The sequence below is a fragment of the Eionea flava genome (assembly GCF_055393785.1).
Window position 1 is genome coordinate 2,676,886 of record NZ_AP036018.1, and the last position, 57,671, is coordinate 2,734,556.

Genomic DNA, 57,671 nt, shown 5'->3' on the forward strand with positions numbered 1-57,671 from the left:
GTGTGTTCGCTAGCGGGCACTCTAGGTTTAGGTAAGCTTATCGCCTTTTACGATGACAATGGCATCTCTATTGATGGCGAGGTCGAAGGCTGGTTTACCGACGATACACCAAAACGCTTTGAGTCGTACGGCTGGCAAGTGATTGCTAATGTCGACGGACATGACAGCAAAGCCATTAAAGCCGCGATTGAAGCGGCACGAGCAGAAACGGATAAACCCACCATTATTTGCTGTAAAACCATTATTGGCTTTGGCTCACCTAACAAACAAGGTACAGAATCTTGCCATGGTGCGGCACTAGGTCACGATGAAATCGCACTAACCCGCGAAGCCTTAAACTGGCAACATGCCCCGTTTGTTGTACCAGAAGATATCTACAAGGGCTGGGACGCCAAAGTCACTGGTAACGCTGCCGAAAAAGAATGGAATGCCACGTTCGATGCCTATGCTGAGGCACATCCAGAACTCGCCAAAGAATTTACGCGCCGCGTGATCAATAACGAACTACCCGCAGATTTTAGTGAAAAAGCCGATGCTTATATTCGTGAATGTCAAAATAAATCAGAAAAAGTAGCATCACGTAAAGCCTCGCAAAACTGCCTCAATGAATTTGGCCCGTTGTTACCTGAATTGCTAGGCGGCTCTGCAGACCTTGCCGGTTCAAACCTCACCTTGTGGAAAGGCGCAAAAGGTGTAGAAGCCAACGATGCCAGCGGCAACTATCTGTACTACGGCGTACGTGAATTTGGCATGAGCGCCATGATGAACGGTATAGCCTTACATGGCGGCTTTGTGAACTATGGCGCAACCTTCCTTATGTTTATGGAATATGCCCGCAATGCGGTGCGCATGGCAGCACTGATGGGGCAACAAAGTATCTTTGTCTATACCCACGATTCTATCGGCTTGGGTGAAGATGGCCCGACTCACCAACCCGTCGAACAACTCACCGCGTTACGCGCCACTCCGAATCTCCATACATGGCGCCCCTGTGACACCGTAGAGTCTGCCGTATGCTGGAAATCAGCGATTGAACGTCGTGATGGCCCCAGCGCGTTGATTTTCTCACGTCAAGGCTTGGCACCTATGGCGCGTAATGAAGAACAGATCACCCATGTCGCCAAAGGCGGTTATATTTTGGTGGACTGTGAGGGCGAGCCAGAGCTTATCTTTATTGCAACAGGTTCCGAAGTTGAACTAGCCGTCACTGCCGCAGCCACACTGACCCAACGCGGTCATGCTGTACGCGTTGTCTCTATGCCTTGTGCTGAATTATTCAGCGCCCAAGACGCCACCTACAAGCAAGCGGTTTTACCCATTGAAGTCGGTGCGCGTATCGCAATTGAAGCGGCACACGAAGACTACTGGTACAAATTTGTTGGTTTCGACGGTCGCATTATCGGGATGAACACCTTTGGTGAATCAGCGCCGATTAACGATTTGATGGAGCACTTTGGCTTTACGCTCGACAACGTACTCGCAACTGCAGATGACTTGCTGAGCGACTAAAACCTTAAGGGCTATAAGGGGTCAGAGTCGCTGATTCTGCCCCCTAGATCCTGATCACCTCAACCTAAAAACATACTGCTATGTTAAATGTCGCTATTAACGGTTACGGTCGTATCGGACGCTGCGTATTGCGCGCGTTTTACGAATCAAACCAACGCAACAATATTGCCATCGTAGCCATCAATGAATTAGCTGATAGCAAAACCATTGCGCACCTCACAAAATACGACTCCACACATGGAAAATTTTTTGGGGATGTTGAGTTAACTAATGATGTATTAACCGTCAATGGCGATAAAATTCGTATTTTTCATGAAGAACAAATCGCACCGCTGCCATGGGATGAGATGAATATTGATTTAGTGCTGGAGTGCACTGGCGCATTTTCCGATAAAGTCACGGCACAACAGCACATTGATGCTGGCGCTAAAAAAGTGCTGTTTTCCCAACCGGCTGAAAGCAATGTTGATGCAACCATCGTGTGCGGTATTAATGACTATACCTTGCTCGACGAACACACGATTATTTCTAATGCATCGTGTACGACAAACTGCATTGTTCCCGTGATTGATACCTTGCATCAAGCCTTCGGCATTGAAAGCGGTGTGATTACAACCATTCATTCCGCAATGAACGATCAGCCCGTCATCGACGCCTACCACAATACGGATTTACGAAAAACGCGCGGCGCTTATCAATCGATTATTCCCGTAGATACAGGCCTTGCAAAGGGCATAGACCGATTGCTACCCGCACTGGCCGGTCGCTTTCAAGCACAAGCAATGCGAGTACCCACAGCCAATGTCTCGGCAATTGATTTATCCGTTGTTGTTAGCCGCTCTGTGAATGCGGCCGAAATTAATGCAGCGCTGCGATCAGCTTCAGAGAAGATACCCCATATTTTAGGTTATTCAGAAGAGCCTTTAGCCTCTTGCGACTTCAATCATGATACCCGTTCAGGCATTGTTGATGCTCACCAAACGCGTGTAGCTGGCGGCACCTTAGTCAAAGTACTGACATGGTTTGATAACGAATGGGGCTTTGCTAATCGTATGTTAGACCTTGCTAATCAGCTCTCACATATTCACCAACAATAATTGACCGTTATCCATTACCAAAGATTCTGACACCGAGGAAAAAGAAATACCCATGAACGTATTATCAATGACTGACCTTGAGCTTGCCGGTAAACGCGTACTCATTCGTGAAGACCTAAACGTACCGATAAAAAATGGGGCTGTTGCATCCGATGCACGCATTCGCGCTGCGCTACCGACTATTGAACACGCGCGTAACGCAGGCGCACAAGTCATTCTAATGTCGCACTTGGGTCGTCCCACCGAAGGTGAATTTGCCGATGAGTTTTCCATGCAGCCCGTTGCGACCTACTTAAGTGATGTATTAAAAACCAGCGTGCCAGTCATTCGCGATTGGCAGCAAGGCATTGAAATCAATAATGGCGATGTGGTTCTCTTAGAAAATGTTCGCTTTAATATAGGCGAGAAAAAAGATAGCGACGAACTGGCTAAAGCCTACGCGAACTTATGTGATATTTTTGTGATGGATGCCTTTGGCACCGCCCACCGTGCCCAAGCCTCGACTCACGGCGTAGCTAAATTCGCACCCACTGCGTGCGCAGGTCCACTACTCGTCGGTGAACTCACCGCATTAGAAAAAGCACTGGCCAATCCAGAACGCCCCTTGGTCGCCATTGTTGGCGGCTCTAAAGTGTCCACCAAGCTAACCGTGCTAGAGACATTAGCCGATAAAGCCGATCAAATTATTGTCGGTGGCGGCATCGCCAATACCTTTTTGGCCGCCAGCGGAAAACCCGTTGGAAAATCTTTATACGAAAAGGATTTAATCCCCAATGCAAAAGCACTGATGGAAAAAACACAGATTCCTGTACCCACAGATGTGGTCGTCGGTAGCGAATTTTCTGAGACCGCAACGGCAACCGCTAAGCCTGCTGAAGATGTCAGTGACAGCGATATGATTTTTGATATTGGTGCCGATACATCAGCCACGTTAGCTAATATTATTCGTGATGCAAAAACGATTTTATGGAACGGCCCTGTCGGCGTATTTGAATTCGATCAATTCGGTGAAGGCACAAAATCTTTATCGTTAGCGATTGCCGACAGCGCAGGCTTTTCTATCGCCGGTGGCGGCGACACATTGGCGGCAGTCGATAAATACAATATTAGCGATAAAGTGTCTTATATTTCCACTGGCGGCGGCGCATTTTTAGAATACGTTGAAGGCAAAACCTTACCTGCCGTTGCTATATTAGAAGCACGCGCAAAATAATTTAACCCAAGGGGCAGCGTAACAACGCTGACCCTATAACCAACAAAAAACCGAAAGGACAACATCATGCCTGTCGTTAACCACGCACAATATTGCCAAATGCTAGACAATGCTAAGCAAAATAAATTTGCTTACCCCGCCATTAATATTACCTCTAGCGAAACGATCAATGCTGCCCTACTAGCCTTTAAAGAAGCCAATTCAGACGGCATTATTCAAGTCTCCGTCGGTGGCGGAAAATTCGCATCAGGCCAAGGTGTAGGCTCCATGGTGAAAGGCGGTATCGCGCTTGCCGTATATACACATCTAATGGCAGAAGAATATGATGTCAATGTCGCACTACATACCGATCATTGCCACCCCGAATATGTTGAATCATTTTTGATGCCATTGATCGCCGAAACCAAAAAACGTCGCGCGGCCGGCTTGCCTAATTTATTTAACTCACACATGTACGATGGTTCTGCATTACCCATGGATGAAAACATTGCCGAATCAAAACGCATCATGACAGAGTGCATCGCTAACGATATTATTTTAGAAATTGAAACCGGCATCGTTGGTGGCGAAGAAGATGGCCACGACACTTCTGATGTAGCGGCCGATAAGTTATACACCACACCAGAAGATATGGTGATGGCGGCTAAAGAATTGGGCTCAATGGGGCGCTTTATGTTAGCGGCGACATTTGGCAACGTACACGGCGTTTACAAACCGGGCAATGTAAAACTTACCCCTTCTATTTTGAAAGATGGTCAAGCTGCTGTTGTTGATGCACTTGGTGAAGATGCGCATCTTGATCTTGTGTTTCATGGTGGTTCGGGTTCAGAGCTTCACGAAATTCATGAAACTCTCGATTACGGTGTCATTAAAATGAATATCGATACCGACACTCAATACGCATACTCGCGCCCCGTTGTTGATCACATTATGAAAAACTATGACGGTATGTTAAAAATCGAAGGCGAAGTAGGTAATAAAAAAGTTTACGACCCCCGCGCCTACGGTAAAAAAGCAGAGCGCAATATGGCTGACCGCATTATGCAAGCCTGTGATGATTTACGCTCTACTGGTACGTCGTTGGGTAGGAATATTTAACAGGTAATAAAAACATGTGCGAATGTTGAGAATGGATTCTGGCATTCGCCAGAATGACGGGCTGAATTTTTAACTCGCTTTCGGCTTTCGGCTTTCGGCTTTCGGCTTTCGGCTTTCGGCTTTCGGCTTTCGGCTTTCGGCTTTCGGCTTTCGGCTTTCGGCTTTCGGCTTTCGGCAATATAATACATCGTCGTGCCGAGCTTGACTCGGCATCCACAAAATTACATAAGGAACCTCTGATTAACCGTCATTCCGGCGTATGCCGGAATCTATACATGCTTAATTTATAGGGATTCCGGGTCAAGCCCCATAACTGTCCGGAATAAAAGTTAAGCGTATTGCTGAAGAGGTTGCAGCCTCTAGGTTTAAAGGGTAAAACCCACTGACACGACTCATAACCTAGAGGCTGCAATATGTATAGAAATACACGATTTACTGAATTAATGAAAGCACTTCCTCGCCAAGCAGTAGAAAAAGTGGTTTCAAAGCATAAAGCAGATAAGCACAACAAAGGATTTCGTTGCTGGAATCAACTGCTCGCAATGATCTATGCGCAGGTATCAGGATGCCAAAGCTTACGAGAATTAGAGGCGGGTTTTAATAGTCAGGAGACGCATCATTACCATTTAGGTTGTCGTAAAATTAAGCGTTCGACATTATCAGATGCGAATAAATATCGTTCGAATAACGTGTTTGCTGATATCTGTGCATTGCTCTTAAAGCGCGGACACAAAAAAGTGAAAGGTGAACTCAGTGACCTATTGTATTTACTAGATTCCACACCGATACCGTTAGTGGGTTTAGGTTACGATGAGTGGGCTGAAGCAGAAAAAGATAATCGTATTCAGGGATTAAAAGCGCATTTAACGATAGCGTCTCCGAGTAATACTCCGGTCAACCTTGAAATAACAGAACCTAAGATAGGTGATCTTGAAGTAGGTAGAAAAACGGAAGCGGAAATAGGCGCGACGTATGTGTTTGATAGGGGTTATACCGACTATAACTGGTGGTATCGTTTACATGAATCAGGTAGCGTATTCGTCTCTCGTTTTAAACGTAATGCGTCTTTAGTGGTTGAATCGTATCGTCCAATCGAAGCCAAAGATGAGGCGATAATTTTAGAAGATGCGATAGTGTGTTTTAAAAACAAACGTCCGGGAGGCGCTAGGGTTAATCATTATCACGGTACGCCACTACGAAAGATTACAGTGAGTCGGCCGGATAAAGATACGCCGTTAATTATCGCGACCAATGACATGACGCGGTCAGCGAAAGAGATTGCTCAGTTGTATAAACAGCGTTGGGGAATTGAATTGTTTTTTAAATGGATCAAGCAACACTTAAAAATAAAAGTGTTCTTGGGTCGTAGTAAAAATGCGGTAAAAATACAAATTTATAGCGCCATTATTACGTACTTGTTGGTGCAATTGTATCAGCGCAATTTTCGACAAGATGTGAGCTTGAAGATGTGCCTAATGAGCTTGCGAGCGACTCTGTTTCAGAGAGTTGAAACAGAGTGGCAAATAGAGAAAAAGAGGCGTAAGAAAGTCTTGTATTACCAATCCATGCAAGGAGCTCTTGCTCTATGAATATTTATTCCGGACAGTTATGGGGTCAAGCCCGGAATGACAAAAGCGGTTAATCAGAAGCTTCATAACTATTCAAGGAAGAATAATGAAACAACCCACCGTTTATCTTTTAGCCAATAAGCCATACGGCACACTATATATTGGCGTCACCTCACAACTAATAAAACGTATTTGGCAACACAAAAATAACCAATGCTCCGGATTTACCCAGCAATATAATATTCATAACTTAGTCTGGTACGAACAGCATCAAAATATGCTGAGTGCTATTGCGAGAGAGAAACAACTTAAAAACTGGAAAAGACAGTGGAAGATACAATTAATAGAAACAATCAACGCCGAATGGAAAGATCTTTATTATTCGTTGTTGTGAACTATAGATTCCGGCATTCGCCGGAATGACGATTCTATATAGCTGACCTGTAACCTGTAACCTGTAACCTGTAACCTGTAACCTGTAACCAATATTATACCCATGCCCCGTCATGCCGAGCTTGACTCGGTATCCACCGCAAAAATAACAACACACACTAAAAATCAATACCGCCAAATCACATTCAATGCACCAAAACGATTAGGTTCTTGTTGCTGTTTAAACTCTCTAGTACGATAAATTTGTGTGATGCCAAATTGCACATCACCTACATTCAGTACTGCGCCCACTTGTATATCTCCGACCCAATCTTTTTTCTCAACACTATGGCTGTCTTTGTGAGTATTGCCATCCAAAAAAATATCACGTTCGACATAACGACCACTGGCACCGGCGAACAAATACCACTCCACTGACTGCTTCGGTGTGAAGTAGTTTGATCCAACTGCGCTAGGGCGAATCAAGGGTGGACCAAAGTCCTGACCTAATGAATTTCCCCAGCGTAACATTAACCCTGCGTTAGCAAAGGTATATACATTGCCGATACTAAAACCGGCTTGTGGTGTTACATCAATATTGCGGCCTAATGGGTATTGCCATAAACGGGTATAGGCAATATTCAATCCGAACTCATCTTTTAATTGGTTATTCCAACCTCTTGGCGTTGTCGTATCTACCCATTCATGAAACTGCGTCTGTGTTTGCTCAGCTAAAGCCGAGGGGCCAACAATGCCTACTGTTATATCTAGCGCATTCGCGTAACGATAGCCTTCATTATTTTTTGTGGAGTTTACATTCCAATCAATCACACGCCTATCACTGGTTAAAGAAAACGTGGTGTAAAGCCAGCCAGCATAAGGCCGGTCGTCAATAATTAAATTTGGCTCGCTAATATTGTCGGGCGTAAAAATAGACTGGCCGAATGCAAAACCAAAACGCACGTTATCTGATGAGCGATAAAAAGGCACAAAATCGGCTATTTTTTCAATCCATCGTGGGTGGTACGTGTCACTTACATAGGCCAATTGAAAACCATTGGTATAATGACGATCTGTACCACTACCAAATAAGTCATTTTCTATTGCAAATGAAAACGCTCCCTTAGAATCATCCAATATTAATGATTCATCAATATCAACATCAGCACTAGCAGCAGAAACAATGATAGGGAGCGAAAGAAACGCTAGCCACCATTTCTTTAATGGCAGAACAATGCTGTCATTATGTATTGTTATCATATAATCTTTCTCTTAACTCGCAACAATGGTTTGCGCATTTCTGGAATTATTAACCGTAGCACCATTATAAAAATGTGACGTCTGGTCTAACGACTAAAACCGTTAATAAATAGCCGGACAACTTTTTACTACCTATCTAACGTCAGGAACCTATTGGGATTACTTAGATCTATTAATTCTGTAGAGTTTACATGTTTTACAAACATAATTTTCATACTCTCACTATTAGTATTTAGTGATTTTTACTCATAACAGGAGCTAACAATATGCGATATATCAAACCGAGCCTTCAGGCAATGGTCACTTTATTTGTACTATTTGCAAGCAGTTTAGTATTTGCTGGCAGCCATGGTGAACATGCGGCACATAATACAGTGATTAACGGTCTGATTACTGTGCAAAGTCAGCACTCGGTAGCCGATACGGCTAACAAGCTCAATGCTTTGCTGATTAAAAAAGGGATGACGGTGTTTGCGCGTATTGACCATAGTGCTGGCGCAGAAAAAGTGGGGCAGTTGTTACGCCCAACCGAACTGATCATTTTTGGCAATCCCAAAGTAGGTACGCCGCTGATGCTCTGCGCACAGTCTATCGCCATTGATCTGCCACAAAAAATGCTGATATGGGAAGACAGCGAAGGCACGACATGGCTTGGTTATAATGACCCGCAATACTTGCAGCAACGACACCACGTTGATGGCTGTGACAAGATACTGAAAAAAGTGGCTGGTGCCTTAAATATGTTTGCAACCGCAGCTAGCCAATAAATAAGCGAGTACTGCAACACCTCACCCATCGCGGAGAGAAGCGCGTATAATTTACTTTCCATTGAACAAGCGAACATCATGAAATATAAAGACCTCCGCGATTTTATTGATCAACTCGAAAAACAGGGTGAACTTAAGCGCATTAGTACCCCAGTTGACCCTAATCTAGAAATGACTGAAATTTGCGATCGCACCTTGCGTGCGCAAGGCCCAGCATTACTGTTTGAAAATCCTGTCGGACACGATGTGCCCGTACTCGCCAACTTATTTGGTACACCTAAACGTGTGGCTATGGGCATGGGCGAAGACTCTGTTGAAGCCTTGCGTGAAGTGGGAAAATTACTCGCCATGCTCAAAGAGCCAGAGCCGCCCAAAAGCATGAAAGACGCATGGGATAAACTGCCCATGTTCAAACAAGTGCTTAATATGTCACCCAAGGTGATCAAAAAAGCGCCTTGTCAACAAGAGCAATTTGAAGGCGACGAGGTTGATCTTAGCCGCTACCCCATACAAACCTGTTGGCCGGGTGATGCTGGGCCATTAGTCACGTGGCCGCTAGTGGTTACTCGTGGGCCAAACAAACCACGACAAAATTTAGGTATTTATCGTATGCAAGTCATCGGTAAAAACCGCTTAATTATGCGCTGGCTAAGCCATCGTGGTGGCGCACTCGACTTTCGTGAGTGGCAACAGCAAAATCCTGGACAACCTTACCCTGTTGCCGTGGCATTAGGTGCCGACCCCGCCACGATTCTTGGCGCAGTCACCCCAGTACCCGATACATTAAGCGAATACGCTTTCGCCGGCTTATTGCGTGGCGGTAAAACCGAAGTCGCTCAATGTATTGATAGCGATTTACAAGTCCCTGCTTCCGCCGAGATTATTTTAGAAGGTTTCATCTATCCTGACGATATGGCAGACGAAGGGCCATTTGGCGACCACACCGGTTATTACAATGAAGTGGATAGCTTTCCGGTATTTACTGTTGAGCGTATCACTCAGCGAAAAAAACCTATTTATCATAGTACCTATACCGGCCGTCCACCTGATGAACCGGCCATTTTAGGTGTAGCACTTAATGAAGTGTTTGTTCCTATCTTGCAAAAACAGTTTCCGGAAATCAGCGACTTCTATTTACCTCCCGAAGGCTGCTCTTACCGCATGGCGATTGTTACGATGAAAAAACAGTACCCCGGCCATGCCAAACGAGTGATGATGGGCGTGTGGTCTTTTTTACGACAATTTATGTATACCAAATTTGTCATCGTGGTTGATGACGATATAAACGCCCGTAGCTGGGAAGATGTGATCTGGGCAATTACTACTCGTACAGATCCTACACGTGACATTACCTTGGTAGATAATACGCCAATAGATTACTTAGATTTCGCCTCACCAGTATCGGGCTTAGGCTCAAAAATGGGGCTAGATGCTACGAATAAGTGGCAGGGCGAAACCGACCGCGAATGGGGCACGCCAATTGTAATGGACGATGCGATCAAAAATAAAGTGGATGCTATGTGGGATGAGCTCAACATTGATTAGCCCACAAATAATTGAATAGAGTCGCAATAACGAGAAAACAATGGATACCAATTTAATACTATCTTGCTGTATTTTATTTGCTGGCATTTACGGCGTCGCTAGTTTTTTTCCTGCCATTGGAAAATATCTATTCCCCAGTGTGTATACCGAAGAAAGTGGTCGCAATCCACGACGCTACGCTATTTTATTTACTGGCACTTTTTGCTTAATAGCTGGCGTGTACGGCTTGCTAGTACAGCCTATTTTTTAAATCATTCACTGTTATTATAGAGAGTCTTATGTCTGAACTTCCCGCCTGCCCTCAATGTTCATCAGAATATGCGTATGAAGATGGGCTTATGCTTGTGTGTCCAGAATGTGGTCACGAGTGGTCAAAAGATGGATCGGGAGAAGAGAGCGATGAAAAAATAGTAAAAGATGCTAACGGCAATGTACTCCGTAGCGGCGATACCGTTACCGTCATCAAAGATTTAAAAGTGAAGGGCTCATCACTCGTTGTAAAAGTGGGTACTAAAGTTAAAAATATTCGACTCGTCGATGGTGATCATGACATCGATTGTAAAATAGATGGCGTAGGCGCAATGAAGCTAAAGTCGCAATTTGTTAAAAAAGTATAGCCTAGCCTTTTCTGCAACTAAAGCCGTCATTTTGTAGAACTAAAGCTATCATTCCAAACTTGATTTGGAATCTATACACGCCGTAGCCATAAAAAATATGCATTCAGAATCGCTAGAAAAATACATAAAAGCCTCCTCCTATATTGATTGTGATGAACCAACAATCGTTGAACTAGCGCACCAGCTTAGAGGTGACTATACAAATGATGTCGACATTGCTAAAACGTGTTTCGATTATGTTCGCGATCACATCAAACACTCATGGGATTTTAAAATTGACATTATCACTTGCAAGGCATCAGATGTATTAAAACACCAAACAGGTTATTGCTATGCCAAAAGTCACTTATTGGCTGCGCTATTAAGAGCCAATAATATTCCCGCGGGATTATGTTACCAACGACTGTCTATCGCAGGAAACGGCGCACCTTATTGCTTGCACGGACTCAATGCCATTTATTTGCAAAACACCGGTTGGTACAGGGCAGATCCTAGAGGTAACAAAAGTGGTGTTAACGCACAATTCACTCCCCCAAAAGAGCAGCTAGCATTTAGTACAAACGATCGATACGAAGAAGATATTAAAAGTATCTGGCACGAACCATTGCCAACCGTTGTTAATGCCTTAACCAAGCACACTACATGTAAGGCAGTTTATGAGAATTTACCCGATGTAGAAGCTGAAGATAGCCCTTAATTTAGTCACCAGTGCTGTAAAGCTACGGTCTAGGCTCTCGATGAGAACCCATTATTGGGCTTTGTGGCACTTGTAGTGTGTTGGCATTGGTTGTTGGTGGAGCGGTTGTTGGGCGGCGCATTGAGCCGGGTTGGCTTGGAGGTATCGTACCCATTTGATAACGGCGGCCGAAAGCCTGTTGTCCTGTAGTAATGCGTGTGTCTCCGCTGCCAACACGATAAATATTCTGATGAAGCACCGTCTTATTCCCCGAAGAAGCATCCGAAAAAACTACCGCATTACTCGCTACATGATCATCACGGCCTTGCCGCCCGTATTCTTCGGGACCAAAAACATCACTGATATCTTTATGCGCTTTTAAGTGTGTAGTGGCTCGCATGGTTGCCTGTGCCGAGGTTTCAGGCACATCTTTGCGAGACTGAAAGGGCTGTACATGACCATCGCGACCAAAAGCATCTTCAACAAGCGAGCAACCCGTTAATCGAGGTGTTAACTGTACAGGGTCTTGCTGTTTAGTCATCGTAATGGAAGAAGTGTTGAGGGTTTCCTGACCACCATTTCCACTCCAGCCCGTCTCTCTGGGTGTCATAGCATTATATCCCGCCTCAAAATGCGGAATATCTGTATTTTGCGTAGGCGCAACGATAAAGGTTTTCATCTCACGTAATGCGCCTTGGCTATCACGACGATCCCTTGAGATACCAAAATCCGTGACACCAAAGGTGTAATGGCCTGATGACGCATCACCACCTAAATTCGCCCGCACCTCGTGCTTTTTCATCACGTCTTGAATGCGGCTCATATCACCGCTTTGAAAAGCATTGGCAACGGTAGAGGCATCGGTCAATGTCGCTCTTCGCTGCTCAATAGGAGGAGCCGCTACCATCGTTTCAGCACGCTGAATACCTTGGCTTTTTTTCGCGCCACTGACTTTACCACCTATTGCACTAAAGACATTACGTACACTTTGACTAAAACCAAACCCGCTACTTTTGCCGGGTGGCTTGCCAGAACCACCACTACTTCCATCTGCGCTTGCCATAACTTTTTCGAACCTAATCTATCAAGTAATCAATAATGCTTAGATGATTACAGCTATAGCAAATGTCGTCAACGGGTTAAAATTTACCCATATTTGATCATCATTATTGAGTGATGGCAGGTAATGTGGTGACCAGCAGGTCGGGTGTTGCACAGAGTAAACCTTGTTTGTAGGATTGCTCACTCTCTTTACTTTCACCCAGTGCATGCTGTAGACGTGCTAACTCTGCATAAGCTGCAACGGAAGACTGTTGCGCAATACTGGCGAGAAAAAAATCTTTTGCCCGTCCCCATTGTTTATTTTGCAAACATAGGCGACCCAACGTGAGCTGTAATACGCTGTTGCTAGGTTGTGGTTTCAACCAAGTTTCAGCCTGAGTTAGCGCTGCTGCAGTATCGGTATAAGACAGTAAGCCATATTGGTGTACCCACGCTTCGTTCCACTCGCGATTAATATTTCGCGCTAATATTTTGCCGGCATTATCGTAGGCCTTTAAATCCACTAATGTATTAATAAACAAGGTGAGTATTGTGGTGTCTTTCTGGAAATGTTTTGGTAAATTATTAACGCAACCTTCAAGTAATTGCACACGCTGGGCATTGTCTAATGTGTTGTTTTTTTCAACATTATCTTTTACGGTTTCTTGACATAAACGCTGTTCTAAATAATACCGTTCTTCTAATGTTGATATGTCTTCTTTATGTAACACGGGCAATAATTTTTTGAGGGCAGCCCAATCCTCCAACGCAATATATACGTCTTTTAATAACGACAAAATACTGTTGTGCGTAGGATGCAATGATTCAAGGCTCAGCAATATTCCTAAAGCCGATTCAAACGCCTGTGATTTGATATGCATACGCGCTTGCATTAACGATATGGTCAGTGTGTTTTCGTCCGAGCATTTTTCTGCTTGTTTCAATAAATGTAGCGCATTTTCTGTTTCACCTATTTCATAAGCGCAGTGTGCTGCAGCTAAGTAGTTAAGCTGAGGGTCGGGCAAGTGTTTCGCAGAACGCATCAAATTTTTGTGCGCCAATGCCCAGTCTTGACTCAGAAAAGCAACTAGGCCTTGAGTGAATTTTCTTTGCACTCTAGCTTCACTGCGGGCAAAAAAACGTTGATGCATAAAGCGTGTGCGACGCAACAATAGTTTAACCGCAGCAACAAATAACCAGATTGAGAATATACTAGACAATACAATTAATACTGCTAGCCATACACTCATTTCGATGCTGGTATTCGCTAATACTAATAAAAAATAACTGTTTTCATGCTGCATGATATACAGTAAAAAAATAACTGCGGCGATAAAAAATCCAATAAAAAGAAAAAGGCGTTTCATTAGAGCGCCTCCTGTTCGATAAGATTAATCTCTTTTTCTTCGTTGTTTTTTGATTCTTCACTTTTATCTTTCGAGTGATTTTTTTGGTCACTATGATTGGCTTGTGATGTGTAAACCTTAATATATTGATTAAGCACATTTAAAGATGATGAAACATTAGGCAGTTTAGAAATAATGGCGCGCTGCTCAAGCTCGCCTAATATGCTCACTAAAGATGTTTTTTCCTCATAGTGAGCATAATGCATATTGAGTAAATGCGCCGCACGCTTGAGACTTTGTTGGTAAATGTTTTTTTCTTCTCTGAGCAAAGCGACCTGAGCTTGCACTAGCAATAGCCGTATATTTTCTTGCGTAATCGCTCGCTGCGCATCAGATAGCACTGGTTTAATAGTCTCGTCATGATGAGTAATGCGAATATAATTATCTAACGACGACAAGGTGTGAGTGGTACGCTGCTTAATGGCTTGCCATAAACTTGGCGCGGTCTTTGTTTCAATTAATGTGTCAGCGTTTTTTTCTTTCGTATAACTCTCTTTATTTTTATTGTCCGACGATGGTTTTTCTTGCGGTGGTGTAAGCGGTGCAGCAGGTAATTGAACAACTTGCTCAATGATTGCATCTAATTGTAAATACATGCCTTCGCGATCAATATTGGGCATAATTTTTAACGCGACAATATCGTTCTGTATTTGTTCGCGCACGATAAATAAATCGGGAATATCTATATCGCGTAAAGTATTGTCGGCGGCTTCGAGCAAACCTATAACGCTAGAGGCGCTACTCCCCGTTAATTGTCGCTGAGTGGCTAGTCGTAATAGGTGACGCGCTTCTTCTAACATCCAGCCATCGCGACTAACACCGCTGAGTGCATTTATTCGTTCTAGTTGCACGTCTAAGCGCTGCTGCAGTATTTGCTGCTCTTGACTTGACTGTTGCACTAATAAAGCAAACTGTTCTTGTTGATTCGCCAATTGTTTTTCTAGTGCTGCATTCTTGTCGTTGATTGCTGATTGCAATTGTTGATATTGCTGTACAGAGACATCATGTGTTTGCTGAAACCGTTTATCTTGCAGCAGCCATAACTGCCATGCGCCATAAGCCATTACAGCAATGATGATGAAAATAACAATAAACCAAAACAGATTTTTAATGATTGATCGCTGTCCGATGGGGCGCTGGTTTTTCATCTTTTGGCTGGAAGTTGATCGGGTAGATTCTGTTTTTTGTGTAGTGCTACTTTTGGGCGGTGTGGATTTATTGGTCATTGTTGACGGGCTGTTTGTTTTACTTGTGTTTTGAACACTATTTTTTGAGGCATTATCGCTCGGCATTGGAGCTGCTTCCTCGATAGCGTTATCAACGGGTGTATTCTTTTTTTCATCTAAAACGTTGTTGGTTTCTTCTTTATTTTCTTTACTGGCTTTTTTGTTGTCAGTCATTGCGTTGTTCTCTTATTTTTTATTCGCTATTTGCGCACATATTACTATTTAGCAGCGCGTCTATCATACTGTCGTGGGTTGCGTTGTCAGCGATACATAATGACCGAAAGCCTGCTTCAGACGCCGCCTCGGCTACACGCTGACCTGACACCAATAGTGTTTGCTGTTTTAACCACTGTAAATCACTATTTTCTATATAAGTACACACATTATGTAGTGTCTCGACACTATGCACCGCCATTACAGCATGCCGCGTGGTTGAGCGAAAGCTAGGCTCAAGCGAGCTAACACTGTGTGGCGTTTGGCGTTGATACACTTCACAATAATCCACTTGTGCGCCACGTGTTTGTAGTGAATCCGCTAGATGTGTGCGCCCACCTTTACCGCGAAAAATAATAATTTTTTCACCACTAACTGACTGCAACTTGGGGTGCGTAAGTAGTGCTTCACTGTTCATCGCTTGAAGAGGCGACTCGTACAACATACCCGTTTGCATACTTTCAGCTAAGAGCGTCGCTGTTGCCTGACCAATGGCGAAGTAATTCATTTCTACGGGTAATTGCGGCCAATATTGATCCAGCCACTCCATGCCATAGACCACGGCATTTTGACTAATAAAAATCGCTTTTTGATACTCAGCAAAACCCAAGATGCGGTTGATAATAGCACGCTGAGATATATCGTCGGTAAGTGGCGTAATGTGCATCATGGGTTGCTTTGATACCCATGCACCCAAGCCTTGTAATTGCTCTGCCCATTGCTGCGCTTGTCGTTCAGGGCGTACCACCAATAAGTGGTAAGGCGACAAATCCGCCATTAGTCACCGACCTCGCTGCCGCTATTGTCTTGATAGACCGCTTGCAGAATAGCGCCAGCCCCCTGATCAAGTAGGCGCTCTGCCAACATAACTCCAAGGGTGTCGGCTTGATCGGGAGTGCCAATCACTTCATCGCTTAACAGGGTATTGCCATCAGGGCTGCCGACTAAGCCACGTAAGCGCAATTGCGGATTGGAAGTATGCGATTCAATATGTGTCGCATAACTCGCAATCGGTACTTGGCAACCGCCTTCGAGACGTCGGTTCATAGCGCGTTCGGCAATCACACGTTCAGCCGTCAGCGAATCGTTTAATGGCGCTAACCATGCGTTGACTTGAGCGTCGTCATCTCGACATTCAATACCCACGGCGCCTTGACCACCCGCAGGCAAACAGGTTTCGGGGGATAAATATTCGGCGATCCGGTCGTGCATTTCCAAGCGCATTAATCCCGCTGCCGCGAGAATAATCGCATCGTATTCGCCCTCATCAAGTTTACGTAGGCGTGTATTTACATTGCCACGCAAGAATTTGATCTGCAAATCAGGTCGCTGAGCGAGTAACTGGCACTGACGACGCAAGCTGGATGTACCGACGATAGCCCCTTTGGGCAGATCTGCAAAACATGTATAACGGTGAGAAACAAACGCGTCGCGTGGATCTTCTCGCTCACAAATCACGGGCAAACCGAGACCTTCAGGAAATTCCATGGGTACATCTTTCATAGAATGCACAGCGATATCCGCCTCGTGATTTAACAAAGCGTGTTCTAGCTCTTTAACAAACAAGCCCTTGCCACCCACTTTAGCGAGCGGTACATCAAGGATATGATCGCCACGACTCGTCATCGGCAATAAAGTGACCGTAAGTTCGGGGTGAATGGTTTCTAAACGGGCTTTAACATATTCGGCTTGCCATAAAGCCAGCGGACTTTTACGAGTGGCGATAACGAGGGTATTTTTCGGTCGGGGCGCTAATGACATAGCTATCTCTTTGTTACGACTAAACAATAGGGGATGCGGCAACGGAATGCAGCGATTAATGAAGGGATGCTAAGCCCTGATCGTTAGCAAGTAAACCTATAACGTATCCAAAAAGCCCTTTATTTTTCGCGCATAACGACGACTGACCACTGGCTTGGTGTCTACGCCGCTAAGACGAACGCTATAAGCACCATCGTTTGCACGATCAAGACCATTGATATGCTGGGCAGAGACTAGGGTGTTACGATGAATGCGAATAAAGTGGGGAGCAAAATCGGTTTCTAATTGCTTGAGGGTTCCGTCCATTAAGCACTCGCCCTGAGTACCTACGACCGTAATATATTTACTATCAGCGGTAAAATAGCGAATAGAGTCTATCGCAATGAGATCGACACCTCGATGGCTATGTACCGTGAGATGCTGCGGCGGGTTTATCGTTGGAGCGCTGTCGGTTTTAGGGCGATCTTCTGCTTCTGTCGATGCATGAACCGCTGCGAGTTGAGCTTTACTCAGTTGTTGTGCTTTTTCCAGCGCCTGCGCCAACTTTGTGCGGTTGATCGGCTTCATCAAATACCCTGCAGCAAAGGTTTCAAAGGCTTTTAGCGCATATTGATCGTAAGCAGTGGTAAAAATAACCGCAGGCGGGTGTTCTAGCAGGCTAATTTTTTCGGCTAATTGTAGCCCTGTTTCTCCCGGCATCTCGATATCGAGTAAGACAACGGCGGGGTCGACATGTTTGATAAGCTCAAGGGCGTCTTCAGCATTCTGTGCTTCGCCGCTGACTTCGTAGCCAAGTGCAACGACCATTCGCTGTAAGCGCTCGCGCGCTAGTGGTTCATCATCCACAATAACAATATCTAACATAAAAAAATGGCTCTATTAATGAGTTATTTTTATTAGTGGGCTGTAGTCAGTGGAAGCGCAATATCCACTTTATAGCGCCGTGTTTCCGTATCGCCTATCAAGCCTGCATTCACTACCGCTTGATCACCATAATGCGCTTGCAAGCGATAACTAATATTTTCTAAGGCCATATGATTGCCTGCTTTTTTATTGAGCGAGTACGTTAGTGCATCGGTTTCACTAGCGGGTAAATCAGTCACGGGGTTGCACACACGAAGCTGTAAAAAATGATCGTTTGCGGTAACGGAGATTTCTATTTTTCCGCCATCGGCTATGCGCTGAATACCGTGACAAATTGCATTTTCGATCAATGGTTGTAGTAAAAACGAGGGCACATGGCTGGCTGGCATATTCTCTTGCAGATGCCACTCTACCGTCAAGCGATCACCTAAACGTACCTGCTCTATCGCCACATAGCGCTGGCAGAGGTCAAGTTCATCCTGTAAAGGAACGAGGCTCGCCTGCTGCAAACTGGTACGGAACACCTCACTTAAATCTTCGATCACCTGTTCGGCCAATACCGGTTTTGTGGGGATAAGGCTGGCCGCCGCATTTAACGCATTAAACAAAAAATGGGGGCGTATACGTGCGTGTAGTGCCTGAATACGCGACTGTAATTCTGCCTGTTGTTGTCTACGTAGTTGCTGCTGCAAGTATAAATAGCGTAAAAAAATACCCGCAATAATGGCGGCTAACATCATGTATTGAGCAGCGATGAGCCACGGCACGACTCCCATCATTAACCATAATCCACTAGCGATCACCGCGTAGGCAATCAATAACACGCAACCATAGGCGATAGCGCCTGCTATTTGCGGCGATAATTGGGCGAGACGAGGCGATAAATAACAAAGTGCTGCGGCTGACAGTAGAACAATCCATTGCACAACCATTGATACGTATCCCAGTTGCCCCCACGAAAAAGCACTGAGCGAACTCGCCATCAATACCAGCGCGAGCGCAATGAGTTCACCAAGCAATACCAAACCAAATACCGCGGTGCCACTGCACAAATAAGGGAAAAAGCCATTAGCATGGCTATCATCGGCGTGCAGCCCTTCAGCATTAGCCGGGTGAATATGTTTTGTGAGAAAAGAGCGAAACGCCATTGTTATTATAATTATCCTATTGCGGGGCTTTATGGTTGTTTATTTTACTCATCAAAAAGCCCACTCACCGGGTTGAGTTTTATTAGCACAGAGCATACAACAATTAGTCGGTACGGTATAATCAGCCGCTTTTACGTTATTGACGTCCTGGATATGCCATTCCGGTGAAACTGGGATCTAATAAACGCTAATATTCTAGAGATACCGGATCAAGTCCGGTATGACAAAGGAACTTAATCATACTTCCTAAATAAACCTAATCGTAGCTATCGCCACGATTAAGCGGTTAATCACACACAATAAACCATTGAGAACTACGTTATGAGCCAAGAAGATACGCCAATTAAACCCTGGGGTGGTCGTTTTACCGAAGCCACTGATGCCTTTGTTGAACGCTTTACCGCATCGGTTGGTTTTGACCAGCGCATGGCTCACCAAGATATTAATGGGTCGATTGCACACGCCACCATGCTGACTAAAGTCGGCGTGCTAACCGAAGAAGAAAAACAGCAAATTATCGACGGCCTAGAAGCTATTCGCAAAGAAATCGACGCAGGCACCTTTGAGTGGTCAGTTACCCTTGAAGACGTGCATATGAATATCGAAGCCGCGTTGACTGCACGTATTGGTATTACGGGTAAAAAACTTCACACGGGGCGTTCGCGTAACGATCAAGTCGCCACCGATATTCGTCTGTATTTGCGTGACGAAATTGATGTCATCGCCAAAGAGCTCACTCGCCTGCAAGAAGGGTTGTTATTCGTTGCCGAACGTGAAGCCGATACTATTATGCCCGGCTTTACCCATTTACAAACGGCACAACCCGTCACTTTCGGCCATCATCTACTCGCATGGTTTGAAATGCTACAGCGAGACTATACGCGTTTGATGGATTGCCGCTCACGTGCCAACCAATCGCCGCTGGGTGCAGCCGCGCTAGCAGGTACGACTTACCCCATCGATCGTGATTACACCGCTGAACTACTGGGCTTTGATCGTCCTACGGCGAATTCATTAGATTCTGTGAGCGATCGTGATTTTGCGATTGAGTTTTGCGCATTCGCCAGTATTCTCATGACACATCTATCTCGTGCGAGCGAAGAGCTTGTGCTGTGGACATCCGCCCAATTTGATTTTATTGATCTACCCGATCGCTTTTGTACCGGCTCGTCTATCATGCCGCAAAAGAAGAACCCCGATGTACCTGAACTAGTGCGCGGTAAAACCGGCCGTGTTAATGGTCACTTGATATGTATGTTAACGCTGATGAAGTCACAACCACTGGCTTACAACAAAGACAACCAAGAAGATAAAGAACCCTTGTTCGATGCGCTCGATACTGTGCGTGATTGTCTACGGGCTTTTGCCGATATGATCCCCGCCATCACCTCGAAAAAAGACAGCATGTACGAAGCGGCTAAACGCGGATTTTCTACCGCGACCGATTTAGCCGACTACTTAGTGCGCAAAGGTATTCCGTTTAGAGATTCACATGAAATCGTCGGTAAATCCGTTGCCTATGGTATCGAAACGGGTAAAGATTTATCGGATATGTCACTAGAGGAACTTCAGCAGTTTTCTGATCAAATCACGGCGGATGTTTTTGACGTGCTGACCTTAGAAGGTTCGGTTGCTGCGCGAGACCATATTGGTGGCACCGCACCTAATCAGGTGAGAAAAGCGGTAGAAACAGCGAAAGTCTTATTAGACAATCGTTAATTTGCGGGAGCCGGGAAGTCCTGCTTGAAACTAAAGTGCTGAGGGCTTACTCCTTGTTGGCGTAAGCCCTGTAGTTTTTCGCGAGCTTCGATGAGCGATGGCTGACAACCCACCGGTACCCACCACAACACCATATGGCTTTCGCGCATATTCTCAAACCATTCTTGCTTGCGGCGCATAATCTCAATGTGTGCAGTGTGATATACATAGTGATGCAAAGCCGCCTTATCGACCCATACCGACATATTCACAATATGGTCGGCGCCAAATAACTCTGCTTCTAATGTATCGCCGACCGGTGTTTGGTAACGCCAAATAAATCCACTCGTCTTTTCGGCAAGCGCATTAATGCGCTCGATATTAGCAACAAAGTCGGTCAGCGGGGGCGAATCAATAGGGTGCGCTAATTGGGCGATATTCAGTTGTGCAAGATGGTAGGCTGTCATAGTATTAATAACTCACGCGAGTAACGCCGTTTAATTCTAATAAGCGTACGCGATCTCCCGCGGTAAAAAACAATTCATCTTTTACCTCTTGCACCACTGACAGTGTGCGGCCATCGTCCATTTCGATTTGAATTTCTTGACCTTGTTTACGGGTGAGCTTTTCTTCTGTTGCTTGGCCTGCAACACCACCAATAATCGCTCCTATTGTTGTTGCAATTGCCTGACCACGACCATCACCTACCGAGTTACCCGCGATACCGCCAATAATAGTACCTCCTAGATTGCCTGCGACACCTTCACGGTCGCCCTCAATGACGACCGGGGTTACTGATAGTACTTGTCCATAGTCTACGGTTTGCACTTTTCGTGCATCTTCTCGTGTATAGGTATCGCCGGTCAGTCCACTATTCGCACAAGCCGTAAGCGCTAGCGCTAAAACGGCAAAAAAAGTGATTTTAATGGTGTTAGTGATAGACATAATATTTCTCCATTCCATGATTTGTTCTAAATATATTCTTAAGAGAGACCCATCAGCCGGTATGTTGTTCCCTTTAATAACCAATTAAGTGTAAATTACAGCGTATCAATATGATGAAAAGACACTGCTGCATGCGATTGCTCAGTACAAGTACGCGATAACAGTTCACCCAGCGTTTCATCTGTTTTGGTGCAGCGCCAAACGCCATCACTATAGATATGATGAAAGCCACCCGACTTCGCTGCCACCCAAATTTGTTGTGTCGCTTGTTGACGAGAAATAATGACCTGTGTGCCGGTATCCTCGCACTCAATCGTCAGCACACCCGACGCATTTTCGTAATCTAACTCAACTCCATTAGGTTGATTCCAATTATCGAGCGTGTCTTCAATCGCGTTGTAAAGCGTTTCTGCAATTTCGATATATTCAGCGTTGTTCATGACGGTGTCATTCATAGTTAATCCGATAGTACTCGTTTAATTAAAAAGGCTGGGGCTATACAATTCGTGTGAGTGGCTATTTTACCCTAACACACTACTATAGTGGACGTAATTTACGTAAGCCCATGCGAACGTGATTCACTTCGACAAGCATTGACAGCTCACATATACTACAGCCTTTATTCTGGCTAACCCCTGATGATTAACCATAACCGTTTACAGTGATTTTTATGATTCAACTATTTCGCAAGGTATCGACACTGAGCCTATTCGCATTCATTTTTATAACTGTAATGGGGCTATCTGGTTGTGGGCAAACAGGCCCTCTCTATCTTCCCGACGAAAAGCAAGCATCATAACCAATGGGAAAATTGCAGCACCTTTAATATTCCGCTTATTTTTGGAATACCCCCAGTACTAATTTTGAGCTCTATTTTATGAACCACTTTACTTATCAACAACATGCGTTGATGTGCGAGAGCACCGCCTTACGTGATGTCGCCGAGCAATATGGCACACCGACTTATGTCTATAGTCGTGCAGCATTCACTGAACACTATCAGGAATACCGAGATGCACTCGGTGATCACGCGGGTATGATTTGTTACGCGGTTAAAGCGAATTCGAATATTGCCGTACTTAATGTGTTGGCCAAGCTCGGGGCTGGCTTTGATATTGTGTCTATCGGTGAACTGGAGCGAGTGATTGCCGCTGGGGGTGATCCTAAGCGTACCGTTTTTTCAGGCGTCGCAAAAACAGAAGCAGAGATGCGTCGCGCACTAGAAGTGGGGGTTTATTGCTTTAATATTGAATCGATTCCTGAACTTGCCCGCTTACAAAAGGTGGCTGAGTCTATGGGGGTGCAAGCACCGATTTCCTTACGTGTTAACCCTGATGTCGATGCAGAAACACACCCTTATATTTCTACCGGCTTAAAAGAAAATAAGTTTGGTGTTGATATCGAAAAAGCGGTTGAGATTTATCAATATGCTGCCACGCTACCTAACTTAGCGATTACCGGGGTTGATTGTCATATTGGTTCACAACTCACATCCGTTGAGCCATTTTTAGATGCCTTAGACCGTATTTTGTCGCTCATCGATGATTTGGCTGTTCAAGGCATTACTATCAAACACCTTGATCTTGGGGGTGGTTTGGGAGTGACTTATAACGATGAGCAACCACCTAAAATCGGCGATTATATTGAGACCGTAAAAAGCCGCATAGCGGGCAGAAACCTTTCTTTGTCATTTGAACCTGGCCGCTCAATCGCAGCTAATGCGGGGGTGCTCCTCACAAAAGTAGAGTTCTTAAAGCCTACCGAGCACAAAAATTTTGCCATTATTGATGCTGGCATGAACGACAATATTCGCCCTTCACTTTACAGCGCATGGCAAAAAGTATTGCCTGTTGAACAACAAAGTACTGAAACACAGTTGTGGGATTTGGTAGGCCCTGTGTGCGAAACTGGCGACTTTTTGGCAAAAGATCGTGAGCTTGCGCTAAATGAAGGGGATTATCTCGCCTTGATGTCTTCTGGCGCCTATGGCTTTACCATGAGTTCTAACTATAATAGCCGAGGCAGAGCTGCAGAAATCATGGTGGATGGCGACAAAACGCATGTGGTTCGCGAGCGGGAGACCGTAGCCGACTTATTACGCGGTGAATCCTTATTAGCTGAATAATATTGTCCGAATAGTAGCGCTTAAACAGCGTTGCCAAAATTGCACCACAAGAAAATAGTTGAGCGCCGAGTAGGCTGTTCGAGAATCGATGAGATAAAAGTAGTTAAACACCCATGAGCACTCGCGTACGTTTTACAAAAATGCATGGCTTAGGCAACGATTTTGTTGTTTTCGATGGCATCAATCAAGAAGTTAATCTTTCTACAGAAAGTGTACGCCGTATTGCTGATCGCCGCTTTGGCATTGGCTGTGATCAGTTATTAGTGGTTGACGTACCTCAACACCCCGAGAATGATTTCCGTTATCGTATTTATAATCACGATGGTTCTGAGGTTGAGAATTGCGGCAATGGCGCACGCTGCTTTGCAAAATTTGTACGTGACAAAAAACTCACCGGTAAACGCGTTATTCGCGTAGAAACTTTGGGTGGAATACTTACCTTACACGCTGATCGACAAGGAGGAATTACCGTAGATATGGGCGTACCTGTTTTTACATCTGCCGACATTCCCTTTGTTGCGGATGCTCAAGCGGAAACTTATCCACTTGAGGTCAATGGGCAAACTGTCGACATTAGCGCCGTTTCTATGGGTAATCCTCATGCAGTCACTATTGTCGATAACGTAGAGAACGCACCGGTCGAACAATGGGGACCAAGCATTGAACAGCACACACGTTTTCCTAATCGGGTTAATGCTGGTTTTATGGCCATCGATTCACGGTCATCTATCCATTTACGCGTGTATGAGCGTGGAGTAGGAGAAACACTGGCCTGTGGAACCGGAGCTTGTGCGGCCGTTGTCGCTGGGCAACGTCGAGGCTTACTAGATAGCACTGTTACCGCTCACTTACGCGGTGGTGATTTACATATTGAGTGGCGGGGCGAAGGGCATCCTGTAATGATGACCGGTCCAGCAACTACTGTTTTTCAAGGGCAAGTAAAAGTATGAGTTCTTCAAACGCACCAATACCTAACACGTTAACCGATGAAGATGTGGCCAATTATTTGCGACAACATCCAGACTTTTTTACTGATAAGCCTTCCTTGCTTGCCGATTTAACCTTACCCCACGAGCGTGGAGCCGCTATATCACTGATCGAACGTCAAGTCAGTGTATTGCGTGAACGCAATATGGATATGCGCCGCCGACTAACGCACTTAATCGACAATGCACGCACCAATGATGTGCTCTTTGAAAAAACCAAACGGCTTATGCTGAGTTTGTTAGAAGCGCAAGATATTAACGATTTTATTGACGCGTTGATGCACAGCTTTAGTAGTGACTTTGATATTCAGCATACGGTGTTTTTGTTATTTTCAGAACATCTCAACGAAGAGAAAACACCGCTGTCGACAAAAAGTAATGTATTACTGGCATCATTAGCGGAATCACAACATGTACTCGGTACGATTATCTCTAACAACAAAACCGTTTGTGGGCAGTTGGATAGAGATGAACATTTGTTTTTGTTTAGTGATAAAGCTGATGAGATTGGTTCGACAGCGATTGCGCCAATGGCAGCATCGCAGCCTTTGGGCGTACTCGCGGTGGGCAATAGTGACCCAGAATATTATCGATCAAGTATGAATACGTTGTTTTTAAGTTACATTAGTGATGTGGTTAGCCGTTTGCTACCGCGCTATTTGTAGGGCTCAAGCACCTATTTAAGTGAATGAGCCTTACAAGTGCAGAGCTGGTTAGTCTTCATTAGATTCACTGAAAGACGTAATATTCATGTGATGAATCAAATGCATAAGCTGGCACAACGGTCAATACAACACCGATTTCGAACTATTTTATTGCCTTAACTAGAACCATGGAATCAGCCCACCAATAATTACAATCCTCTGGTGGAAATAAATTGTTCACCACGCTAAATTCCACTCTATCAAAATATTTTAATAGTTTACGCTGGTGCCTTCTACTGATGGAATCAATTTCGTTTGAATAATAACTGAAAACACCGCCTTTCCTGAGATGTTGAGATGCCGCTTCGAAAAAATGAGCTCCAAATGTCACGTCATTTATTACGTGATCGGAAAACTCTTCTTCGGAAAGCGGATAAGTATCAAAGAAAATACCATCAAAAAGCCCCAATTGGCCTATGACATCCTGCCACTTCCCAAAAACTAAGCTGGTTTTATTATTTGGATATTTTGACTGCCATAACTCAAATTCTTTTTTAACGCCCTCATTACACTCTATTACGGTATACGACCTCGGATTGTAACTTAACATGTAGGATGCTGAAATTGCCATTCCAAAACCTATCTCTAGAACATCGCCTTGATTTTCGGCAACTACTTTTGCCATTGCTTCCATGTAAGGGCGCTCCCAGTCCTGCATGACTTGCTGTCCGTCTATAATCAACTGAGTATCATCGTACTTAGCCTGACTAGACACCCACTCTTCTTGGATAGCTTGCCGCTCTGATCCAACAACAAAACGTTTAGACACTTCATCTAAATGCAGCAAATCATCAGATATTTCACCCATGGCGCGGTCTATACCCCAGTTCTTGTGGCTGGGGTTTTTTGTACTCATAAAATTATCATCTTTCATTGAAAGTTTTAATTCAAAATTTTCTCTACGACAAACGTATTCTTTATTCATGAGAATAATATCTCCATACTCAGTGGTTAATTATTATGTTTGGCTCAAACTACAACCAGTTAATTTTATAAACAAATCATCTAACGTGGGATTTCTAACGCGCAAAGATTGCAGATTAGCTCCAGCAGAAATCAATTCAGAAATTTTCTCCTCAACAGAATTTGTTTTTATTGTGACTCTAGAGTTCTGCTCTACCACATCATCTTTAAGAAGAATATTCTTCGGACAATCATCGGTATCTAGACTAATAAAAACATGCCCAAAGTGCTTTTTAAGTAAGTACTCCGGTGACCCTTCGGAAACTATGCATCCTTTATCCACAATGACTAGATGATCGCAAAGATACTCAGCTTCATCCATATAATGCGTAGTCAATATTATCGTTTTTCCTTGAGATTTTATTTTTTTGATCAAATCCCAAAATTTATATCTCGAACGAGGATCTAAGCCAGCAGTCGGCTCATCTAGAAAAACAATTTCGGGGTCATGAATTAGTGCGACTGCGAGAAGCAACCTCTGTCTTTGACCTCCAGATAAAACACCTACCGGCTGATGAATAAAATCTTCTATCTCACACAGTTCTTTTATATGATCGATAGGCAAAGAGTTAATATAAAAGTCAGAGAACAACGTTAAGGTTTCTAGTACAGTAAGACTTTCAATCAATGCTGTTGACTGAAATTGAACCCCTATTTCTTTCAATAGGTTTTTTCTGCAGTCATCACCTTTGTAAAATATTTTCCCACTAGAAGGGCTTGTAATACCCTCAATGATTTCAAGAGTCGATGTCTTACCCGCACCGTTAGGACCCAGCAAGCCAAAACAACTTCCCTTTAAAACCCTGAAGGAGATATCATTTATCGCCTTAACAGACCCATAATTTTTTTTCAGGCCTTCAATTCTTAAAATATCCAATTTATTAGTACCTCAACTTAAAAAATCATTCAAAGTTATTTCCACTTAAAAAGAAAGGCGCCAATAAAAAGAAAGGAGACAGTCATTAATAACAAATAAGTCAAGTGATCAACAATATCAAAGATCGATGCACCCTCAATCATGACCTCCCTCGCAGCAGAGACAAAGTGTGTTAGTGGTAAAAAATCAGAAATTAAAGTCATAACTGAACTTTCACCATCTAAAGAGAACCAAACTCCTGAAAGAAACATCATTGGAAGAGCCATAACATTTAAAATTCCTGAAGCAAACTCCTCGCTTTCCATCCTAGAAGCGACAACTAGCGATAACGAGATAAGACAGATGCTTCCCAGTAAAAATATCAAAAAAATCAATAGATAACTGCCTTCAACCTTTATTCCAAAAAAATAGCTGGAGCCTAAAAAAACAATTCCGTTGGATATAATTATTATCCAGAGCCTAGAAAATAGTTGAGCCAAAAGAAACTCCAAAGAACTTAGAGGCGTAACTCTAAATCGCTTTAATATTCCGCATTTTCTATAACGCACTATGGCAAAGCCTATACCCCAAAAGGCAGCAAACATAACATTCATTGCCAACAAGCCTGGAACCAGCCAATCCACATACCTTGTCTCTTCGCCAAACAAAACCTTTTTCTTCAAAGTTTCATCCTTTGAGGAAATAATTTTTTCCAAAAAATAACCTTTATTGGAGTCAGAATTGATAACATATTCTTTTTTTTCAAAATCGATGTACATATCGACCTGGTGATTTTTAATGCTTTTTTCTACTTCTTGGTAATTTTTTACATCCATAAATTTTACGTATTTTAATTTATAGATCGGAGACTCCTCTAGGGTGGAAAGGTAGCTCTCATTAAAAGCTAACTTATATACAACGCTTTCTTCCTCGGACGACATGAGTGAAAAACCCAATATAATGAGGAACGGAACCAATAAATTCCACACAACATCGCCCTTATCCCTAATGAATTCGATGTTTCTTGCCCTAAAAAGAGCAATAATTCTCTTATATTTCATTGACATTACTTGCCCCTAAACAGTTTTCTATTTCTTGACAAAGTCTATCAACAAAAATATCCGAGTGAACAAGCCTATTATGCTTAACATTTATATTTACCTTTCCGTCAATCACGCCAAAAGTAAAAGACATATTGTAATAATCATTGTTTTCTTCAGACAAGGTATTTTCAACCGGATGTAAAGAGAATTCTTTTTCAGACAAACTTTCTGAAACGCTACTAAAATTAAAAAGAATATCGGGTGATGGAATACTTTGTATCTTATTAGCAACTTCGGAATATTTACCCTTCACATCGTACCGATCAAAATATAAAGCAGAGAATTTGTGAGAGTTATGATTAGCTTCTAATAATTCATTTTTAAAATTAGAAATCCAGTCAGATAAATCTAAATTATTATTTAATTTGAAGCCCGCTATATAATGCAGCGAAAGATAACCTACGCTCTCCATGAGATTTATACCACTAGACTCTCGACCACTATTCATAATCCAAGCTGGCATAAATCCAGAACCTTTTATTCTTGACATACAGTGAGCCACAAACAAGATTAACCCATCATAAACCCAAAGATCATGTTTTTTTGACATAAAATCTATGAATTTTTTTGAATCATCTTCGGACCACACGATAGTTTTTGTCGTAGAATTTTTTAGCTTATAAATACTATCTTTTTCTTTTTCATTCAGGTCTATCAATAACCCTCTTTGATTAACATGGTTTTTAACATCCCTCCATTTATCATGATTAATCCAGTGTGACACTTCGTTTTCTAAATTTTCCGATTCCAACTGATGATGTTGCCACTTTAAATAGTCAAAATAACTGATATTTTCTTTCGGGTTATCTGCAATTTTTTTACTAAATGAAGATGCATATAAATCATGAAGCCTTGCTATTATGTTATTGGCAGAAACCAAATCACAAATTAGATGGTGCATGATAAAAACCACTCTACTACCTTTTAACGATGAATGATTAAATACCGCAAATCGAAATAAGAACGGTTTGAAAATATCGATTGATCTGATCAATTCATTACAAGCATTTTCATATATTTTTTCAAAATTTTCTTTTGAGCAATCCTCAATATCGAAGTTGATGACCACGCCAGACTCTTCCTTCAACTCGTCTTTTGTTTCACGCTGAAGCCAACGACCGCTATTTTTAAAATTGTAAGACGATGCTTTTATTTCCTTAAAATATAGTCTGAAAGATTGATATTCTTCGGTCAATCTTTTAACCGACGTGAACAGCAAAGATGGGTCGATAATTTCTTTGAACTGCAGCATGCTGGCTACGACGTCATGGGAGGGATCTCTTCTATAATTGAGATGTAATATTTGGCTTCCGGAAGCGGGAAACCATTCTCCAGAGTAACTACTGGAACTAGTGGTTTCAGAAACGAACTGCTCTTTCGACAATTGAAAGCCTTCCTCCAAAGCCCTCTTTTCACAATACGCTTTTTTATCATTATCAAGCTGATTGATTACTCTTTTCAGGCCAAGTGAATGGCTGTCAAAATCGTTATCAAATACGATTTCAATCTCACTAAGAATATCGAGTAATTTTTTTTGTTTATCATCAATGCTTTTTGCCAATTTTTTCAAACTTTCATTCTTCATTAATGATTTTAAAGGTTCAATTACTGGAAAATTTTTCTCTATTTTATTTACGGCGGATATGGCTAATATTGAATGCCCTCCTAAATAGAAAAATTGATCATGTCGACTAATGGTATCTTCGGGTATATCGAGTAGTTCCGCCCATATTTTGCTAACTATAGCTTCTGTCTCCGTCTCTGGTGCACTATATACCACTTCTAGAGAGTTGCTGGGTTTCGGGAGCGCGCGGTAGTCTATCTTACCGTTGGCAGTCAGTGGTATTGACTCTATTTGGGTAAACGTACTTGGCACCATGTACTCCGGCAAAGTTTTAAGTAAGGTTGCCCTGATCAACTCTTCTTTCAGTACGACACCTGGCTTCATCATTAAATGGCACGCTAAAGAATTTTTCTCTCCCACTTGTGAAATTGATACAATCCCTTGTTTTATGCCATCTATTCTCTGTAGTGATTGTTCAACCTCGGCTAATTCAACTCGAAAACCACGAACTTTTATCTGTGAATCATTGCGCCCCAAGTACTCTAATGTGCCGTTGGGAAGCCATCGCACCACATCACCCGTTCTATAAATTCGCTCATACCCATTAACCTTATCCTTATCACTAGCGAAAGGGTTAATTGTAAAACGTTCGTCCGTAAGTACTTTCTGATTAAGGTACCCTCTAGCTAGGCCCGCCCCCGAGATATATAACTCGCCTTTGACACCAACAGGCACGGGGCTTTGATTGTCATTTAAAACGTAAACCCTGACATTATCGATCGGTTTGCCGATGCTATTCCTGGGCTTTTTGTTATGGCTCATGCTTCGTGTACTTGTTACTGTTGCCTCGGTTGGCCCGTAGGCATTGATGAGCAAATCACCCCAAATAGTAGATACACTCTCTGAGCAGGGTTCACCTCCGCTAACAACTCGCCTGATACTACTGCCACAAGTTATTTCTCCCAAAAGGGACAAGTAACTTGATGTGGCCGTGAGGTGCGTAATTTTTTCATGAGTGATGATTTTCTTAATTTTATTTGGTGAATTGATAGTGTCTAAAGTTGGGATTGATAATTGAGCACCGTTAAGCAAACTGAGAAATAACACTTCAATAGATGCGTCAAATATATATGCTAATAACCACAAGGCATTTTCGTTTTCATTAAATTCAAACGCTGCGGTTTGGCTCTTAATCAAATTACAAATGGATCCGTGCTCAACCATTACCCCCTTGGGGTTGCCGGTTGTACCAGACGTGTATATGACATATGCCAAATCACTCGCCGTCGTTCTTAAAGGAGGGTTAGCGACCGGATAATGAGACAGCCCTTGGGGGTTTTCCACATTTAACAATGAGACAGGTGTTGATCGCTCACTCAACCAGGCAGACAGCGATTCTAAATGATTTTCTTGTGTGAGAATCAAAGGCATTTCTGTGTCATTAACCATGAACACGACTCTTGCCTGAGGATGCTCGGGTGACATGGGAACATATGCTCCGCCAGCTTTGAGTATTGCCAAAATGCTGATTACCATTTCGAGGCTACGATCCATGTAGATGCCTATCAAAGTATCTGTTGGCATATCATGTAGATTTACGTCCCGATACCTTTCTGTAATTGCGCTGGATAACTGATTTACTCGCTCATTAAGCTCTTGATAAGAAAGCGTTTGTTTATCAAACGCTAATGCCGTGTTATTTGGCGCTCTATTTACCTGAGCTTCAAATAGGCTTACTAATGTCGCATCTTTGGCATAATGAGAATCTGTTGAATTCCAATCATAAAGTACTTTATTTCGCTCCTCTGGCGGCAATGTATCCAGTTGCGACAGGGCCTGTGAAGAATTAGCTACAAAGCCCTCTAAAACTCGCTGATACATTTCTACATTGCGTTGAATGCTCTCTGGACTAAATAGGCTTGTTGCATAGTTAAAAACCCCTTGAATATGAAATGCGTCACCATCTCGAGCAGAGCAGCTCTTCATTTCTAGACTCAAATCAAATTTAGCAGGACTATCTTTTTGATCTAAGATTATTTCATCGAATGGCAAAGGGAGATCATTTTTATCAAAGTTATTTACGGAGAACATGACTTGATACAATGGGTGCATGGAAGAGCTATGCTCTACACCAAGAGCATCCACCACTTTGTCAAAAGGTAAGAATTGATGCGTTTTTGCTTGCGACACTAGACGGTGCACACTTGCTATTAAAGACTCTATAGATTGCTCTTTATTCAGTACAATACGTAAAGCAAGTGAGTTAACAAAGTAACCGATTAGCGACTGCGTTTGGTTTTCTTGGCGACCATCGGAAGGTGTGCCCACGATAATATCTTCCTGGCCCGATAATGCGGAAAGAGTCACATAGAGACCACTGAGTAAAACGCTATATAGAGTAACTCCTTCTGATTTTGCGAGCGCTATTAGCTTTGAAGATAGTGCTTCGCTAAGGTTAAACTCTAGATTCTGACCGCGATAATCAACGTGGCTTGGGCGAGGATAATCCGTTGGCAACGATAAAGGCTCATAGTTCGACAAGCTATCGCGCCAGTAGTCAATCGCACAGGTTAGTGCATCTCCTTTTAACGTTTCTCTCTGCCAAACAGCGTAATCTGCGTAACTAATATCTATCCCTGGTAATGTGGCAACTTTTTTATTAAGTACCGCCTCGTAAGCCGCAGAAAGCTCATTCATAAATATATTTTCCGACCAGCCATCAAAAGCAATGTGGTGGAATAATACTAACAAATAGACGGTTTGATCTGTTGAGTGAGTAGATAATCGAATACTTGGGTCAGCGCTAAGATTAAAGGGGGTCTGTATTTCTTTATGTATAGCGTCAAAGCACATATCATCTGATGGTAATATCGAAGCCTTCAGATCTACATCCTTTTCTAAAATGTGCTGGTAATATTCTCCGGCATTATTTAACAAGTAAATAGTTTTCAAGATTGGGTGGCGATTGATTACTACATTAAAAGCCTCCAGCAGGTTGCTTTGATTGACATTTCTATGAAGCCTGAAAACATAAGGAATGTGGTAGGCACTTGTACCTTGTTCAAAACGTTCAATAAAGAGCAAACTTTGCTGAGAAAATGATAACGGGGGATGAACAGCTTCTGACCTTTTTATCACCTGAATATTTGCTTTCGTTGAAATGACACTTTCGGTCAATTTTGCTACCGTTTTTGACTCAAAAATTTGCGCAACCGATATACTCTTGCCAAGCGCGTTGCTGATTTCAGACGCCAATCTTACTGCTGTGATCGAATCACCGCCTATCTGAAAAAAATTGTCATATATGCCTATTTTCTCTAAGCCAAGCACTGATTTCCAGATAGCACAGATAGTTTCCTCTAAAGAATTACGTGGAGAAACATATGTATTATCTTCTAGAGAAAGAATTGGTTCGGGAAGTGCTTGACGATCTAGCTTTCCATTAATAGTTAGTGGTATTGACTCTATAACAGAAAAACTATTAGGGATCATATAATCCGGTAAGGTTTTTGATAGTAGAGAAGAAGTCAACTCTTTATCTAACAAAGCTCCAGTGTTCATAACGAGGTAGGCCGCCAGATAACGGCGTCCTTGCTTTTCTCGATCAATAACTACAGCCTGCTTTACACCATCGACCATGTTTAAAGCGTGTTCGATTTCACCTAACTCAATTCTAAAACCTCGAATTTTTACCTGTTTATCATTACGCCCCATGTACTCCAGCGACCCATCTGGCAACCATCTTACAAGATCCCCTGTTTTATATAATCGCGTATAACCCTTTAGTTGATCGTCTTTAGATGCAAATGAATTGCATATAAAGCGCTCTCGAGTCAATTCGGGCTGATTAAGATAGCCTCTCGCAACACCTGCGCCTCCAATATAAAGCTCGCCGACTACCCCTGTCGGCGACAGCGATTGATCACTGTCAAGAACGTAAAGATATGTATTTTTGACTGGACGACCTATATTTGTCGCCAAATCTTTATTTTTATATGGATTTACACTAGCACAAACCGTTATTTCGGTGGGTCCGTAAGCATTGAAAATATTTCTACGGGCAGAATTTAAACGATCTAAAGCAACAGAAGATGGCGACTCACCTCCCGTAATCAAAACATTCAAAGAGTCTAATAAGCTAATATCAAGAGATGACAATATTGCCGGAGGAAGAAGGGCAATATCTATTTTTTCTTTTTCGATTAACGAACTAATAGCCATGGGGTCTTTTTGATCTAATTCACTACATAAATAAAGACTTAGACCATTACATAAGCTAGAAAATATTTCGAATACACTAGCATCAAAAACGCTAGAGGAAAAATTTAGCATTTTTTTACAAGAAAGTGTGCCAAAGCATTCTTTTTGAGCTTCAAGGAAACTTACCGCGTTTTGATGAGAAATCATCACACCTTTGGGTTTTCCTGTTGTTCCAGAGGTATAAATAACGTAAGAAAGGTCCTTCTCTGAAATCATTACATCGAGATTTGATGATGAATTCTTATCTAATAATTCATTATTGTCTGCAATAATCAAGTTTGGTTTATTTGATGAAAAATCGCTTATGTTTTTTAATTTTTCTTGATAGGTGTACTGCGTCACCAAAACGTTCATTGACGTATCATTTATAATAAAATCCGTACGGCTCGACGGAAACGTTGGCGAAATTGATACGTAGGCACCACCTGATTTCAAAACGGCAAATATGCCTACTATCATATCCACGCCTCGGTCTAGATATAAACCTACGAGTGTATCTGCAGACAGTTTTCTATTGTTTGACTTCTGAATTTCTCTCGCTAGCTGATTAGCTTTTCTGTTTAGCTCTTCATAACTAATAGAGATTTCACCAAAAATCAGGGCTTTAGCACTAGGTGTTTTTTTTACCTGGTTCTCAAATAAATTTACCAATGTCTCATTATTAGTAGGACCAAAAGAAGTGGAACTCCAGTCGTACTTAATTTTTTCACGCTCTTTTTCGTCCATAATACTAATAGATGAATGTGGCTTGCGCGGATTTTCAATTACCTCTCTTATAATGTTTTTCATGTGCGAGAGAAGCATATTTGCTTTTTCTTGAGACAACAAACTATCGTCGGCACTTAATACTACTTCTACACCATCAAGTTTTTCATAAGCCATGACAGTTAATGGATAGTCTACCTCCTCTATCGAATCTTTAAACTCTACATTATTGCCGATACTGTCAGCACAAGAACTTGTAGAATCTACCTCGGGATAATTTTCGAAAACGAACAAGCTGTGAAAAAGTCTCTCGGCTCCCGACTGAAGACTTGACAGAGATACTGAGCTGTAGCTATTGATTTCCGATATACTTTTTTGAATACTATTAAGTATTTTTATGATTTCATCTGATTTTTTCCAATCAACCTCTAAAGGTAATGTATTGATATATAAACCTACACTATCTTCAATATTTTCCACCGGTATATCTCTTCCTGAGACAGTTGTACCCACTAACGTCTTAGAATCCTTTGTATACGCCTCTATAAGTTTATGCCAAGAGAACTGTAGGACAACATTGACCGTCAACCCATGAGAACGACACATTCTCTTCAGCTGTGTGTAGTCTGAGCCTTCTATCGATAGTGTGTTTTTTAAGACTGATCTTTTTTCAGGATTACGAAAAATATCTGCGCCACTGTTAACAAGACAGCCTATATCATTAGCCGTTAGTTTTTTCTTTCTAAACTCATCCCAATATAAATTGGATTTTTCCATATTCTTTCGATAGAAACTTTGCGCCTCCTTATATGCCTTGTCTATTACCATTGACGGGGCATTATTATTCATTAAATTGTCATAGCACTTATGAACAGCATCTAACAAGATAGGCCCACTCCAGCCATCACTGATACTATGATGCTCAGTTATTAAAACGGTGGTTAGTACCGAACTTTGCTTTATTAAGCAAAATCTAATGGGAGCTGGTTGCCTCAAATCAAAGCTCTTTTCTCTTTCTCTTTTTTGAAATTCAGCAATTAACGATTCATGAGTGTTGATTGGTGTACTGCTAATATCTTCTTCGATAAAATTATTTTCTGTAATGCTTGGCTCACCAGTTATGATTTGAAGCATATCTTTTTCCCAGTCAAACGCTGTACGTAGTGCTGGATAACACTCGGATGCTGACTTCCAAGCATTTCTATAAATATTGGCATCAAAATTATTGTGATAATCTAGCAACAACTGGACCCTATAGGCACTATCCTTCGGAAAATTAAGTTGATGATAAATAAATCCCTGCTGCAGGCTATTAGCAGGATAGATTTCTTCTACTTCGTATTTTTTCTGTAAAGACTTTAACTGCTCTATTGATATTTTTGAATATTCATAATCACTAGGCGTTTTAATCGACTTTGTTTTTGCAACAAAATCACCATGATCAATTACCTTCTCAATAGAGTCTCTAAACACTGAAAAAAACCTTTTCTCTAGATTTTCAGGCATTCTTGATTCAATTGAAAAAATCAGAGTATTATCATCAACAAACCCGTTTATGTTAAGAAATGCTTGATCTACGTTTTTTGTACTAGAAACTTCTCCGCATCCATCAATTATTAACTCCCAGTCATTAGAGCCACTTTTTTGCGTTTGATTTATCTGCCCAAGATAATTAAAGAAAATTTTAGGGAGCTCGGCATCAATGAGGCCCTGCTGTGAAAAAATTCCATAGCCTATACCTTTATCAGGTATAGACCGTAATGACTCTTTGGTTCTGACTATTGTTTCGCTTATATCCTCGAATGAAGTCAATTTAACTGGGTACATACTTGTAAACCAGCCCACAGTACTAGAGATATCGACACTTTCATCGATTAACTCTCTGCCATGCCCCTCTAAAGTTATGTGATTAGTTTTTGTTTCGAAAACTTGACCGAGAGTGATAGCAAGAGCACTTAACAGCAAGTCGTTTATTTCGGTATTATAGGCTTTTGAAGCAGTTCTCAATAATTTATTTGTAAAATTTTCAGAGAAAATTATCGTTTTTTCGGATGTTTTTTCAGAGAAAGAATGCAGAGACTTATTCTCTGCAATATTATTCCAATAATTAATTTGATCTCTATTTTTGTTCGCGTATTCTTTTATAGATTCTATCCATTGCCCATAACTACTACCTTTTTCTTGAAGCGAATTACCTAACAATAACTGCTCTACATCATCACGTATAATTCTCCAAGAAACAGAATCAATGATAAGGTGGTGGAATGCTAGCCACAGACGTTTTTTACCATCGGGATAGCCGTGTAATAAGGCAGATCGCCACAAATTCCCTTCATTTATTTCAAAGTCACTTTGCCAAGAAGTGAGTTTTTGCTCTACTTCTTCTGAAGATAAGCTACTAACATCTAATTTTTTTAAAGGGCTGATGTCGAAATCATCCAATTCAACACAAAACTGCTTATAATTTTTTTCAGAGCACAGAAATTTACAGCGCAAAATATCGTGATGCGCAGATATTTTATACAAAGCATCACTTATATCTGAATCTTCAAAGCCCTTTGGGAGGGCTATCATGAATGCCTGATTCCAGTGATTAGGCTTATCAAAACCTTGATCAAAAAACCACTGCTGAATTGGAAGGAGATCAAATTTACCTGACAAAGGTTTTTGTTCGACAATTACTTTTTTTGTTGGGATTTTTTCAGATAAAAATATTGCCAACTCGGCAACAGTAGGGAAATCAAAAATTGTTTTTACTTGCACTTGAAATCCAGATTTTCTGAGCTGAAGAACCAATTGGATACTGACTATAGAATCCCCGCCTATCCGGAAGAAATTGTCATGAACACCTATGCTTTGAATACCGACAACCGTTTTCCAAATGGAACATAATTTTTTTTCTAAATCGTTTCTTGGAGCTACATATGCATTACCATGAGAATAACTAGGGTCTGGTAGAGCGTTGTAATCTATTTTTCCATTAGTAGTTAGGGGTATTGAATCTATTAGAGTAAACGTATTAGGCATCATGTATTCGGGTAAAATCCTAGATATAGCAGACCTCACCTTTTCTTCATCAAGAGTATTTTTTGATTTCATCACCAAATAGCACGCCAAGATATTTTGGCCGGTTTTTTTTGAATAAGTTACGGCACATTGATCCACGTCATCTAATGACATTAGTGACTCTTCTATTTCTCTTAATTCAATTCTAAAACCACGAATCTTTACCTGGCTATCATTTCGCCCTAGATATTCTAGGGTGCCGTTGGGCAGCCACCTCACTAAGTCACCTGTTTTATATAAACGATCATAGCCTTTATCAGAACTCTCTCCATCGATGAAAGGGTTTTTTAAGAATCTTTTTTGCGTAAGCGATTGGTTATTTAAATATCCTCTAGCCACCCCCGCTCCTGCAATATATAGCTCACCTTGAACACCAACGGGAACCAAACACTGCTGCTTATCTAGGACATAAACCCGGACATTATCGATGGGCTTGCCAATACAATTTTTAGATGCCTGACTATGATTTATATTTCGCGTACTGGTTACCGTAGCTTCTGTTGGGCCATAGGCATTAATTAGCAGATCACCCCAAGCAGCAACTAACTTTTCAGAGCAAGGCTCGCCTCCACTGACAACACGCTTGATACTATTAGGAATAGTGACTGAAGAGAGCACAGATAGCTGACTAGGCGTTGCATCAAGATGAGTAATTCCTTGAGTTATTATTTGAGCCTGAAGCTCATTAGGTGAATCTGCCATATCACGTGTTGGAATCACTAATTGAGCACCACTCAGTAGGCTTAAAAAAAGCGATTCAATGGAGGCATCAAAAATATAATTAGAGAGCCATAGCGCGACTTCTTTGTTATCGAATTTGAAGGCATCCCTTTGACTGAAAACTAGATTACAGATCGAGTGATGTTCTATCATCACACCTTTGGGGTGACCCGTCGTACCAGATGTATAAATTATGTATGCTAGGTCGCTCCCTTCTACATCTAGGGAGGAATTATTAACTGAGTGTTGTCGTAACCTCTGCTCATCATCTGCGCTCAACAACGAAATAGAAGTCTCGCTTAGCCATCCAGATAACAAGTCTTCATAATGAAGCTGTGTAATTACCAATGGTATCTCTGCATCCTTGAGCATGAATATAACTCTAGCTTGAGGGTATTCTGGTGACATAGGAACGTATGCTCCACCAGCCTTGAGAACCGCTAAAATACTGATCACCATTCCAAGACTACGGTCCATATAAAGCCCTATGAGCGAACCAACGGGCATTCTTTTTGAATCAGCAAAATTGCAATAGTGAGCTAAAAGCGCAGAAGACAGCTGATTGGCCTTCGCATTCAGTTCTTTATAAGTGAGAGATTCGTCACCGAATACTAAGGCAATCTTATCTGGAGAATTGATTACCTGCTTTTCAAATTCGCTTACCAGCGTCACATTACAAGCATAATCCGCGTCGGTTTTGTTCCAGTCATAGAGTATTCTGTTTCTATCTTCTACCGTTAATATATCTAATTGTGAAATCAATTTGGTCGAATCAGCAACAAAACTGTTAATCACTCTCTGATATATATCCGCAATATGATTAACGCTGTTTTCGTCAAACAAGCCCAATGCATAATTGAAAACTCCCTGAATATGAAAACCTTTATCTGCACAAGCAGGCTTATTTTTCATCTCTAAACTTAAGTCAAATTTAGCTGAACTATTCTTGCTTTTTAAAGGCACTTCGTCGAATGGTAACGGGGCGTGACTCTTATCAAAATTATCAATAGAAAACATTACTTGATATAACGGATGTAATGAAGAGCTTCGCTGCACATCGAGAGCATCTACCACTTTATCAAAGGGCAACTGATGGGCTTTTGCTTGTGTTACTACTCGATGAACATCAGCCATTAATGACCCGGCTGACTGTGTCTTATCTAATTCGATACGTAACGGAAAAGAATTTACAAAATATCCAACCAACCCCTGCGTCTGGTCTTCTTCTCGTCCATCTGATGGCGTTCCGATAACAATATCTTCTTGCCCTGACAACATTGAAAGTGTTACATAGAGGCCGCTCAGCAAGAGACTATGCAATGTTACTTCTTCAGATTTAGCAAGAGATACTAATTTTTTCGACACAGTTTCAGTGAAGCTAAAGTCTAGATTTTTACCTCGATAGTCAATTTTATTTGGACGGGGGTAATCTATTGGTAGCTGTAGAGGTTCGTAACCCGACAAGTGTTTTTTCCAATACTTCACGGCAGTTTCTAGGGTATCACCTTTTAAACTTTCTCTTTGCCAAACCGCATAATCTAGATAGCGAATATTGAGATCTGGCAGTGAAACGGCTTTACCATTTTTTGCCGCTTCGTATGCATGGGAAAGCTCATTCAGAAATACACTTTCAGACCAGCCATCAAAGGCTATATGATGAAATAACATCAAAAAATAAACCTTATTGCCGATCGAGTAAGTTCGTAATCGAATGCTTGGCTCAGCACTCAAATTGAAAGGAGTCTCTATCTCTTTCTGTATCACTAAATCGATACTATCCTCTGGCAATAGTATTGATGACGTTATAGCTACTTCATCATCGAGCACATGCTGGTAATATTCTCCATTTTCATCCGATAGATAAACTGTTTTCAGAACAGGATGGCGATCAATAACAATGTTAAAAGCCTTGCACAAATGAGATTGATCAACATTTTCATGAAGTTTAAAGACGTAGGGAATATGGTAGGCATCAGTTCCTTGTTCGAACCGTTCAATGAAAAATAGGCTTTGCTGTGAAAAAGACAAAGGCGGCTTGCTAACGTTTGATTTAGTGATTACCTCAAGCGCTATCTTTTCTTCATTTTCAATACTTTCGGCCAATACCGCTATGGTTTTGCATTCAAATAGTTTTGCAGCTGATATGTGCTTACTAAATTCTCTGCTGATTTCGGCCGCTAATTTTACTGCCGAAATAGAATCGCCACCAATTCTGAAAAAGTTTTCATGTATTCCTATTCTGTGAAGATTGAGCACAGATCGCCAGATAGCACTGATCTTTTCTTCCAAAAAATTTCGTGGAGGAATATAAATATTATCTGTGTCGAAAAAGACAGGGGCAGGAAGTGCATCTCGATCAAGTTTCCCATTAGCTGTTAATGGTATAAGATCTATTACTGACAAACTGCTAGGCACCATATATTCTGGCAATATACTCGACAAGTAGGTGTAAATAGCTGATTGATCTAAATCGGCTTCAGGCTGTATGACAAGGTAAGCTGCCAAATAACGCCGTCCGTTATCTTCTTTATCTATAACAACCGCGTGGTGCACTTCGTCGAGTGTTTGCAACGCATGCTCAACTTCGCCTAGCTCAATTCTGAAGCCTCTAATTTTAACCTGTGCGTCATCGCGGCCTAAATATTCCAACGTATCGTCAGGTAGACGTTTTGCTATGTCACCCGTCTTATATAAGCGTGTATAGCCTTTTAGCTTTTCTTCTTCCGAGGCAAATGGATTGTGAATAAAACATTTTTCAGTTAGCAGTGGCTGATTGAGATAACCCCTTACAACACCAGCACCTCCAATATATAGCTCGCCAGGCTCTCCTTTTTTTACAGGGGACAAATCTTTATCTAACACGTGTAAAGATATATTGTCGATGGGCAGGCCTATACAGTTGGCCGATGAGTCACCATGAGGGAAATTTCTTGTTACAGTTACTGTTGCTTCCGTAGGGCCATAAACGTTTGCTAACAAAGGTTGCCAATATTCAGTCAATGACTTTCCGCAAGGCTCTCCACCACTTATTACGCGACGAATTTTGTGCGTCCTATTTATCGGCGTTATCATTGACAAATAGCTGGGTGTAGCATCAAGGTGCGTTACTTCTTTACTGGATATTATGTCCTTAATAATTTCTGGATTATGAATGTCTGATTCAGATGGGATTAATAAAAGCCCACCATTTAATAAGCTCAGAAAAATAACTTCTACTGAGGCATCGAAAATATAACTTGATAATAGTAAAAAAATGTCACTTTCATCAATTGAAAAGAATTTACTTTGACTCTCAATTAAATTTACAACAGAGCAGTGTTCTACCATTACTCCCTTAGGGTTACCTGTAGTTCCTGATGTATAAATCACATAAGAAAGATTTTTTCCCGAGACAATATAATCCAGGTTATTACTCGAGTATTCTGACAATTTCTTTGGATCATCAGCCAATACAAGCTGGAATTCACCCGAAATATCGCTTCTCAAATCATCTAGTTTTTTTAAATATTTTTTCTGGGTTACGAGCAGAGACAACGAAGCATCATTAAGTATAAAAGCTGTCCTACCTAACGGAAATTCTGGAGATATAGGAACGTAAGCACCACCAGCTTTTAGTACCGCAAGTAAGCCTATTATCATTTCTGCGCTACGATCTAAATATACACCTATTAAAGTATCTGCAGACAGCGGTTTTCTATGGGATTTTTCGTAGGAATCTATAATAGACAAGGCTAATTGGTTGACTCTTTCGTTGAGTTGCTCATAACTTAGCGACTCCGCTTCAAAAGAAATAGCTATATTTTTTGGTGTTTTTTTAACTTGACGTTCAAAAATTTTGACAAGCGAATTATCATTTTTAGGTGAAGGAGAGGCAGAATATTTTTCACGATTCATATTATATTAACCGACTATTTTATGATTATTATCTAAATTTATGACACCAATCTACACAATTTACGGGAATCAGGCATCATTTTTTTCTAGAAAACATAAACTTAGCAAGAATATGAAGTAATATAGCAATAATATGAAAAAGCATGTGACGAAAAAGCAGCATAATTATAAAAACAAAATTCCATTCGAATAATATCTAAAAGAGTTTCAGACAATATGAACAGTAGAGTTTTGAGTAAAGTTGCTATTGATGAAATATCTTTGAATGACGATTTATCTAAAATAGAAAAAATGGAGTTTAGTAGTGCTTATTCAGAATATAAGAGTGGCTCTTGGGCTTCTATAATTCTTGCTAACCAAACAGGCGACCACAAAAATGGAATTTCTTCTGAATACAGTGGTAGTGTCAAAGTAACATCGATAGGAAAATCACTTCCTCATATAATGCAGCTTATACGTGATAATTTTTTATTTTCTGAAATTAAATCCGTAAGAATTTTTAAAGCTGCAAATTATGGACTCATAATTCCACACATTGATTATTTGGAATTTAAAAAAGGATTTACACGATTACATGTGCCATTGAAGACGAACAAGCAGTGCTTTAATTCGGAGCTTGACAAGGTATACCATATGAAAATGGGAGAAGTGTGGTTTGTAGATGGTAACCTACCCCACTCTGGCGCATGCCTTGCTAACGAAGAAAGGTTGCACTTAGTGATTGATTTTGACCCAGAGTTACCACCATCAAACTGCATTATTGAACCCAAAGATTCAATAGCTCAAACTATCATAGAGAGGAAAGAATTTAGTCTGCTCGATAAAAAAAATATCTTGAGCCTGTCCTCTCTCATCAATCCAGGCAATTTTTATGCATTGCTAGGATTCCTTTCTTCTATTCATTTTAGTAAAGACGTAGCAGCACAAGCGATTTATCAGTGGCTCGATGACATATCCGTGTTATCAGGGAATGATGAAGTAATGACCATGTCCAAAATATGCAAAAAAAAGTTCATTGGTGATTTCGACACCGATATGTTTTCTCTCTTTCTTTGATACTGGCTGATTCACAAATTTGAATTTTTGTCTGGAACCATAACACATAATTTGCGCGATACTCTTATGGACTAGAGATCAGAGCACTGTGGGATGAAGCAAAAAAACGCATATTGCACCCTAGAGTAATAGTGGCCATTAATATGCATACCGCCATGGTGTAGAGTAAAATGCTTGCATCTTGTTGGTATATGTCCCTACTACCAGAGCGCTGGACGCCCCCGCGATCACTTGCATCGCACCAAATAGAGCACTTGCGGTGCCTGAGTATTCTACCGGTACCGCTTTAATACCCTTGACAGGCACTATGGCATAGTTGATGCCCACGCCCATCATAATTAGGCAACAGCAGGCAATAAAATCGACAGGCTGCAAATTTTGGATCCACAATAGGTATAAAGATAGTGAGCAGCCAAGTGCGGCAATGATATTACCCACCAAGAGCCACTGACGGGTATTTTTTGTGGTTGCAAAAAAGCGCTTAACACCGCGAAAAAAATGCTGCCATAGGTGCTATATATGATGAACGCTGGAATGGATAGAATACACTTGTATTGAATTAACATTTTATTCACATGCGATGCGGCCGATGTGTTGCCAGAATGATGGATTTTTGAGGGGGAATCCGGAATATAGCGCCATAGAGCCACAGCAGACAGAATGCTAACAACGGCTAAAAAAATAAAAATATAATGCCAACCAAAGGCATTATTAATACTATTGCCGAGTATGGGTGACGTGGCTGAGGCTATAGCTACAATCACCCAGTAAAACCCAATTATCTTAATCCCCCGCTCTTCGTCAAACATATCGCTAATCATAGCAAGTACTATCACACCTTCTACGGCTGAGGTGAATCCTTGAAGAACGCGTGCAAAAATTTCACTATTGAGAAATTCAACGCTACACTGACCCATTCACAAAGGCGACAGAGGCTTAGTCCCTCAATGAGCCATGAGGGCATTTGCGTTTGTAATGCTATCGCTATTGATGAACTTCACATCGTACTCTTTGATATTCCTGAACCATCTTTACACCCGCAGGTGGCCACCCATTAACTAGATCGGATGGCTACCGTACTTGTTTTCAGGCTTTCTTGGTGGATCAGCCATCACGTTAGGGTCAACATGGCTAATTTTTCCGCCAACAGCCAAAAATCTCGCTACCTCTTCATTTAAGCGGTTCCGCTCAGCCATTTTATCTTCCATCGAAGATTGACTGATTAACAGCTCTGTATCGACCTCGTCTGTTGTTGTGGTTTCTGAATATATATTTGAATGATCGTCAGACATCTTTTCCTCCCGAACGCCTTATTCAACATTTGCTCACTATTTATAGTTGATATAACGGCCGTTCGTAAAAATATTGAGGCGTTTTTATAGGCTAATTTGTTATTGCTTAATGTAATTTACAAGTAGTTAGTTATAAAGGAGGGATTGCAGTGTTAAACCTCTAACTCTTAAATTGATAGCGAGGCCTTAAAATAGCAGGTATAAAAAAGCCCCATGAAAACTCATGAGGCTTTACCCGATTAAATCGTTACACGGAGCAATTATACGGCGTCTGAACCCGTCTCGCCGGTGCGGATACGGATTACTTCGTCAACCGCAGTAACAAAGATTTTACCGTCGCCAATTTTTCCTGTCTGTGCCGCTTTAGTAATCGCATCAACAGATTGGTCGACCATTGAGTCGTCAATCACTAATTCGATTTTTACTTTTGGCAAAAAGTCTACGATGTACTCGGCACCTCGATAAAGCTCGGTATGGCCTTTTTGACGACCAAACCCTTTTACCTCGGTTACCGTCATACCTTGAACACCCACCTCTGATAATGCCGCGCGAACATCATCTAATTTAAAGGGTTTTACAATAGCAGTAATGAGTTTCATGATTTTTCCTTGATTGTTTTATAACAAAATAGATTCACAAATAGTAATAATAGCGTGTCGCAGAAGCTTATCGGATTGTGCAGGAGCATAACAGTAATTCGCGATGATGCCCATACACGTAAGCCGTCCTATTGCTTAGCGCTGGCAAATTCTGGATAAGCCTCCATACCACATTCAGACATATCCACGCCCGCAAACTCTTCTTCATCGCTCACTCGTAAGCCAACAGTATATTTGAGTATTGTCCAGACCAGCAGACTCGCCAAAAATACCCAAGTGAAAATAGTAAGTGTACCGATCAATTGGCCGCTAAAACTCGCACCGCCGTCTTCTGTTAATGGGTTAGTCAGCGGCACTAACATTAAGCCCACAAAACCCACCACACCGTGTACGGATATAGCGCCGACTGGGTCATCAATTTTGAGTTTGTCTAAAGCGAGAATACTAAACACAACCACTAAACCACCTAAGGCGCCAAATAACGTAGCAAGCAGTAATGTAGGTGTTGATGGTTCAGCTGTGATTGCTACCAAACCCGCTAAGGCCCCATTAAGCGCCATGGTGAGGTCGGCTTTGCCGAATAACAGGCGGGCAATGACAAGCGAGCTGATCAACCCGCCAGCCGCCGCCGCGTTAGTATTCATAAATACGACCGCAACAGCATTAGCACTATCAATAGACGACGTCGCTAAAACAGAGCCGCCATTAAAACCAAACCAACCCAACCACAAAATAAATGTGCCTAAGGTTGCCAAAGGCAAGTTAGCCCCCGGAATCGCAACGGCAGCACCACTCTCCGTAAACTTGCCTTTGCGTGCACCGAGCAATAGTACACCCGACAGCGCGGCGGCTGCACCGGCCATATGGACAATACCCGAGCCTGCAAAATCCGAGAATCCTAAATCACTTAGGGTGTATAAGCCAAACACGGCTTCGCCTCCCCATGTCCAGCGCCCTTCCATTGGGTAAATAACCCCGGTCATAACAACGGCAAATGCTAAAAACACCCATAGTTTCATACGCTCAGCAACTGCACCCGACACAATCGACATCGCTGTCGCAACGAAAACCACCTGAAAAAAGAAGTCGGCAGATGGTGCATAAGTCGCAGGTTCCTCAGCACCGGTAACACCGTTGCCAGTAATGCCACTCAGTAATAGCGTACCGGCTTCGGGATACATAATGGCGTAACCACACACCGAATACATAATGCAGGCGATGGCATAAAGTGCGACATTTTTGGTTAATATTTCTGTTGTGTTCTTGGAGCGCACTAGACCCGCTTCAAGCATGGCAAAACCTGCTGCCATCCACATGACCAGAGCGCCACACACTAAAAAGTAAAATGTGTCTAAGGCGTATTGCAATTCAAAAATTTGACCTTCCACGAATATTCTCCTACATCTTATTGTTGTTTCGCTGTCGCTAACATCAGCGATTAATAGGTATATCGAAATGAGATACACAATCGCATATTGCATGATGCAGGCCAAAAAAATTAATGTTTAAAAACAAGTACTTATAAAAAAGTCATCATTGAGCAGCACTACAACGGCGCACAGAGCCGCTATAAAGTGGTGCATGGTAGTTGGTTTGTCACAGGGTTTTTAATGATAGGGTGTATGAATATATTGCTTTCTCATCCAAAGGTGCGCATAATTTTTTATGAACGAAAATACATAACGTTTAAACAATCTATCGAGTAGATAATGATCAACCATTTAGCGAAACAATTATTAGATGATGTCGCCAAACATTTACCCGCATCAGGCGATGCTATTAGCGCGGCTTTTTCAGATCACACCAGTGATGCACACCGGCAGTTAAAAGCACAAATGGAAGCGGTGTTGCGCAAAATGAATGTGGTGTCTCGTGATGAGTTTGATGTGCAAGCGGCGGTGCTTCAACGTACTCGAGAAAAAGCTGATGCTTTAGAAAAGCAACTCAGCGTATTGGAAGAGGCTCTTAGTGCCGCCGTTAAGCAAAATAATGGCGATGCTAATAATTAGTAATCGTTTAATTGATAATTGAAAAGACAAAACAAAAAACACATAAAATTTTTTACCGATACTTAAAAGTAATCACATTGTACGTCATCAAAAACGTACACCCCAAGGACTCAATTTGCAGGATGCATTATGTCTCTCTCCATTATTTACACTCGCGCCCGATACGGCGTTGATGCCCCACTGATTACGGTAGAAGTTCACTTATCCAACGGACTGCCCAGTCTCTCTATTGTTGGCATGCCTGAAGCTGTCGTTAAAGAAAGTAAAGATCGTGTGCGTAGCGCTTTGATTAATAGCCAGTTTGAATTTCCTGCACGACGTATCACTATTAATCTTGCGCCGGCCGATTTACCAAAAGAAGGTAGCCGATTTGATCTTCCGATTGCGATTGGTATTCTCGTCGCTTCTCATCAAATACCCGCCGATACCATTGCACAAAGCGAGTTTGTTGGCGAACTCGCATTATCCGGAGAGTTACGTGATGTTAGTGCAATATTACCCACCGCGATTGCTTGTCATAATGAACAACGCGCATTATTTACATCAAGTGCAAACGCTGCCGAAGCTGCGCTTTGTGAAAATAGCACCAATTATGGCGCAAAGACATTACTTGATATATGCCAGCACTTACATGGTGTCCAGCAAATAGAAGCCTCTCAGGCTCTACCCATTCAGGAGACTCAATCATCTATAGATTTTGCCGATGTTAAAGGCCAACCATTTGCCAAGCGAGCGCTGGAAATTACAGCCGCTGGTGGACACAATTTGTTGATGTATGGTTCACCCGGTACAGGAAAAACCATGTTAGCCAGCCGTTTACCGAGCATTATGCCAACGCTCAGTAGTGAGCAATCGATTGAAGTGGCCAGCATTTATTCGCTCTGTGGAAAAAATAATAAACATTGGACAACTCCTCCCTTCCGTCATCCACATCACTCGTCATCGGCGGTTGCCTTGGTAGGTGGCGGATCATATCCAAAGCCCGGAGAAATTTCTTTGGCGCATCATGGCGTGCTTTTTTTAGACGAGTGTCCAGAATTTCCTCGTCAAGTTTTAGAAGTTTTACGAGAACCCATGGAATCTGGAGAAATTAATATTTCACGAGCAAATGCACAGGTAGTTTTTCCTGCAGCTTTTACCTTGGTCGCGGCTCTTAACCCCTGCCCTTGTGGATATTTTGGTAGCACATCGAACAAACACCTCTGCCGCTGCGCACCTGATCAAATTCGTCGTTATCGACAAAAAATATCAGGGCCGCTGCTAGATAGAATTGATTTGCACGTACCAGTAGCGCATACCCGCATGAGCGAGCTGCAAACATTACCTACAGGTGAAAGCTCTGAGGTAATTAGACAACGAGTGAATGCCGCGAAAGCTATTCAAGAGCAGCGCCAACAAAAATGTAACGCTCGCTTAAATAAGCAAGAGCTTAAAGAAATTTGCAGACTGCCAAGACAAACACAATCTTTTTTAGAAACGGCAGTAGATACATTGGGGCTATCTGCAAGAGCTTATGATCGTATATTAAAAACGGCACGAACCATTGCTGATTTAAAAGGAAATAAGGAGATTGGAAAGGCGGATTTAAGTGAGGCGGTATCTTTTAGAAATTTTGAGTAAGAAAATAATGGAGAAACGGTCTTTTCGTATCTATTAATAATTTAGTTTATGAATTAGATAGAGAAATCGTTTTTACCTCACGGATGAGTTGAGAAAATTCTTTGAGTGTTAAGTCTTTTCCCATAACACCGCCTTGTGCAAAGTCACACGCAATAGAGCGCATTATATTGATAGATAATTCATTGTCAGGATCATTAATAACCACTTTTTTTCCTAATCGATGAGCTAATAATATTAACGTTTCTAATAATACATTATCTTTTTTATGATTTAGTGTAGATGATAAGAAATTTGATGAGAAATGTAAGCAAGAAATTTCTTGTTTTTTAAGATTACTTAATCCAAATGTATTTTCACCGTAATCACTCAGGCCAATTTTTGCACCAATGTTAATGATATTATCAATACATTCATTCAAATAGATGTCGGTTTTACAACTCTTTTTTCTTAAAAAAGAAAATTCAATATGTTTAGGGTCAATATTATTCTCATGGATAATATTTTGCACATATTGGCTAAACCGAGAAGATTGAAGTTGTGTTCTACGAACAGAATATGCCACGAAAAAACGATTCTCTGCATATAAATGACGAATATCTTCCATAGAGGAGCGAATCATCCATTCGGTTAAAAAACGAATAGATTCTGTGTTTTCTATCAGGCTTGCAAATGTCGCGTAGTCAAGCTGACTATCCGTTTTATGATTGATAACGGGAGATACAACAACGCCGATTATACGGTTAGTCTGCAAGTCGAATCGAGGGGTGTAGCGTAGTACAAGAGATTTTTTTTCCACGGCATCGCGCAGCTCATCACACGATATGTTTTCAATCAGTGTATTTTCTTTTTTATTGTTGAGAAAGAATCGATAGGTACTCGTACCGGTTTGCTTTGCCTCGTACATGGCTAAATCAGCATTGCGCTGTAGCAATTCGACATTACTTCCTGCATCTGGAAATACAGCAATCCCAATACTACAACCAATATTGAGTTCATGATCTGCAATAAAGAAAGGCTGCTGAATACTATCAATGATTTTTTGGGCTAAATAAATAATCTCTGGCGTAGAACCCACATTATTTAAAATAACTGTAAATTCATCTCCTCCAATGCGAGCAACGGTATCGCTGCGCCTGACGACCGATTTGAGTCGCCGAGAAAACTCTACTAACACGTCATCACCTATATGGTGCCCGTAGCTGTCATTGATCTCTTTGAATTTGTTTAAGTCTATATACATCAAAGTAAATTGATGTTTCGAACGCTGGGATAAGCCCAGCATTTGTGTGAGTCGATCTAGAAATAGTGCGCGATTAGGAAGGTCTGTTAAGTGATCATAATGTGCTAGGTGATCTAGGTGATGTTCGACTTTTTTACGCTCAATCGCATAGCGAATACTACGCTCAAGTACTTCGGAGTTAACATTTTCTTTAACAAGATAATCAGAGGCTCCATCGCTAATCGCTGACAAATCGACATCTTTTTCTCGATCATCCGTCATAACGATAACGGGGACACGACTGTTAAGCGTATTCGCTCGCTGAATAAAATCAGCACAGTTAATCCCCCAGTGATAGTCTAAGAGTACTACGTCGCAATCTTGATTTTCAATGTGTTTTAAACCCTTTTCTAAGTCTTGGCACCAGAGCAACCGATAATTATCATAATGCGCAGCCGACAGTTGATAGCCAATCAGCAAAAACTGCTGACGATCATCATCAACCAATAAGACTCTTTTTGGGGGTTCGACTGACTGCACTAAATCAACATCTCCGTTGAATGTTATGTGTGTACTTCTCCTACAGGAACCAATCCGTTCACCAAGAACGTAGTTAGGCTCTTAAAGCGATACGACAACGAGGGGCTTCTCATTGATCACTTTACATTCAGACACTTTACCCTAGACAATGGCGCTTTATCCATTATTTTATGGTCATATTGTATATTATTCTGAACACCACCTGCTTATCCATATTTGGAATAAGGAACATTCACCCTATTGATTGATACGCGCCAGAGGCAAGATAACGCTAGGATCAGCGCATCCCAGTTGCTAAAATGTTTTTTCAGCCATTCACCCTAGTACGGTTACCTTCCATGTCCACCCTCAACGCTCGACAACGTGCAGCCGTGCACTATATTGATGGCCCCTGCCTGGTCTTAGCAGGGGCAGGGAGTGGAAAAACAAGTGTGATTACGCGAAAAATTGCCTATCTTATTGAAGAATGCGGCCTATCTGCACGACATATTGCGGCATTAACCTTTACCAATAAAGCCGCTAAAGAGATGAAGGAGCGCGTATCGTCTTTGCTCAAGGGTAAGGGTAGTAAAGGTCTAACCGTCTCTACATTCCATAATTTAGGGCTTAATATCATTCGTCGAGACCATGAGCTATTTGGTTATAGACCCGGCTTTTCCATTTTTGATAGTGAAGACTGTCGCTCGCTATTAAAAGAGATTATGCAAAGAGAGGGTGATTTAAATAGCGATCACTTGGATCTTGTTCATCAGCAAATTTCTCGTTGGAAAAATGATTTAGTGTTACCTAATCAAGCACTATCTACAGCAGAAAGTGATGGTGAACAACTGATTGCGCTTGTTTACAACAAGTATAACGATGCATTAAAAGCCTATAACGCGGTTGATTTTGACGATCTGATTTTGCAGCCCGTTCAATATTTGATGACAAACCCACGCTTACTTTCAAGCTGGCAACAGCGTATACGCTATCTGCTGGTTGATGAGTACCAAGACACCAACAATAGCCAATATCGACTAATACAGCTGTTAATGGGTGATCGTGGTGCACTAACGGTAGTGGGAGATGATGATCAGTCTATTTATGCATGGCGCGGCGCAAGGCCAGAAAACATGTCGCAATTACAAGAAGACTTTCCATCACTCAATGTCATCAAGCTAGAGCAAAACTACCGTTCGACACAACGAATATTGAAAGCGGCCAATACCGTAATTGAAAACAACCCCCACGAGTTTAATAAGGCCTTGTGGAGTGATATGTCTTACGGTGAACCGATACGCGTGCTTAGGGCCAGTAACGAAGAGACTGAAGCTGAACGTGTTGCGACTGAAATTGTGGCTCAACGACTTCAGCGGCGAGCGACATATAAAGATTTCGCGGTACTCTATCGCAGTAACCACCAAGCTCGGCTGATTGAACTGAAACTACAGCATTATCAAGTGCCCTATCACATGAGTGGCGGCACGTCGTTTTTTTCACGCACCGAAATTAAAGATGTGATGGCGTATCTACGCTTAATTGTGAACCCTGATGATAACAACGCCTTACTGCGTATCATTAATACACCTCGTCGACACATTGGTACCAGCACGCTAGTGACGTTAAGCCAATATGCCAACGAACGTGACATTACTCTAATGAATGCTATGGGGGAAATAGGGCTGGCACAACATCTATCGAGTGCGGCTCATCAACGTATCACCCAATTTTCTCAATGGTTGAATGGCGTCGTTCTACAAGCTGAAGGGGATAACCCTATTGCCGCCATTGATGAAATGCTCGAAGACATCGATTATTTAGGCTGGCTTCACCAACAGGCGAGCTCGCCACAAATTGCTGAGCGGCGTATGGAAAATGTACAGTTTTTAGTTCGCTCCATTCAAGAAACACTGGCTCGTGAAAATGATCACTCATTAACAGAAACCAACGATTACACCTTAAAAGATGCTATCGCAAAGCTAGTCTTGATGGATTTACTAGAAAGGCAAGAAGACGAAGATATTGACGACAAGGTGCAATTAATGACCTTACATGCGGCTAAAGGGCTAGAATTCCCGCATGTGTTTATGGTCGGTGTTGAAGAAGACATTCTACCGCACAGAAATAGTATCGAAGACGATAACATTGAAGAAGAGCGCCGATTGGCTTATGTGGGTATTACCCGGGCAAAACGTAGCCTCACTCTTTCTTTAGCGGCCAAAAGAAAGCAATTTGGTGAGACCAACCCAACAACACCCAGTCGTTTTTTAGATGAACTACCGCAGGAAGATATAGAAAAAAGCGGATTTGGCAAAGAAGACCCTCTCGCGAACAAGCAAAAAGGAGAGGATGCCATGGATAGTATTCTTGGTATGTTCGATTAAGCCTCGAATTAAGCTCAAATGTCTCAATTACTTAATAAATAGTGATAAAAAAAGCGGAATGTTCACATTCCGCTTTTTAGCTGCTTTTTATAAAAGCATTTTATGGGGCTTAACCTATTGTGACTGGCTCACCATATAATCCACGGTTGCCTTAATGTCATCTTCAGAGCAGTCCATACAAAGGCCTTTGGCTGGCATGCCATTAATTCCATTAATTGCATTGGTATAGAGCGTATCAATACCGTTGCCGATACGTGGTGCCCATGCAGCAACGTCTCCTAATTTTGGTGCGCCAGCAGCGCCAGAGGCGTGACAAGCAACACAGGAGGCGCCGTAGATATCTTCACCGCTGCGAGGGCCACTTGCCACTACCACAGGTGCGGCTGCGCAATCATCACCCGACATACAAAGATCGCCCACCGGAGATAAACGTGCACTGATATCATCTTTAACCGCTGCAAAGGCCACCGCAGAGGTGAATACCGCGAGTGCAGCTAAGGTAAATTTAACTATTTTGGTACTTTTCTTACTTATAAACACAAGCACTTCCCCTCGTTACTGTTTTGCTATCGTTACTATTATAACCATTCACTTTCAGATTATAGCGCGTTACTCGCCTGACGTTAAATAATACGTTCTTACATACTGAATAGACTTTGAGTTCTGCTTAAAAAACAAACGAGTCTCTACATTTGTATGGAGTGGCCACGACCAATCGCATAGTAATCAAGCCCAAGTTCGCTCATTCTTTGTGGGTTATACAAATTTCGGCCATCAAAAATAACAGGGAATTTTAAACACTGCTTAATTAGCTTGAAATCAGGCGCCCTAAAGTGTTGCCATTCGGTGCATATCACCAACGCATCGGCGCCTTGTAACGCGGCCTCTTTCGTACCGACAAGACTCAATGTATCTTTAGTACCATAAATACGCTGACACTCTTCCATTGCTTCAGGGTCATAAGCCTGCACTTTTGCACCCGCCGCCCATAGTGATTCCATCAGCACACGACTTGATGCCTCTCGCATATCATCGGTTTTAGGTTTAAAGGATAAGCCCCATAATGCGAACGTCTTGCCAGAGAGATCGCCTGTAAAATAATGGTCAATATACGTAAATAGTTTTTGCTTTTGATAAGCATTAACGGTTTCTACTGACTTTAGCAAAGGCGCATCGTAACCAATAGATTCCGCTGTTTTCACTAGCGCCTGCACATCTTTCGGAAAACATGAGCCACCATAGCCACAACCGGGGTAAATAAAATGATAGCCAATACGTTCATCCGAACCGATGCCTTTTCGCACCATTTCTATGTCAGCACCTAGCTTTTCTGCCAAATTTGCCATTTCATTCATAAAGCTAATTTTAGTTGCCAGCATACAATTAGCTGCGTATTTGGTTAATTCGGCACTACGCACATCCATAAAAATCATACGATCATGATTGCGATTAAAAGGCTCGTATAACTCCCTGAGTAGTGGTTCTACATCTTGGGAATCCGTACCAATAACAATACGATCAGGGCGCATACAGTCATTAACTGCAGCCCCTTCTTTTAAAAACTCAGGGTTTGATACCACATGAAAAGGAATGCTTTCTTTTCTTTCTTCCAATACTTGTTTAATGCATGCTTTTACTTTATCCGCAGTACCTACCGGAACAGTCGATTTATCAATGATAATTTGTTGTGAGGTCATGTGCTCCGCAATCGTTTTTGCTACCGCAAGCACATATTGTAAATCTGCCGAGCCATCTTCATCAGGTGGTGTACCTACGGCAATAAACTGTATTTCACCAAATTGCACACCCGCTTTTGCATCGGTAGTAAATGTAATTCTACCCGCTTCATAATTGGCCTTAACCAAGGGCGTTAATCCTGGCTCATAAATAGGGATAATACCTTGCTTCAAATTATCAATTTTGGTTTGATCAATATCAACACAGCAAACATCGTGTCCCGCATCCGATAATACGGCTGCTTGAACAAGGCCCACATAACCAATACCAAAAACCGTGACTTTCATAACAAAACCTTTTGCATTTTCTTGAAGCTATCAATAGGCGGCAATCCTACCAGAAAGCCTTTGTAGGTGGGAGGAAAAACCGCCTTATCGACCACCATATTATGGAACGATCATGGCTTTTTAGCCCTATTTTTATTAGGATGGCTGTTATTTTTAGCTCCTGAGACCCACTATATGCAATCTCGCCAATTTCCTAATAGCCGCCTACGCAGAAATCGTTTTTCTGATTTTTCTCGCCGTTTGGTACGCGAAAACGTATTGAGCTGTAATGACCTCATCTACCCCATGTTCATCGTTGAAGGAACGGGCAAGCAAATTCCTGTAGATGCTATGCCAGGTATTTATCGTTACTCGTTAGATACCCTGTTAAAAGAAGTAGACACGCTTGTCGAGCTTGGTATTCCCGCTATCGCCTTATTTCCTAATGTGGATGCATCAGTGCGTAGCCTAGAGGGTAAAGAAGCTTACAATCCCGACAGCTTGGTGTGTAGAGCCGTACGTGCGCTAAAGCAGCGTTTTCCCGAACTTGGCATTATCACCGATGCAGCACTCGACCCTTACACTACCCATGGGCAAGACGGCATCATTGATGAAAACGGATACGTGCTAAACGATATCACCGTGAATGCTCTACAGCAGCAAGCCTTGGCTTGTGCCGATGCAGGCGCCGATGTTATCGCCCCATCCGATATGATGGATGGTCGTGTGGGAGCTATAAGAGCCTCGCTAGATCAGCAAGACTTTATCAATACACAAATCCTTGCTTACGCGGCCAAATACGCATCGGCCTACTATGGACCGTTTCGAGACGCCGTAGGCTCAACGAATGCATTAGGTAAGGGCAATAAAATGACCTATCAAATGGATCCTGCCAATAGCAACGAAGCCTTACATGAGGTAGCAATGGATATAAGCGAAGGCGCTGACATGGTGATGGTAAAGCCGGCAATGGCCTATTTGGATATCATTCATCGTGTAAAAACAGAGTTTCAAGTCCCCACGTTTGCCTATCAGGTGAGTGGCGAATACACCATGCACAAACTCGCTATTGAGCAGGGTCACTTACAACCATCCGTTATCGAAGAATCTATTTTATCTATCAAACGTGCTGGTGCAGATGCGATTTTGACGTATTTTGCGAAGGATATTGCGAAGCAGCTAGGCAAATAGTTGTTTGGCAACTCAAAATCGTCGAGTTAATCCCGCCTAGTAAATAGCCCATCATACCGAGCTTGACTCGGTATCTCGCGTAGAAAAGTTTCGACGACAAAGAAGCAAAAAACAGCTATACGGGAAGAAGACAATACAAAAACTAATACCCAGAGACTAAAAAGTCCAACCGTTTTAAGTGGCTGGGCTTTTAATTCTTATCTGACCCCAATTAATTACCAATTAATTATTGCGTATAGGCAGCAATATTTTTCAAGTCAGCCCTCGCAGTTCTGGAAACAAAAAATGAGTTCATTTACCAAGCTCATCGTCAAGCTCTTGCATAAGGCTCTCGTAACTATATTCAACTGTTCCGCTTGCTTTGCCTTCCTCTATTAATGCACGCAGTGTTTCAAGTTTGCGCTCATCGTCTTCAAGTTTACGCAGCCCAGCACGTATTACTTCACTTGCAGAGCCATACCGCCCATCAGTAACCTGCCCCTTTATAAAATTATCAAAGTGGCTTCCCAAGCTAATGCTAGTGTTTTTGGCCATGCGGCACCTCAGTTATACCAATATTTACTTGATTTTGGTATAGAGATCCCATGACAAGTCAATCTAGTTCGCACTTTCAGAAGCACCAAAAAGGTCAGACTCGATTGCCCTAAGGTATTAATTTTTTATATGATTTATTTGGTGTTTTACGTTAGGGGCCATAGACACCGGATCAAGCCCGGTGTGACGGGAGAGCGATTGAAAGGATTAGAGAAACCAATGGATCAGAGCCGCGACTCTGCTGGCATTCTGACCCATAGCATTCCTAAGTTATG

At 42.1% G+C, this 57,671-nt stretch carries 44 protein-coding genes (1 of these 44 running past the window's edge); 21 read left to right on the plus strand and 23 right to left on the minus strand.

Annotated features, from left to right (window positions below):
• The 6 genes from tkt to ACZ5O6_RS11650 form a co-directional block, all read left to right on the plus strand.
• Positions 1-1,509, plus strand: the 3' portion of a protein-coding gene (gene tkt / locus ACZ5O6_RS11625) for a transketolase (protein ID WP_447092966.1). It extends 495 nt beyond the left edge of the window; the window shows 1,509 of its 2,004 coding nt (coding positions 496-2,004); the start codon falls outside the window, past its left edge; the stop codon is at positions 1,507-1,509.
• Between the two features lie 80 nt (positions 1,510-1,589).
• Entirely contained in the window at positions 1,590-2,606 is a 1,017-nt protein-coding gene (gene gap, locus ACZ5O6_RS11630; RefSeq protein ID WP_447092965.1) for a type I glyceraldehyde-3-phosphate dehydrogenase, read from the plus strand.
• Positions 2,607-2,658: 52 nt separating this feature from the next.
• Complete coding sequence (locus ACZ5O6_RS11635) at positions 2,659-3,819, plus strand: phosphoglycerate kinase (protein ID WP_447092964.1); 1,161 nt, start codon at positions 2,659-2,661, stop codon at positions 3,817-3,819.
• Positions 3,820-3,885: 66 nt separating this feature from the next.
• The gene (gene fbaA, locus ACZ5O6_RS11640) at positions 3,886-4,917 is read left to right on the plus strand and encodes a class II fructose-bisphosphate aldolase (protein WP_447092963.1); all 1,032 of its coding nucleotides are present in this window, start codon (positions 3,886-3,888) and stop codon (positions 4,915-4,917) included.
• A 413-nt stretch (positions 4,918-5,330) separates the two neighbouring features.
• The gene (locus ACZ5O6_RS11645) at positions 5,331-6,506 is read left to right on the plus strand and encodes an IS4 family transposase (RefSeq protein WP_447093035.1); all 1,176 of its coding nucleotides are present in this window, start codon (positions 5,331-5,333) and stop codon (positions 6,504-6,506) included.
• An 85-nt stretch (positions 6,507-6,591) separates the two neighbouring features.
• Positions 6,592-6,879, plus strand: coding sequence for a GIY-YIG nuclease family protein (locus ACZ5O6_RS11650; RefSeq protein ID WP_447092699.1), 288 nt, complete (start codon positions 6,592-6,594; stop codon positions 6,877-6,879).
• Between the two features lie 164 nt (positions 6,880-7,043).
• On the opposite strand, the gene ACZ5O6_RS11655 is transcribed toward ACZ5O6_RS11650, so the two are convergent.
• The gene (locus ACZ5O6_RS11655) at positions 7,044-8,117 is read right to left on the minus strand and encodes a lipid A deacylase LpxR family protein (RefSeq protein ID WP_447092700.1); all 1,074 of its coding nucleotides are present in this window, start codon (positions 8,115-8,117) and stop codon (positions 7,044-7,046) included.
• A gap of 266 nt (positions 8,118-8,383) precedes the next feature.
• Here ACZ5O6_RS11655 and ACZ5O6_RS11660 point away from each other — a divergent pair, with 266 nt between their 5' ends.
• The 5 genes from ACZ5O6_RS11660 (at position 8,384) to ACZ5O6_RS11680 (ending at position 11,743) form a co-directional block, all read left to right on the plus strand.
• Positions 8,384-8,884, plus strand: a complete 501-nt coding sequence (locus ACZ5O6_RS11660; RefSeq protein ID WP_447092701.1) for a DUF302 domain-containing protein — start codon at positions 8,384-8,386, stop codon at positions 8,882-8,884.
• A 78-nt stretch (positions 8,885-8,962) separates the two neighbouring features.
• The gene (ubiD, locus tag ACZ5O6_RS11665; RefSeq protein ID WP_447092702.1) at positions 8,963-10,429 is read left to right on the plus strand and encodes a 4-hydroxy-3-polyprenylbenzoate decarboxylase; all 1,467 of its coding nucleotides are present in this window, start codon (positions 8,963-8,965) and stop codon (positions 10,427-10,429) included.
• Positions 10,430-10,469: 40 nt separating this feature from the next.
• Positions 10,470-10,679 (plus strand): hypothetical protein, encoded by a 210-nt coding sequence (locus tag ACZ5O6_RS11670; protein ID WP_447092703.1) that lies wholly within the window; start codon positions 10,470-10,472, stop codon positions 10,677-10,679.
• 28 nt (positions 10,680-10,707) lie between these two features.
• On the plus strand, positions 10,708-11,046 hold the full coding sequence (locus ACZ5O6_RS11675; protein WP_447092704.1) for a zinc ribbon domain-containing protein YjdM: 339 nt from the start codon (positions 10,708-10,710) through the stop codon (positions 11,044-11,046).
• Positions 11,047-11,143: 97 nt separating this feature from the next.
• Entirely contained in the window at positions 11,144-11,743 is a 600-nt protein-coding gene (locus ACZ5O6_RS11680) for a transglutaminase-like domain-containing protein (protein ID WP_447092705.1), read from the plus strand.
• A 22-nt stretch (positions 11,744-11,765) separates the two neighbouring features.
• Here the strand turns inward: ACZ5O6_RS11680 and ACZ5O6_RS11685 are convergent, their stop codons facing one another.
• The 7 genes from ACZ5O6_RS11685 to ACZ5O6_RS11715 all read right to left on the minus strand — a co-directional run bounded on the left by ACZ5O6_RS11685 (position 11,766) and on the right by ACZ5O6_RS11715 (position 19,381).
• A complete protein-coding gene (locus tag ACZ5O6_RS11685) occupies positions 11,766-12,785 on the minus strand; it encodes a hypothetical protein (RefSeq protein WP_447092706.1) in 1,020 nt (339 codons plus the stop codon).
• Between the two features lie 103 nt (positions 12,786-12,888).
• Entirely contained in the window at positions 12,889-14,130 is a 1,242-nt protein-coding gene (locus ACZ5O6_RS11690) for a heme biosynthesis HemY N-terminal domain-containing protein (protein WP_447092707.1), read from the minus strand.
• A complete protein-coding gene (locus ACZ5O6_RS11695) occupies positions 14,130-15,569 on the minus strand; it encodes a uroporphyrinogen-III C-methyltransferase (protein WP_447092708.1) in 1,440 nt (479 codons plus the stop codon). The genes ACZ5O6_RS11690 and ACZ5O6_RS11695 overlap by 1 nt, the downstream gene beginning before the upstream one ends.
• A 19-nt stretch (positions 15,570-15,588) precedes the next feature.
• A complete protein-coding gene (locus ACZ5O6_RS11700; RefSeq protein ID WP_447092709.1) occupies positions 15,589-16,386 on the minus strand; it encodes a uroporphyrinogen-III synthase in 798 nt (265 codons plus the stop codon).
• Positions 16,386-17,369, minus strand: coding sequence for a hydroxymethylbilane synthase (gene hemC / locus ACZ5O6_RS11705; protein ID WP_447092710.1), 984 nt, complete (start codon positions 17,367-17,369; stop codon positions 16,386-16,388). The genes ACZ5O6_RS11700 and hemC overlap by 1 nt, the downstream gene beginning before the upstream one ends.
• 96 nt (positions 17,370-17,465) lie before the next feature.
• Positions 17,466-18,233: a LytR/AlgR family response regulator transcription factor gene (locus ACZ5O6_RS11710; RefSeq protein ID WP_447092711.1), complete on the minus strand. Its 768-nt coding sequence runs from the start codon at positions 18,231-18,233 to the stop codon at positions 17,466-17,468.
• A gap of 32 nt (positions 18,234-18,265) precedes the next feature.
• Positions 18,266-19,381: a sensor histidine kinase gene (locus tag ACZ5O6_RS11715; RefSeq protein WP_447092712.1), complete on the minus strand. Its 1,116-nt coding sequence runs from the start codon at positions 19,379-19,381 to the stop codon at positions 18,266-18,268.
• A gap of 321 nt (positions 19,382-19,702) precedes the next feature.
• Here ACZ5O6_RS11715 and argH point away from each other — a divergent pair, with 321 nt between their 5' ends.
• Positions 19,703-21,100 carry an argininosuccinate lyase gene (gene argH, locus ACZ5O6_RS11720; protein ID WP_447092713.1) on the plus strand — a complete coding sequence of 466 codons (1,398 nt, stop codon included), beginning with the start codon at positions 19,703-19,705 and terminating at the stop codon, positions 21,098-21,100.
• Here argH and ACZ5O6_RS11725 read toward each other — a convergent pair.
• The 3 genes from ACZ5O6_RS11725 to cyaY form a co-directional block, all read right to left on the minus strand.
• Positions 21,097-21,546, minus strand: a complete 450-nt coding sequence (locus tag ACZ5O6_RS11725) for a DUF3291 domain-containing protein (protein WP_447092714.1) — start codon at positions 21,544-21,546, stop codon at positions 21,097-21,099. The genes argH and ACZ5O6_RS11725 overlap by 4 nt on opposite strands.
• A 4-nt stretch (positions 21,547-21,550) precedes the next feature.
• Positions 21,551-22,024 (minus strand): outer membrane lipoprotein, encoded by a 474-nt coding sequence (locus ACZ5O6_RS11730; protein ID WP_447092715.1) that lies wholly within the window; start codon positions 22,022-22,024, stop codon positions 21,551-21,553.
• A gap of 95 nt (positions 22,025-22,119) precedes the next feature.
• Positions 22,120-22,479 carry an iron donor protein CyaY gene (cyaY, locus tag ACZ5O6_RS11735; protein WP_447092716.1) on the minus strand — a complete coding sequence of 120 codons (360 nt, stop codon included), beginning with the start codon at positions 22,477-22,479 and terminating at the stop codon, positions 22,120-22,122.
• A gap of 215 nt (positions 22,480-22,694) precedes the next feature.
• Between cyaY and lptM the strand changes: the two genes are divergently transcribed.
• The 4 genes from lptM (at position 22,695) to ACZ5O6_RS11755 (ending at position 25,800) form a co-directional block, all read left to right on the plus strand.
• Positions 22,695-22,823 carry an LPS translocon maturation chaperone LptM gene (gene lptM / locus ACZ5O6_RS11740; RefSeq protein WP_447092717.1) on the plus strand — a complete coding sequence of 43 codons (129 nt, stop codon included), beginning with the start codon at positions 22,695-22,697 and terminating at the stop codon, positions 22,821-22,823.
• Positions 22,824-22,901: 78 nt separating this feature from the next.
• Positions 22,902-24,149, plus strand: a complete 1,248-nt coding sequence (gene lysA / locus ACZ5O6_RS11745; RefSeq protein WP_447092718.1) for a diaminopimelate decarboxylase — start codon at positions 22,902-22,904, stop codon at positions 24,147-24,149.
• A gap of 113 nt (positions 24,150-24,262) precedes the next feature.
• Positions 24,263-25,099 (plus strand): diaminopimelate epimerase, encoded by an 837-nt coding sequence (gene dapF, locus ACZ5O6_RS11750; protein ID WP_447092719.1) that lies wholly within the window; start codon positions 24,263-24,265, stop codon positions 25,097-25,099.
• Positions 25,096-25,800 carry a DUF484 family protein gene (locus tag ACZ5O6_RS11755; protein WP_447092720.1) on the plus strand — a complete coding sequence of 235 codons (705 nt, stop codon included), beginning with the start codon at positions 25,096-25,098 and terminating at the stop codon, positions 25,798-25,800. Before dapF ends, ACZ5O6_RS11755 begins: the two co-directional genes overlap by 4 nt.
• A 142-nt stretch (positions 25,801-25,942) precedes the next feature.
• Here ACZ5O6_RS11755 and ACZ5O6_RS11760 read toward each other — a convergent pair whose 3' ends face one another.
• From ACZ5O6_RS11760 to ACZ5O6_RS11775, 4 genes are read right to left on the minus strand one after another with little or no spacing between them, the layout of a single operon-like run.
• Positions 25,943-26,764, minus strand: a complete 822-nt coding sequence (locus tag ACZ5O6_RS11760; RefSeq protein WP_447092721.1) for a polyamine aminopropyltransferase — start codon at positions 26,762-26,764, stop codon at positions 25,943-25,945.
• 33 nt (positions 26,765-26,797) lie between these two features.
• The gene (locus ACZ5O6_RS11765; protein ID WP_447092722.1) at positions 26,798-27,679 is read right to left on the minus strand and encodes an ABC transporter ATP-binding protein; all 882 of its coding nucleotides are present in this window, start codon (positions 27,677-27,679) and stop codon (positions 26,798-26,800) included.
• 35 nt (positions 27,680-27,714) lie between these two features.
• Entirely contained in the window at positions 27,715-28,725 is a 1,011-nt protein-coding gene (locus ACZ5O6_RS11770; RefSeq protein WP_447092723.1) for an ABC transporter permease, read from the minus strand.
• Complete coding sequence (locus ACZ5O6_RS11775; RefSeq protein ID WP_447092724.1) at positions 28,709-42,970, minus strand: non-ribosomal peptide synthetase; 14,262 nt, start codon at positions 42,968-42,970, stop codon at positions 28,709-28,711. Before ACZ5O6_RS11775 ends, ACZ5O6_RS11770 begins: the two co-directional genes overlap by 17 nt.
• A gap of 216 nt (positions 42,971-43,186) precedes the next feature.
• Here ACZ5O6_RS11775 and ACZ5O6_RS11780 point away from each other — a divergent pair, with 216 nt between their 5' ends.
• Positions 43,187-44,026: an aspartyl/asparaginyl beta-hydroxylase domain-containing protein gene (locus tag ACZ5O6_RS11780; protein ID WP_447092725.1), complete on the plus strand. Its 840-nt coding sequence runs from the start codon at positions 43,187-43,189 to the stop codon at positions 44,024-44,026.
• A gap of 338 nt (positions 44,027-44,364) precedes the next feature.
• Here ACZ5O6_RS11780 and ACZ5O6_RS11785 read toward each other — a convergent pair whose 3' ends face one another.
• The 4 genes from ACZ5O6_RS11785 to ACZ5O6_RS11800 form a co-directional block, all read right to left on the minus strand.
• The gene (locus tag ACZ5O6_RS11785) at positions 44,365-44,943 is read right to left on the minus strand and encodes an MFS transporter (protein ID WP_447092726.1); all 579 of its coding nucleotides are present in this window, start codon (positions 44,941-44,943) and stop codon (positions 44,365-44,367) included.
• Between the two features lie 141 nt (positions 44,944-45,084).
• Positions 45,085-45,318 (minus strand): hypothetical protein, encoded by a 234-nt coding sequence (locus ACZ5O6_RS11790; RefSeq protein WP_447092727.1) that lies wholly within the window; start codon positions 45,316-45,318, stop codon positions 45,085-45,087.
• A gap of 260 nt (positions 45,319-45,578) precedes the next feature.
• Positions 45,579-45,917 (minus strand): P-II family nitrogen regulator, encoded by a 339-nt coding sequence (locus ACZ5O6_RS11795; protein WP_447092728.1) that lies wholly within the window; start codon positions 45,915-45,917, stop codon positions 45,579-45,581.
• Positions 45,918-46,045: 128 nt separating this feature from the next.
• Entirely contained in the window at positions 46,046-47,305 is a 1,260-nt protein-coding gene (locus ACZ5O6_RS11800) for an ammonium transporter (RefSeq protein ID WP_447092729.1), read from the minus strand.
• A 321-nt stretch (positions 47,306-47,626) separates the two neighbouring features.
• On the opposite strand from ACZ5O6_RS11800, the gene ACZ5O6_RS11805 reads away from it, so the two are divergent.
• A complete protein-coding gene (locus ACZ5O6_RS11805; RefSeq protein WP_447092730.1) occupies positions 47,627-47,926 on the plus strand; it encodes an accessory factor UbiK family protein in 300 nt (99 codons plus the stop codon).
• 129 nt (positions 47,927-48,055) lie between these two features.
• Positions 48,056-49,546 (plus strand): YifB family Mg chelatase-like AAA ATPase, encoded by a 1,491-nt coding sequence (locus ACZ5O6_RS11810; protein WP_447092731.1) that lies wholly within the window; start codon positions 48,056-48,058, stop codon positions 49,544-49,546.
• A 46-nt stretch (positions 49,547-49,592) separates the two neighbouring features.
• On the opposite strand, the gene ACZ5O6_RS11815 is transcribed toward ACZ5O6_RS11810, so the two are convergent.
• On the minus strand, positions 49,593-51,305 hold the full coding sequence (locus tag ACZ5O6_RS11815) for a putative bifunctional diguanylate cyclase/phosphodiesterase (RefSeq protein ID WP_447092732.1): 1,713 nt from the start codon (positions 51,303-51,305) through the stop codon (positions 49,593-49,595).
• Positions 51,306-51,643: 338 nt separating this feature from the next.
• Between ACZ5O6_RS11815 and rep the strand changes: the two genes are divergently transcribed.
• The gene (gene rep, locus ACZ5O6_RS11820; protein WP_447092733.1) at positions 51,644-53,668 is read left to right on the plus strand and encodes a DNA helicase Rep; all 2,025 of its coding nucleotides are present in this window, start codon (positions 51,644-51,646) and stop codon (positions 53,666-53,668) included.
• A 114-nt stretch (positions 53,669-53,782) separates the two neighbouring features.
• Here rep and ACZ5O6_RS11825 read toward each other — a convergent pair whose 3' ends face one another.
• Positions 53,783-54,208: a c-type cytochrome gene (locus tag ACZ5O6_RS11825; protein ID WP_447092734.1), complete on the minus strand. Its 426-nt coding sequence runs from the start codon at positions 54,206-54,208 to the stop codon at positions 53,783-53,785.
• 146 nt (positions 54,209-54,354) lie between these two features.
• Positions 54,355-55,692, minus strand: a complete 1,338-nt coding sequence (locus tag ACZ5O6_RS11830; protein ID WP_447092735.1) for a UDP-glucose dehydrogenase family protein — start codon at positions 55,690-55,692, stop codon at positions 54,355-54,357.
• Between the two features lie 174 nt (positions 55,693-55,866).
• Here ACZ5O6_RS11830 and hemB point away from each other — a divergent pair, with 174 nt between their 5' ends.
• The gene (gene hemB / locus ACZ5O6_RS11835) at positions 55,867-56,862 is read left to right on the plus strand and encodes a porphobilinogen synthase (RefSeq protein WP_447092754.1); all 996 of its coding nucleotides are present in this window, start codon (positions 55,867-55,869) and stop codon (positions 56,860-56,862) included.
• A gap of 291 nt (positions 56,863-57,153) precedes the next feature.
• Here the strand turns inward: hemB and ACZ5O6_RS11840 are convergent, their stop codons facing one another.
• Complete coding sequence (locus tag ACZ5O6_RS11840; protein ID WP_447092736.1) at positions 57,154-57,396, minus strand: type II toxin-antitoxin system ParD family antitoxin; 243 nt, start codon at positions 57,394-57,396, stop codon at positions 57,154-57,156.
• Between the last annotated feature and the right edge of the window lie 275 nt (positions 57,397-57,671).

Excerpts from the sequence above, each read along its gene's own strand:
- ubiD (WP_447092702.1), top strand. The coding sequence starts at position 8,963 with ATGAAATATAAAGACCTCCGCGATTTTATTGATCAACTCGAAAAACAG.
- ACZ5O6_RS11670 (WP_447092703.1), top strand. The coding sequence starts at position 10,470 with ATGGATACCAATTTAATACTATCTTGCTGTATTTTATTTGCTGGCATT.
- ACZ5O6_RS11775 (WP_447092724.1), bottom strand. The coding sequence starts at position 42,970 with ATGAATCGTGAAAAATATTCTGCCTCTCCTTCACCTAAAAATGATAAT.
- ACZ5O6_RS11770 (WP_447092723.1), bottom strand. The coding sequence starts at position 28,725 with ATGTCAATGAAATATAAGAGAATTATTGCTCTTTTTAGGGCAAGAAAC.
- gap (WP_447092965.1), top strand. The coding sequence starts at position 1,590 with ATGTTAAATGTCGCTATTAACGGTTACGGTCGTATCGGACGCTGCGTA.
- ACZ5O6_RS11790 (WP_447092727.1), bottom strand. The coding sequence starts at position 45,318 with ATGTCTGACGATCATTCAAATATATATTCAGAAACCACAACAACAGAC.
- ACZ5O6_RS11725 (WP_447092714.1), bottom strand. The coding sequence starts at position 21,546 with ATGACAGCCTACCATCTTGCACAACTGAATATCGCCCAATTAGCGCAC.
- ACZ5O6_RS11650 (WP_447092699.1), top strand. The coding sequence starts at position 6,592 with ATGAAACAACCCACCGTTTATCTTTTAGCCAATAAGCCATACGGCACA.
- rep (WP_447092733.1), top strand. The coding sequence starts at position 51,644 with ATGTCCACCCTCAACGCTCGACAACGTGCAGCCGTGCACTATATTGAT.
- ACZ5O6_RS11695 (WP_447092708.1), bottom strand. The coding sequence starts at position 15,569 with ATGACTGACAACAAAAAAGCCAGTAAAGAAAATAAAGAAGAAACCAAC.
- ACZ5O6_RS11780 (WP_447092725.1), top strand. The coding sequence starts at position 43,187 with ATGAACAGTAGAGTTTTGAGTAAAGTTGCTATTGATGAAATATCTTTG.
- hemC (WP_447092710.1), bottom strand. The coding sequence starts at position 17,369 with ATGTCATTAGCGCCCCGACCGAAAAATACCCTCGTTATCGCCACTCGT.
- ACZ5O6_RS11805 (WP_447092730.1), top strand. The coding sequence starts at position 47,627 with ATGATCAACCATTTAGCGAAACAATTATTAGATGATGTCGCCAAACAT.
- ACZ5O6_RS11700 (WP_447092709.1), bottom strand. The coding sequence starts at position 16,386 with ATGGCGGATTTGTCGCCTTACCACTTATTGGTGGTACGCCCTGAACGA.
- lptM (WP_447092717.1), top strand. The coding sequence starts at position 22,695 with ATGATTCAACTATTTCGCAAGGTATCGACACTGAGCCTATTCGCATTC.
- lysA (WP_447092718.1), top strand. The coding sequence starts at position 22,902 with ATGAACCACTTTACTTATCAACAACATGCGTTGATGTGCGAGAGCACC.
- cyaY (WP_447092716.1), bottom strand. The coding sequence starts at position 22,479 with ATGAATGACACCGTCATGAACAACGCTGAATATATCGAAATTGCAGAA.
- ACZ5O6_RS11840 (WP_447092736.1), bottom strand. The coding sequence starts at position 57,396 with ATGGCCAAAAACACTAGCATTAGCTTGGGAAGCCACTTTGATAATTTT.
- ACZ5O6_RS11690 (WP_447092707.1), bottom strand. The coding sequence starts at position 14,130 with ATGAAACGCCTTTTTCTTTTTATTGGATTTTTTATCGCCGCAGTTATT.
- ACZ5O6_RS11810 (WP_447092731.1), top strand. The coding sequence starts at position 48,056 with ATGTCTCTCTCCATTATTTACACTCGCGCCCGATACGGCGTTGATGCC.
- ACZ5O6_RS11795 (WP_447092728.1), bottom strand. The coding sequence starts at position 45,917 with ATGAAACTCATTACTGCTATTGTAAAACCCTTTAAATTAGATGATGTT.
- ACZ5O6_RS11645 (WP_447093035.1), top strand. The coding sequence starts at position 5,331 with ATGTATAGAAATACACGATTTACTGAATTAATGAAAGCACTTCCTCGC.
- ACZ5O6_RS11760 (WP_447092721.1), bottom strand. The coding sequence starts at position 26,764 with ATGAATAAAGAATACGTTTGTCGTAGAGAAAATTTTGAATTAAAACTT.
- ACZ5O6_RS11635 (WP_447092964.1), top strand. The coding sequence starts at position 2,659 with ATGAACGTATTATCAATGACTGACCTTGAGCTTGCCGGTAAACGCGTA.
- ACZ5O6_RS11660 (WP_447092701.1), top strand. The coding sequence starts at position 8,384 with ATGCGATATATCAAACCGAGCCTTCAGGCAATGGTCACTTTATTTGTA.
- fbaA (WP_447092963.1), top strand. The coding sequence starts at position 3,886 with ATGCCTGTCGTTAACCACGCACAATATTGCCAAATGCTAGACAATGCT.
- hemB (WP_447092754.1), top strand. The coding sequence starts at position 55,867 with ATGCAATCTCGCCAATTTCCTAATAGCCGCCTACGCAGAAATCGTTTT.
- ACZ5O6_RS11715 (WP_447092712.1), bottom strand. The coding sequence starts at position 19,381 with ATGGCGTTTCGCTCTTTTCTCACAAAACATATTCACCCGGCTAATGCT.
- ACZ5O6_RS11710 (WP_447092711.1), bottom strand. The coding sequence starts at position 18,233 with ATGTTAGATATTGTTATTGTGGATGATGAACCACTAGCGCGCGAGCGC.
- ACZ5O6_RS11755 (WP_447092720.1), top strand. The coding sequence starts at position 25,096 with ATGAGTTCTTCAAACGCACCAATACCTAACACGTTAACCGATGAAGAT.
- ACZ5O6_RS11830 (WP_447092735.1), bottom strand. The coding sequence starts at position 55,692 with ATGAAAGTCACGGTTTTTGGTATTGGTTATGTGGGCCTTGTTCAAGCA.
- ACZ5O6_RS11685 (WP_447092706.1), bottom strand. The coding sequence starts at position 12,785 with ATGGCAAGCGCAGATGGAAGTAGTGGTGGTTCTGGCAAGCCACCCGGC.
- argH (WP_447092713.1), top strand. The coding sequence starts at position 19,703 with ATGAGCCAAGAAGATACGCCAATTAAACCCTGGGGTGGTCGTTTTACC.
- dapF (WP_447092719.1), top strand. The coding sequence starts at position 24,263 with ATGAGCACTCGCGTACGTTTTACAAAAATGCATGGCTTAGGCAACGAT.
- ACZ5O6_RS11655 (WP_447092700.1), bottom strand. The coding sequence starts at position 8,117 with ATGATAACAATACATAATGACAGCATTGTTCTGCCATTAAAGAAATGG.
- ACZ5O6_RS11675 (WP_447092704.1), top strand. The coding sequence starts at position 10,708 with ATGTCTGAACTTCCCGCCTGCCCTCAATGTTCATCAGAATATGCGTAT.
- ACZ5O6_RS11730 (WP_447092715.1), bottom strand. The coding sequence starts at position 22,024 with ATGTCTATCACTAACACCATTAAAATCACTTTTTTTGCCGTTTTAGCG.
- ACZ5O6_RS11785 (WP_447092726.1), bottom strand. The coding sequence starts at position 44,943 with ATGGGTCAGTGTAGCGTTGAATTTCTCAATAGTGAAATTTTTGCACGC.
- ACZ5O6_RS11680 (WP_447092705.1), top strand. The coding sequence starts at position 11,144 with ATGCATTCAGAATCGCTAGAAAAATACATAAAAGCCTCCTCCTATATT.